This window comes from Kitasatospora sp. NPDC088264 (assembly GCF_040685715.1).
GTDB lineage: Bacteria > Actinomycetota > Actinomycetes > Streptomycetales > Streptomycetaceae > Kitasatospora.
Genome location: NZ_JBFBIR010000039.1, coordinates 1 through 57,671 on the forward strand (window position 1 = coordinate 1; position 57,671 = coordinate 57,671).

Annotated in this window: 41 protein-coding genes and 1 pseudogene (1 of these 42 running past the window's edge); 12 read left to right on the plus strand and 30 right to left on the minus strand. The window is 74.3% G+C overall.

Annotated features, from left to right (window positions below; genetic code table 11):
- Positions 1-111: 111 nt before the first annotated feature.
- Positions 112-471, minus strand: a complete 360-nt coding sequence (locus tag AB0O82_RS25925) for a zinc ribbon domain-containing protein YjdM (protein ID WP_363586351.1) — start codon at positions 469-471, stop codon at positions 112-114.
- 288 nt (positions 472-759) lie between these two features.
- Between AB0O82_RS25925 and AB0O82_RS25930 the strand changes: the two genes are divergently transcribed.
- Positions 760-1,998, plus strand: a complete 1,239-nt coding sequence (locus tag AB0O82_RS25930) for a styrene monooxygenase/indole monooxygenase family protein (RefSeq protein WP_363586352.1) — start codon at positions 760-762, stop codon at positions 1,996-1,998.
- Between the two features lie 75 nt (positions 1,999-2,073).
- On the opposite strand, the gene AB0O82_RS25935 is transcribed toward AB0O82_RS25930, so the two are convergent.
- The 3 genes from AB0O82_RS25935 to fxsT are packed head-to-tail and all read right to left on the minus strand — an operon-like array spanning position 2,074 to position 11,019.
- Positions 2,074-3,102 (minus strand): hypothetical protein, encoded by a 1,029-nt coding sequence (locus AB0O82_RS25935; protein WP_363586353.1) that lies wholly within the window; start codon positions 3,100-3,102, stop codon positions 2,074-2,076.
- Complete coding sequence (locus AB0O82_RS25940; protein WP_363586354.1) at positions 3,099-4,355, minus strand: CHAT domain-containing protein; 1,257 nt, start codon at positions 4,353-4,355, stop codon at positions 3,099-3,101. Before AB0O82_RS25940 ends, AB0O82_RS25935 begins: the two co-directional genes overlap by 4 nt.
- Positions 4,356-4,359: 4 nt before the next feature.
- A complete protein-coding gene (fxsT, locus tag AB0O82_RS25945; RefSeq protein WP_363586355.1) occupies positions 4,360-11,019 on the minus strand; it encodes an FxSxx-COOH system tetratricopeptide repeat protein in 6,660 nt (2,219 codons plus the stop codon).
- Between the two features lie 136 nt (positions 11,020-11,155).
- Here fxsT and AB0O82_RS25950 point away from each other — a divergent pair, with 136 nt between their 5' ends.
- Positions 11,156-11,716, plus strand: a complete 561-nt coding sequence (locus AB0O82_RS25950; RefSeq protein WP_363586356.1) for a putative glycolipid-binding domain-containing protein — start codon at positions 11,156-11,158, stop codon at positions 11,714-11,716.
- A 13-nt stretch (positions 11,717-11,729) separates the two neighbouring features.
- Here AB0O82_RS25950 and AB0O82_RS25955 read toward each other — a convergent pair whose 3' ends face one another.
- Positions 11,730-12,473: an SOS response-associated peptidase gene (locus AB0O82_RS25955; RefSeq protein ID WP_363586357.1), complete on the minus strand. Its 744-nt coding sequence runs from the start codon at positions 12,471-12,473 to the stop codon at positions 11,730-11,732.
- Positions 12,474-12,510: 37 nt separating this feature from the next.
- Positions 12,511-13,254, minus strand: coding sequence for a helix-turn-helix transcriptional regulator (locus AB0O82_RS25960; RefSeq protein WP_363586358.1), 744 nt, complete (start codon positions 13,252-13,254; stop codon positions 12,511-12,513).
- A gap of 54 nt (positions 13,255-13,308) precedes the next feature.
- Here AB0O82_RS25960 and AB0O82_RS25965 point away from each other — a divergent pair, with 54 nt between their 5' ends.
- Positions 13,309-14,616: an MFS transporter gene (locus tag AB0O82_RS25965; protein ID WP_363586359.1), complete on the plus strand. Its 1,308-nt coding sequence runs from the start codon at positions 13,309-13,311 to the stop codon at positions 14,614-14,616.
- Here AB0O82_RS25965 and AB0O82_RS25970 read toward each other — a convergent pair.
- A complete protein-coding gene (locus tag AB0O82_RS25970) occupies positions 14,606-15,451 on the minus strand; it encodes a PaaX family transcriptional regulator C-terminal domain-containing protein (protein ID WP_363586360.1) in 846 nt (281 codons plus the stop codon). The two genes, AB0O82_RS25965 and AB0O82_RS25970, sit on opposite strands and share 11 nt — an antisense overlap.
- Positions 15,452-15,561: 110 nt before the next feature.
- Between AB0O82_RS25970 and AB0O82_RS25975 the strand changes: the two genes are divergently transcribed.
- Both AB0O82_RS25975 and AB0O82_RS25980 read left to right on the plus strand, forming a co-directional pair.
- Positions 15,562-15,813, plus strand: coding sequence for a hypothetical protein (locus AB0O82_RS25975; RefSeq protein ID WP_363586361.1), 252 nt, complete (start codon positions 15,562-15,564; stop codon positions 15,811-15,813).
- A 51-nt stretch (positions 15,814-15,864) separates the two neighbouring features.
- Complete coding sequence (locus tag AB0O82_RS25980; protein ID WP_363586362.1) at positions 15,865-17,049, plus strand: saccharopine dehydrogenase NADP-binding domain-containing protein; 1,185 nt, start codon at positions 15,865-15,867, stop codon at positions 17,047-17,049.
- Between the two features lie 49 nt (positions 17,050-17,098).
- Here the strand turns inward: AB0O82_RS25980 and AB0O82_RS25985 are convergent, their stop codons facing one another.
- The 4 genes from AB0O82_RS25985 to AB0O82_RS26000 form a co-directional block, all read right to left on the minus strand.
- Positions 17,099-19,174 (minus strand): hypothetical protein, encoded by a 2,076-nt coding sequence (locus AB0O82_RS25985; RefSeq protein WP_363586363.1) that lies wholly within the window; start codon positions 19,172-19,174, stop codon positions 17,099-17,101.
- Between the two features lie 103 nt (positions 19,175-19,277).
- Positions 19,278-21,701 (minus strand): RICIN domain-containing protein, encoded by a 2,424-nt coding sequence (locus tag AB0O82_RS25990; protein WP_363586364.1) that lies wholly within the window; start codon positions 21,699-21,701, stop codon positions 19,278-19,280.
- Between the two features lie 259 nt (positions 21,702-21,960).
- Positions 21,961-22,710, minus strand: coding sequence for a sulfite exporter TauE/SafE family protein (locus AB0O82_RS25995; RefSeq protein ID WP_363586365.1), 750 nt, complete (start codon positions 22,708-22,710; stop codon positions 21,961-21,963).
- Entirely contained in the window at positions 22,707-23,117 is a 411-nt protein-coding gene (locus AB0O82_RS26000) for a rhodanese-like domain-containing protein (RefSeq protein WP_363586366.1), read from the minus strand. Before AB0O82_RS26000 ends, AB0O82_RS25995 begins: the two co-directional genes overlap by 4 nt.
- Positions 23,118-23,418: 301 nt before the next feature.
- Between AB0O82_RS26000 and AB0O82_RS26005 the strand changes: the two genes are divergently transcribed.
- Positions 23,419-24,804: a rhodanese-like domain-containing protein gene (locus AB0O82_RS26005; RefSeq protein ID WP_363586367.1), complete on the plus strand. Its 1,386-nt coding sequence runs from the start codon at positions 23,419-23,421 to the stop codon at positions 24,802-24,804.
- Here AB0O82_RS26005 and AB0O82_RS26010 read toward each other — a convergent pair.
- From AB0O82_RS26010 to AB0O82_RS26025, 4 genes are all read right to left on the minus strand, one after another.
- Positions 24,762-25,031 carry a hypothetical protein gene (locus tag AB0O82_RS26010; protein ID WP_363586368.1) on the minus strand — a complete coding sequence of 90 codons (270 nt, stop codon included), beginning with the start codon at positions 25,029-25,031 and terminating at the stop codon, positions 24,762-24,764. The genes AB0O82_RS26005 and AB0O82_RS26010 overlap by 43 nt on opposite strands.
- 215 nt (positions 25,032-25,246) lie before the next feature.
- Complete coding sequence (locus AB0O82_RS26015) at positions 25,247-32,698, minus strand: LamG-like jellyroll fold domain-containing protein (protein WP_363586369.1); 7,452 nt, start codon at positions 32,696-32,698, stop codon at positions 25,247-25,249.
- Between the two features lie 324 nt (positions 32,699-33,022).
- Positions 33,023-33,892: a type II CAAX endopeptidase family protein gene (locus AB0O82_RS26020; protein ID WP_363586370.1), complete on the minus strand. Its 870-nt coding sequence runs from the start codon at positions 33,890-33,892 to the stop codon at positions 33,023-33,025.
- 753 nt (positions 33,893-34,645) lie between these two features.
- Positions 34,646-35,188: a CGNR zinc finger domain-containing protein gene (locus AB0O82_RS26025; protein ID WP_363586371.1), complete on the minus strand. Its 543-nt coding sequence runs from the start codon at positions 35,186-35,188 to the stop codon at positions 34,646-34,648.
- Between the two features lie 76 nt (positions 35,189-35,264).
- Here AB0O82_RS26025 and AB0O82_RS26030 point away from each other — a divergent pair, with 76 nt between their 5' ends.
- Positions 35,265-36,878, plus strand: coding sequence for an FAD-dependent monooxygenase (locus tag AB0O82_RS26030; RefSeq protein ID WP_363586372.1), 1,614 nt, complete (start codon positions 35,265-35,267; stop codon positions 36,876-36,878).
- 138 nt (positions 36,879-37,016) lie between these two features.
- Here AB0O82_RS26030 and AB0O82_RS26035 read toward each other — a convergent pair whose 3' ends face one another.
- From AB0O82_RS26035 to AB0O82_RS26055, 5 genes are all read right to left on the minus strand, one after another.
- Positions 37,017-37,493 (minus strand): SRPBCC family protein, encoded by a 477-nt coding sequence (locus tag AB0O82_RS26035; protein ID WP_363586373.1) that lies wholly within the window; start codon positions 37,491-37,493, stop codon positions 37,017-37,019.
- 271 nt (positions 37,494-37,764) lie between these two features.
- The gene (locus AB0O82_RS26040; protein WP_363586374.1) at positions 37,765-39,099 is read right to left on the minus strand and encodes a hypothetical protein; all 1,335 of its coding nucleotides are present in this window, start codon (positions 39,097-39,099) and stop codon (positions 37,765-37,767) included.
- Between the two features lie 97 nt (positions 39,100-39,196).
- On the minus strand, positions 39,197-41,500 hold the full coding sequence (locus AB0O82_RS26045; protein ID WP_363586375.1) for a condensation domain-containing protein: 2,304 nt from the start codon (positions 41,498-41,500) through the stop codon (positions 39,197-39,199).
- A gap of 62 nt (positions 41,501-41,562) precedes the next feature.
- Complete coding sequence (locus tag AB0O82_RS26050; protein WP_363586376.1) at positions 41,563-42,351, minus strand: SDR family NAD(P)-dependent oxidoreductase; 789 nt, start codon at positions 42,349-42,351, stop codon at positions 41,563-41,565.
- A gap of 91 nt (positions 42,352-42,442) precedes the next feature.
- The gene (locus tag AB0O82_RS26055) at positions 42,443-43,261 is read right to left on the minus strand and encodes an AfsR/SARP family transcriptional regulator (protein ID WP_363586377.1); all 819 of its coding nucleotides are present in this window, start codon (positions 43,259-43,261) and stop codon (positions 42,443-42,445) included.
- 286 nt (positions 43,262-43,547) lie between these two features.
- Between AB0O82_RS26055 and AB0O82_RS26060 the strand changes: the two genes are divergently transcribed.
- Entirely contained in the window at positions 43,548-44,075 is a 528-nt protein-coding gene (locus tag AB0O82_RS26060; RefSeq protein ID WP_350884975.1) for an NUDIX hydrolase family protein, read from the plus strand.
- 66 nt (positions 44,076-44,141) lie between these two features.
- Here the strand turns inward: AB0O82_RS26060 and AB0O82_RS26065 are convergent, their stop codons facing one another.
- The 5 genes from AB0O82_RS26065 to AB0O82_RS26085 form a co-directional block, all read right to left on the minus strand.
- The gene (locus AB0O82_RS26065; RefSeq protein WP_363586400.1) at positions 44,142-45,860 is read right to left on the minus strand and encodes an ABC transporter ATP-binding protein; all 1,719 of its coding nucleotides are present in this window, start codon (positions 45,858-45,860) and stop codon (positions 44,142-44,144) included.
- An 11-nt stretch (positions 45,861-45,871) separates the two neighbouring features.
- Entirely contained in the window at positions 45,872-46,861 is a 990-nt protein-coding gene (locus AB0O82_RS26070; protein ID WP_363586378.1) for an ABC transporter permease, read from the minus strand.
- Positions 46,858-47,931 carry an ABC transporter permease gene (locus AB0O82_RS26075; RefSeq protein WP_363586379.1) on the minus strand — a complete coding sequence of 358 codons (1,074 nt, stop codon included), beginning with the start codon at positions 47,929-47,931 and terminating at the stop codon, positions 46,858-46,860. Before AB0O82_RS26075 ends, AB0O82_RS26070 begins: the two co-directional genes overlap by 4 nt.
- Before the next feature lie 32 nt (positions 47,932-47,963).
- Complete coding sequence (locus AB0O82_RS26080; protein WP_363586380.1) at positions 47,964-49,682, minus strand: ABC transporter substrate-binding protein; 1,719 nt, start codon at positions 49,680-49,682, stop codon at positions 47,964-47,966.
- Between the two features lie 144 nt (positions 49,683-49,826).
- Positions 49,827-49,919, minus strand: a complete 93-nt coding sequence (locus AB0O82_RS26085) for an Ms4533A family Cys-rich leader peptide (protein WP_317620150.1) — start codon at positions 49,917-49,919, stop codon at positions 49,827-49,829.
- A 350-nt stretch (positions 49,920-50,269) separates the two neighbouring features.
- Between AB0O82_RS26085 and AB0O82_RS26090 the strand changes: the two genes are divergently transcribed.
- On the plus strand, positions 50,270-51,307 hold the full coding sequence (locus AB0O82_RS26090) for a dihydroxyacetone kinase subunit DhaK (RefSeq protein WP_363586381.1): 1,038 nt from the start codon (positions 50,270-50,272) through the stop codon (positions 51,305-51,307).
- Positions 51,304-51,927: pseudogene (dhaL, locus tag AB0O82_RS26095) on the plus strand (dihydroxyacetone kinase subunit DhaL); the annotation flags it as partial. The gene AB0O82_RS26090 and the pseudogene dhaL, both read left to right, overlap by 4 nt.
- A 250-nt stretch (positions 51,928-52,177) precedes the next feature.
- Here dhaL and AB0O82_RS26100 read toward each other — a convergent pair.
- Positions 52,178-52,870 carry an HAD family phosphatase gene (locus AB0O82_RS26100; RefSeq protein ID WP_363586382.1) on the minus strand — a complete coding sequence of 231 codons (693 nt, stop codon included), beginning with the start codon at positions 52,868-52,870 and terminating at the stop codon, positions 52,178-52,180.
- Between the two features lie 250 nt (positions 52,871-53,120).
- Positions 53,121-54,062: a ScbA/BarX family gamma-butyrolactone biosynthesis protein gene (locus tag AB0O82_RS26105; RefSeq protein WP_363586383.1), complete on the minus strand. Its 942-nt coding sequence runs from the start codon at positions 54,060-54,062 to the stop codon at positions 53,121-53,123.
- Positions 54,063-54,176: 114 nt separating this feature from the next.
- On the opposite strand from AB0O82_RS26105, the gene AB0O82_RS26110 reads away from it, so the two are divergent.
- A complete protein-coding gene (locus AB0O82_RS26110; RefSeq protein WP_363586384.1) occupies positions 54,177-54,836 on the plus strand; it encodes a ScbR family autoregulator-binding transcription factor in 660 nt (219 codons plus the stop codon).
- 113 nt (positions 54,837-54,949) lie between these two features.
- Positions 54,950-55,687, plus strand: coding sequence for an MgtC/SapB family protein (locus AB0O82_RS26115; RefSeq protein WP_363586385.1), 738 nt, complete (start codon positions 54,950-54,952; stop codon positions 55,685-55,687).
- A gap of 25 nt (positions 55,688-55,712) precedes the next feature.
- Here the strand turns inward: AB0O82_RS26115 and AB0O82_RS26120 are convergent, their stop codons facing one another.
- The 3 genes from AB0O82_RS26120 to AB0O82_RS26130 form a co-directional block, all read right to left on the minus strand.
- Positions 55,713-56,366 carry a GntR family transcriptional regulator gene (locus tag AB0O82_RS26120; RefSeq protein WP_363586386.1) on the minus strand — a complete coding sequence of 218 codons (654 nt, stop codon included), beginning with the start codon at positions 56,364-56,366 and terminating at the stop codon, positions 55,713-55,715.
- Between the two features lie 49 nt (positions 56,367-56,415).
- On the minus strand, positions 56,416-57,162 hold the full coding sequence (locus AB0O82_RS26125; protein ID WP_363586387.1) for a glucose 1-dehydrogenase: 747 nt from the start codon (positions 57,160-57,162) through the stop codon (positions 56,416-56,418).
- 91 nt (positions 57,163-57,253) lie between these two features.
- Positions 57,254-57,671, minus strand: partial view of an NAD(+)/NADH kinase gene (locus AB0O82_RS26130; protein ID WP_363586388.1) — the 3' end only. 722 nt of this gene lie beyond the right edge of the window; only the last 418 of its 1,140 coding nucleotides appear in the window; its start codon lies off the right edge, out of view; the stop codon is at positions 57,254-57,256.

A 57,671-nucleotide genomic window follows, 5' to 3' on the forward strand; every position in this document is an offset into this window, starting at 1 on the left:
GGCGGGGGGGGCCGCGGGGGGGGCGCGGCGGGGTTCCCGGAGCGGGGCGCCCCGCTCACGGCCCCGCGCCCCCCCGGGCCCGCCGCCGTTTCGCGCCGGGCGCGGGCCCGGTCAGGCCTTCTTGACCACGCTCGACTTGAGCTGCATCGCGCCGAACCCCTCGATCCGGCAGTCGATGTCGTGGCCGTCGACGCCGCCGACCAGACGGATGTTGCGGACCTTGGTGCCCGCCTTGATGCCGGAGACGCTGCCCTTGACCTTGAGCGCCTTGACGACGGTCACGGTGTCGCCGTCGCTGAGCACGTTGCCGACCGCGTCCCGGATCACCCGCTCGCCCGGGCCGGCCGGTTCGGCGGCGCCGCCTGCCGCGGGCATCCACTCGTGGCCGCACTCCGGGCAGACCATGAGGGCGTTCATCTCATAGGTGTACTCGCTGGAGCACGACGGGCACGGGGGGAGGTGGTCGCTCATGCGCGCGGGCTGTCCTCTCGGGTCGGGCCGGGGGTCGGCGGCTCGCCAGCATGTATGAAGTTGAAGAATTTTTCAAATCGCTTGTTCGACCGCGTCCGACCGCGGACGGTGACGTTCCCGGCCGGGCGCGCGCGGGCCGTGGACGCGGGTGCCCGATGACTGGTATCCAGGCCACTGGCAGCGCGACTGGCGGCCGACCGGTGCCCACCTCCCCCCGCGGGCTCACCAGCCCACGGACGGACGGGTGTTGAGGCCGGGCCAGGACGTACAACCAGGAAAGCGGAGACGATGCGCAGAGTTCTGATCGTCGGCGCGGGGCAGGCCGGCCTCCAACTGGCCCTGGGGCTCCAGGCCCACGGCTACGACGTGACGGTGATGACCGACCGCGACGCGGACGCGGTCCGGAGCGGCCGGGTGCTGTCCACCCAGTGCATGTTCGACGCCGCGCTGCGGACCGAACGCGACCTCGGCCTGGACCTCTGGGCGGACACCGCACCCCGGATCGAGGGCGTCGGAGTCTCCGTCGCCGGGCCGGAGTCCGCGCGGGTGATCGACTGGGTCGGGCGCCTGGACGCGCCCGCGCAGTCCGTCGACCAGCGGCTGAAGATGCCCGCCTGGCTGGAGACCTTCGCCGGGCGCGGCGGCCGGGTCGTGGTCCGCCCGGTGACCGTCGGCGACCTCGAACACCTCTCCGGCTCCTACGACCTGGTCCTGGTCGCGGCCGGAAAGGGCGACCTGGCCGCGATGTTCGAGCGCGACCACGAGCGCTCCCGCTACGACCGGCCGCAGCGCGCGCTGGCCGCCAGCTACGTGTACGGGCTCGGCCCGCGCCCCGAGCACGACTTCCCCGCCGTCCGCTGCAACGTGGTGCCCGGCGTCGGCGAACTGTTCGTCATGCCGGCGCTGACCGCGGCCGGCCCGTGCGACATCCTGCTCTGGGAGGCCGCCCCGGGCGGCCCGGCGGACGCCTTCGACGGGGTCCGCGACCCGGCCGAACACCTGCGGGTGACGCTCGACCTGATGAAGGCCTTCACTCCTTGGGAGTATGACCGCGCCCGGGCCGGAATCGAACTCACCGACGCCGGCGCCACCCTCGCCGGGCGCTTCACCCCCGTCGTCCGCCACCCGGTCGGCGAACTGCCCGGCGGCGGAGCGGCGCTGGGCGTCGCGGACGTCGTCGTCCTCAACGACCCGATCACCGGCCAGGGCTCCAACAACGCCGCCCGGTGCGCGGCCGGCTACCTCGACGCGATCCTCGCGCACGGCGACAAGCCGTTCGACCGCGACTTCATGCGGGCCGCCTTCGACCGCTTCTGGCAGACCGTGCGCCCCAGCACCGTCTGGAGCAACGCGATGCTCGCGCCGCCGCCCGAGCACGTCCTGCACCTGCTCGGCGCCGCCGGTCAACTCCCGCCCGTCGCCGACCGGTTCGCCAACGCCTTCAACGACCCGGCCGACCTGGAGCAGTGGTTCCTCGACCCCGCGAAGGCGGCCGCCTACCTGGAGTCGTTCACCCCGCAGGACTGACCGGCGCGGACTGACCCGCGCGGCGGCTGGCGTGGATCGGTCGGGGCACCCGAGCGGGACGACGGGCCCGTCCGGTCAGCGTGAGTGGGCGGCGAGGCTGAGCAGCAGGTGGGCGGATTCGGGGTGGTGGAAGTCGGAGTGGGCGCCCGCCGGGTTGAGGCGGGTGGCCAGGCCGCCGCGGTAGACCCGGGCGGCGTCGATGTTGACGATCGGGTGGTCCAACTCGGCGTGCGGGTACGGGGAGGCGGTCGGGCGCAGCCGGGTGCTGAACTGGGGGACGGGGGCGACGCCGGTGCCGGAGTGGCCGATGCCCGGGCGGCCCTCGGCGCGCAGGTGCCAGAAGCCGGTGGCGCGGTCCCAGCGGGAGTGGGTGAGCACCAGCGGGCCGCGCAGCGGGGCGCCGGGCCGGCCGGGGCCGAGGAACAGCCGGGGGAAGAGGTGGGTGAAGGCGTCGCGGGGCGCGGCCATCTGGAAGATCAGCGCGCTGTCGACGGTGAACGGCCGGGTGGGGTCGCCCGGCCGGCTCCAGCCCAGCACCGGTGGCCCGGCGGGCCGGTCGGCCGCGTACTGGACGGCCTCGCAGAGGAAACGGCCGCCGAAGGAGTGGCCGACCAGGTGCAGGTACTGGCCGTTGCGGTTGGCCAGGACGCGGGGCGCGGCCGGGTCGCCGCGGTCGGCGTCCAGGTAGCCGAGCAGGTGGCCCAGGACGCGCCCGGCCTGCCCCTGGGCGCTCATGGCGTGCGCCCGGGCCCGGATCCGGCGGTAGCCGGCCGGCGACGGCAAGCTGGAGGACGGCCAGCGCACCACCACGCACCACGGGCGGAACCCCCTGGTCAGCCCGGGGTAGGCGGTCGGCGCGGACCGGTGCAGGGCGGCGGCCTCGGTGAGCAGGGCGGCGGCCGAGCGGTCGGCGGCGGCGGGGCTGGTCTGCCAACCGTGGACGTAGACGTAGACGTCGGTCGCCCGCGGGGGGATGCGCAGGTGCCGGGCGAGGTGTTGGGCGATCCGGGCCTCGGGCACCGGCGTGCGGGTGCCGGGGACGAGCAGCCGGCCCTCCTCGTCCAGGTCGACGGTGGCGGTGGCGATGGGCGTGGGCGCCGTCACGGGGTCAGCTCCAGGATGCTGTCGAGGCCGCAGTGCAGGGAGTAGGTGAGCGCCAGCGGGTTGCGGTACTCGCGGGCGAACCACCGGACCAACTGCTGGGTGATCTCGCCCGCCGTGGACTCCCCGGTCAGGTAGAGGTCGAGGAAGGCGAAGGCGTACTCGGCGGCGAAGACCTGCGGGATCTCGATCTGCGGGCCGAGCACGCCGTTGGCGCCGAGGTCGACCAGCGCCCGGCCGAGGTGCTCCAGTTCGGCGGCCGTGGACTGCCCGGTGTGGCAGGCGTTCAGCAGCACGAACGGCCGGAACATGGCGTCCGGCGCCTCGGCGTGCCGGCGGCGGTGGCGGCGCACCAGGTCGGCGTCGATCTGGCGGTCGTCGGAGAGCCGGACGGCGAGCTGCTCGTACGGGGAGTCGCCGGCGACGAACTGGCCGTGGCACCAGAAGTACATGACGTCCTCGTCCAGCACGGCGGAGGACAGCGCCTTGAGTAGCGGTTCGGACTCGGTGCGCACGGTCAGCTGGGAGCGGTCCTCCAGCAGTTTGCGGACCTCGGGGGCCCGGCCGACGTCGGTGAGCTGGTCGTCGGTGTTGAGGCTGGTGACGGGCCTGGCGCGGGCCGGGTACGGCGGCTGGATCGGCGGGTAGCCGGCGCCGGTCTGCTCGACCTGGTGGCGGTGGCCGAGGAAGTCCGCCCACGGGTCGGCGTGGCCGCCGTCGACGGCGAGCATCGGCCAGGGCAGGTGGAGGTCGGAGTCGAAGCTGATCCGCAGCGAGCCGCTCTCGGTGAGCGTCCGGGTGAGGTAGTCGCGGAAGACGGTGAGTTCGCGGTCCGGCCCGTCGAGCATCACCTCCAGGAAGTACCGTCCCTCCTCGGCCAGTTCGGCGACCTGCCGCTCGGCGACGCCGGCCAGCCGGTTGAAGTCGACGGCCTGGGCGAAGGGGTAGCCGCCGATCGGCTCCGGGTCGTACTGGACCAGGCGGTCGCGCCAGATGGTCCGCAGCCGGGAGGCCCGGGCGAGCAGGGCGGGGGCGGACACCTTCAGCTCCGCGCGGTGGGGGCGGGACCAGGGCGTGCGCTCGCCGGGCCGGAAGGCGGAGACGAGCAGGTCGTCGCGGTGGCGGCGCAGCGAGACCACGAGGTCCAGCGGGGCCGGCTCCTTGGCCTGCGGGGCGTCCGGAGCCTGTTGCCGGGGGAGCCGGGTGAAGTCGGCGGAGGGGTTCTGGCGGATCTCGACGAGGAGGTCCCGGGCCACGCGATTACTCCTCGTCCTGGGCGATGTGGGTGACGGTGGGGACTTGGCCGACTTGGGGGACGCGCGTGACGTGCGGGACGTCGACGACGGTGGACAGGTCCTGGAGCACGGAGCCGTGCCCCCGGTCGTAGACGGTGATCCGGACGGTGTGCGGCCCCGGCACGGACGGGGTCAGCGCGAAGCGGGCGGGCTCCCCGGCCGGGCTGTAGTCGGCGACGGGTGGATCGAGCACGGCGTCCGAGGCGGCGACGGCCACCAGGCGCAGGCCCGGCAGCTCGCCGGGGTCGGCCTGCGGCACCTCGGGTTCCAACCGCAGCTCCAGCCGCACGGTGGCCCCCACCGCCGGCTCGTCGAGCAGGGTGAGCCGGGGCCGCCAGGCCGTCCTCGGTACCGCGGGCGCCGGGGAGCGGCGCCGCTCCCCGCGCGAGCACCGGATCAGTGCGGCTGGCTCGGACGGTTCCGGCCCGAGCTCCGCGCGGACGGGTGCGGCCGGCAGCGACTCCGGCCCGCCGTCGTCAAGTGGGGCCGGCGACTCCGCTGCGCCGCCGTCGAGTCGGGCCAGGGCCGTCCGGCTCTCCACCGCCAGCGGATGGCCGGGGCCCATCAGGGTCCGGCGCGCGGTGTGGACGGCCACCAGCAGGTCCCGGGCGGCGTCCCGGCGCCCGCTCGCGGCGAGCGCGGCGGCCAGGCCGACGGCCAGGGTGGGGAACACCGGGAGCAGCCCGGGGCGCAGGGTACCGAGGCTGACGGCGACGTCGTCGGCGTGCCGGTGTCCGGTCAGCAGTGTCCCGGCCGGGAGCCGGTCGGCGACGATGCCCTCGTACACCCGCACCGCCCCGACGGCGTCGCCGGCCCGCAGCCGCGCGTGGGCGAGGCTCTGGCGGATGCTCAGGGTGAGGGAGTTGCGCGGGCCGTGGCTCGCGGCGCACTCCTCGGCGAGTTCCTCCAGCCGGACGACGGCGCGCAGCGGCCGCGGGCCGCAGGCCAGCAGCAGCGCGTGGGTCTCGCGGGCGGCGAGGGTGGCGTCGTCGGTGCTGCCGAGGGCGTCGTCCGCACAGGCGGCGAGGGTGGCGGCCAGGCGCACCGCCGCCTCGTGCTCCCCGTTGAGGTGGCGGGCGACGGCGAGGACGCACCCGGACCGGACGAGGCCGGGCAGGGCGGGGCCGGCGGGTCTGGTCCAGTCCGCCGTCAGGGGCGACAGTTCGGCGATCGCGCCGGCGTGGTCCCCGGCGAGCAGCAGCGCCTGGGCGAGGCCGTACCGTACGGCGTGGGCGAGCAGGTGCTCCGGGCCGAGGGCCGATTCGGCGGCGGCCAGCGCCTCCCGGTAGCAGTCGGCGCCCTCCGCGTACCGGCCGGCCTCGACGAGGTTGAGCGCGATGCTGTCCCGGTCGTCGAGGGAGTCGAGGGCATCGATGGTGTCCGGGGCGCCGGGGTGTTCGGCACCGAGGATCCGGGTGCGGTCGGCCAGCAGGGCGCGGGCGCGGTAGAGCGCGTCGGCGCGGTCGTGCTCCCAGCGGCGGCGGTGGGCGTGGGCGAGGTCGGTGCACGCGGTGAGGGTGTCGGGGTGGTCCTGGCCGTGTACGCGCTCGTGGTCGGCGAGCAGCATCAGCCGTTCGACGATCTCCTGCCGCTGCCGGCCGGCGCAGGCGTGGACGGAGGCGAGGCCGGAGCGCTCGCCGAGGGTGTCCGGGTGGTCCGCGCCCTGGACCCGGGTCCGGTGGGCGATCAGCTCGGTGAACAGGGCTGTGGCGCGGTCGAGTTCGCCGGTGGCGAGGACGGCCTCGGCGAGTTGGGAGAGCTGGAGGAGGGTGTCCGGGTGGTCGGGGCCGTGGATGCGCGCACGGTCGGCGGCCAGCGCCTCCCGTTCGGCCTCGGCCTGGTGCAGGAGGCCCGCGAGCCGGCGGTCCTGGGCGAGGCTGCCGCGACAGGCGAGGGTGTCGGGGTGGTCCGGGCCCTGGAGCCGGATCCGGTCCCGCAGCAGCGCCTCGTCGAGTTCCGTCGCGGGGCGGTGGTCGCCGCCCGACCGGTACGTCCAGGCCAGCAGGAACCGGGCGCCGAGGGCGTCGGGGTGGTCGGGCCCGAGCACCCGCTCGGTGTCGGCGACCAGGGGCACGGCCAGGTCGAGCGCGCGTTGGAGGTCGTAGCCCGCGCGGTACGAGGAGGCCTGCCACCAGCGGGTGTTGAGGGTGTCGGGGTGGTCCGGGCCGAGCACCCGGGCCCGGTCGGCGGCGACGGCGCCGAAGGCCTCGGCCGCGCGGCGCTGGTCGTCCGCGTCGCGGTGGGCGGCGGCCTGCCACCACCGGGTGGTGAGCGTGTCCGGGTGGTCCGGGCCCTGCGCCCGCTCCTGGTCGGCCAGCAGCGCCGTGTACAGCTCGGCGGCGGCGGGGTGGTCGCCCGCCGCCACCACCGACCGCGCGAGGCCGAGCCGCGCGTCGAGGGTGTCGGGGTGGTCCGGTCCGAGCGCCCGCTCGTAGTCGGCGACCAGGGCCCGGAACAGGTCCACCGAGCGGTCGTGCTCGGCCGCCTCGCGGCAGGCCTGGGCCAGGCCGAGCCGGGTGTCCAGGGTGGTGGGGTGGTCGGCGCCCAGGACCCGGGCCAGGTCTGCGACCAGTGCCTCGTACAGCTCCAGGGCGCGTTCGAGTTCGCCGACCTCGTGGTGGCCCGCCGCCTGCGAGCGCCGGGTGCCGAGGGTGTCGGGGTGGTCGGGGCCCTGGAGCCGGGTGCGGTCGGCCACCAGCGCGGAGTGCAGCTCTGCGGCGCGGCGGTGGTCGCCCGCCTCGGCGTGCGCCCAGGCCAGGGAGCCGCGGGCGTCCAGGGCCAGCGGGTGGTCGGCGCCGTGGATCCGGGTGCGGTCGGCGGCCAGGGCCTCGTAGCGGGCGATGGCGTGGCGGTGGTCGTTCGCGGAGGAGGTGGCCCAGGCCAGTCCGGCGCGCGTGGCCAGCGTCTCGGGGTGGTCGGCACCGCGGATCCGGGTGTCGTCGGCCACCAGCGCGTCGAACAGCTCCACCGCACGGTGGTGGTGGCCGGCCCGCTGGTGACCGTTCGCCTGCCACCAGCGGGCGGTGAGGGTCTGGGGGTGGTCGGCGCCCAGGATCCGGCCGCGATCGGCCGCCAGTGCGTCGTACAGCTCCACCGCGCGGCGGTGCTCGCCGGCCCGCTGGCAGTCGTGTGCCAGCCACCAGCGGGCATTGAGGGTGTCCGGGTGGTCGGGACCCTGGATCCGGGCCCGGTCCGCGACGAGCTCCTGGTGGAGCTCCAGCGCCCGGCGGTGCCGGCCGGCGGCGGTGAGCGCCTGCGCCAGCACCAGACGGGCGCCCAGGGTGTCGGGGTGTTCCGGTCCGTGGACGCGGGCTTGGTCGGCCACCAGGGTTTCGGACAGCGTGACGGCCCGCCGGTGGTCGCCCGCCTCCCGGCAGCTGTCGGCGTGCCACCGGCGGGTGTTGAGCGTCTCCGGGTGGTCGGGGCCCTGGAGCCGGGCGCGGTCGGCTGCCAGTGCTTCGTACAGTTCCGCCGCGTGCCGGTGCTCCCCGGCGTCCCCGTGCGCGGAGGCGAGCCACCACCGGGTGCTGAGGGTGCGGGGGTGCTCCTCGCCGTACAGCCGGACGCAGTCGGCGACCAGTTCCGCGTACAGCTCCACGGCGCGCGGGTGGTCGCCGCTCTCGTCGTGGGTCCGTGCCAGCTGGAGGCGGGCGCTGAGGGTGGTGGGATGTCCGGCGCCGAGCACCAGGGTCAGGTCGGCCAGCACCCGTTCGCGCTCGACGAGCGCCTCCCGGATCCGTCCCGCGCTCTGGAGGGCGTAGGCCAGGCCGGTGCGGGCGTTGAGGGTCTGCGGGTGGTCGGGGCCGTGGACCCGGTCGTAGTCGGCCACCAGCCGTTCGCGCAGTTCCACGGCCCGCCGGTGGTGCTCCGCCGCGCCGTGCAGCCAGGCCTGCCAGCCGCGGGTGTGGAGGACGGCGGGGTGGTCGGCGCCGAGCACCCGCAGCCGGTCGGCGACGAGTCGGTCGCACAGCTCCGCCGCGTGTCGGTGGTCGCCGGCGTCGCCGAAGGCCCGGGCCAGGCTCAGTCGAGCCTCGAAGGTCTCGTAGTGGTCGGGGCCGTGGACCCGCTCGCGGTCGGCGAGGAGCCGCTGGCATTCGGCGAGCGCCGCGCGGGGGCGCCCGGCCAACAGCAGGGTGCGGGTGAGGTTGGACCGTTCGTCCAGGGTGTCCGGGTGGTCCGGGCCCTGGACGCGGGCGCGGTGGGCCACCAGGTCCTCGAACTCGGCCAGTTCACGGCCGGTCCGGCCCGCGACGCGCAGCGCGTAGGCGAGGTCGCTGCGCTCCTCCAGCGTGCCGGGGTGGTCCGGCCCCTGGGCGCGGGCGCGGTCGCGGACCAGCGCCCGGTGTTCGTCCACCGCCGTCCGGAGCTGGCCCGCCTCGCGGTGGGCGTGGGCGAGACCGCTGCGCGCGTCCAGCGTGTGGGGGTGGTCGGGCCCGAGGACGCGGGTGTAGTCGCCGACCAGATCGGTGAACCGGGTGACCGCCGAGGCCGGGTGCCCGGCCTCGCAGTGGGCCGTCGCCAGCCGGCCGCGCGCGAAGAGGGTCTGCGGGTGGTCCGGCCCCTGGACCCGGACGTGGTCGGCGACCAGCGCCTCGTACCCGGCGACCGCGGCCCGGTGGTCTCCCGCGACGACGTGGGCGGCCGCGAGCCAGTCGCGGCTGGTGAGGGTGTCGGGGTGGTCGGCGCCGAGCACCCGGGCCCGGTCGGCCACCGCCTGCTCGTACAGGGTGATGGCCAACCGGTGCTGACCGGCGGTGAGTTGGGCGTACGCGAGCCCGTTGCGGTGGGCCAGGATGTCCGGGTGGTCGGGGTCGTCCAGGACCCGGCCGGCGTCGGCCAGCAGCCGCTCGAACTCCGCCACCGCCGCCTGGTGCTGACCGGCCACCTGGAGGGCGTAGGCCAGGCCCGCGCGGCTGGTGAGGGTCTCCCGGCTGTCGGCGCCGAGCACCCGGGTCCGGTCGGCCACCACCGCGCGGAACTCCTCGACGGCGCACCGGTGTTCACCCGCCTTGCGGTAGGCGTGGGCGAGGGTGCTGCGGTCGGCGAGGGTGGCCGGGTGGTCGTGGCCCTGGCGGCGGGTGCGGTCGGCCACCACCGCCCGGCAGAGCGCGACGGCGCGGGCCGGGTCGCCGGCCCGGGTGTGGAGTTCGGCGAGCCGGCCCCGGGTGGCCAGGGTGTCGGGGTGGTCGGAGCCCAGCAGGCGGGTCTGGCCGTCGGCCATCGCGGTGACCAGCGGGATGGCGAACACCTGCTGGGCCCGGTCGGTCAGCTCGCCGGCGGCCAGCCGGTACAGCGCGACGGTCTGCGGGGTGGGGTGATCGGACGGGCCGCCGGCGGCCAGCTCGCGGATGTGCGGCAGCAGCGCCCGGCGCAGCCGGGGCCCGGCGGTCGGCCAGAGCCGGGCGGCGGCCTCGGCGAGCTGCTGTTCGGCGCGCCGGCGCAGCAGGCGGGCTCCGTCGGAACGGCGCAGCACGCCCTGGAGCAGGCGGTGCACGGTGACGGTCTCGCCGAGGGTGATCAGGTTGTAGTCGGCGAGCAGCCGCAGCGCGGAGTCGACCTCGGCCGGGCGGCGCGCGCCGAAGGGCGTCAGGGCTTCGCGCGGCAGTGCCTCGGGGGCGTACCAGGCGAGCGTGCGCAGCAGCTCGACGGCGAACGGGGCGGTGGCCTGGACGGCGCGCAGGGTGGTGTGCCAGAGCCGGGAGACGGTGGCCACCGCGCCGGAGCCAGTACCGGAGTCGGAGCCGGAGCCGGCGTCAGGGCGGGCCGGGCTGCTGGTGCGCAGCAGCTCGCGGTAGGCGGCGAAGGTCGTGCCGGTCTGCTGCACGTAGGCGCCGGCCTGGGCGAGGGCGAGCGGCAGGTGGCCGAGTTCGTCGGCGAGGGCGAGCACCTCGGCCTGGTCGGCCCGCGCTCCGAGGTGGGCGGCGCCGCAGAGCAGCCGGGTGGCCTCGGGGGCGTCGAGGACGTCGATCCGCACCGGGCGGATGCCGGGGTGCCAGCCGCCGGCGCGGCGGCTGGTGACCAACTGGTGGCCGCAGCCGAGCAGCCGGCCGAGATAGGGGGTGAGGTGGACCGGGTCCTCGGCGTTGTCGTAGACGAGCAGCCAGCGGTCGTGGGCGCGCAGCCAGGCGAGCGCCCACTCGACCTGCTGGCCGGGCGGGGCGGTGAGGGCCCAGGTGGGGTGGAGGTGGACGGCGAGGTCGGCGAAGGCCTCGGCGAGCTGCTCCTCGGACTCGGCGGTGATCCACCAGATCAGCCGGTAGTGCGCGGCCTCGGCGTAGGCGTAGTGCAGCGCGACGGTGGTCTTGCCGACCCCGCCGAGGCCGTGCAGCGTGGTGGCCTGGGTGACCAGCCCGCTGCCGTCGCCGTCCGACAGCGCCTCGGCGATCGCCCGCAACGCGCCGTCGCGGCCCACGAGTCGGTCCGCGGCGCGGGGCGGCAGGTTGGGAGCGGGGGCGCTCGCCTCGACGGTCAGCGCGGCCCGCGCCGCCTCGGGCGGCAGTACGGCCGCCCGCTGCTCGGCGTGCGGGTTCCCGGCGGTGGCGGGCGAGACCGGGCGGCGCCGCTGGTCGAAGGCCTCGTGGTCGGGCAGGCCGCCCTCGGGCCGGACATACGTCGTCCTGGACATCAACACTTCGGCGCCCTCACCCCCACGTACGGTTCCGCCCGCCCACCGTAGTCGCGGGCGGGCGCCGTGTCACCGGATCCCGCCGGTCGCCCGGAGGGGGCGCGCGCCTGTCGGTACCGGACGGTAGCGTGCCCGGATGATCACGCACACCGTTCCCACCTGGCAGGTCGCCGAGACGGGCGGCCTGGAGACGTCCTGGATCGAGCTCGGCGCCGCCGCCCTGCACGCCCGCGGCCGGGTCGCCGCCGCGCGGCCCGCGCCGTACTGGCTGACGTACGAACTGGAGACCGGCGAGGGCTTCGTCACCCGGTGGATGCGGGTCCGGGCCGAGACCGCCGACGGCGTCCGCGAGCTGGAACTGCGTCAGGACGGCGGCCGCTGGAGCGTCGACGGCGTGGAACGGCCCGACCTGGCCGGCGCGCTGGACTGCGACCTCGGGCTCTCCCCGGTGACCAACACCCCGCCGGTGCTGCGCCACGGCCTCCACCGGGGCCCGGGCGAGCGGCACTTCCTGATGGCGTGGATCCGGGTGCCCGACCTGACGGTGCACCCCTCCCGTCAGACCTACACCCACCTCGGCCTGGACGGCGGGCGGGCCACCGTCCGCTACGCCTCCGGGGACTTCCGCAGCGACCTCGTGCTGGACCGGGACGGCCTGGTCCTCGACTACCCCGGGCTGGCCGGCCGGATCGCCTGACGGCCGGGCGGCGTCAGTCCGCCAGTCCCAGCGGGTCCGGGGTGGGGTCGAGCAGTTCCGGCCCGTTGGCGCGGACGCTGTTGACGGCGGGGGAGACGGCCCGCACCCGCAGGGCGCCGTCGGCGGGGCGGCGCAGCAGGTGGTGGAGTTCGTCGGAGTCCGTGAGATCGGGGGCGAGCCAGGCGGACAGGTCGGCGGGGGCGATGGTGAGCGGCATCCGGTCGTGGACGCGCCCGGCGCTGTCGGTGGCGTCGGTGGTGATGACGGTGGCGGTGGCGAGCCAGGCCACCGGGTCGTCCTCGGGCCGGGTCTGGTCGCGCCAGAACTCGTACAGGCCGGCCATCAGCATGACCGAGCCGGTGCTGAGGAAGTACGGCTGCTTGTACTTCTTCCGGCCGGCGGCGGCGGGCACCTCGCGCCACTCGAAGTAGCCGTCGGCGGGGATGACGCAGCGCCGGGTGGTGAAGGCCTTGCGGAAGGCGGGCTTGAGGTGGACGGTCTCCGAGCGGGCGTTGATCATGCGGGCGCCGCCGGAGGGATCCTTGGACCAGGACGGCACCAGGCCCCAGCGCAGCGGGCGCAGCTGCCGCAGCAGCTCGCCGCTCTCCCGGTCGACGCGTTCCAGGACGGCGGGCACCGGGTCGGTGGGCGCCACGTTCCAGCTCGGCGCGAACGACTCGGCCGGATCCCAGCGCAGTTCGCCGAGCAGGGCGACGAGGTCCTGGGGCGTGGTGGTGGAGACGAAACGACCGCACATGCTCCCCACCCTGCCACCAGCGGCGGACGATTCGGGGTCAGTACGCGGGGTGGCGGCCCGGGGTGTGGCCGAAGGCGCGGCGGAAGACGTCGATGAAGGCGCTCGCGGAGGACCAGCCGCAGCGGTGCGCGACCGTGGTGACGGGCAGGCCCTCGGCGAGCAGCACCAGTGCGTGGTGCAGCCGCAGCTGGGTGCGCCACTGCGGGAAGGTCATGCCGAGGTCGGCCCGGAAGAGCCGGGAGAGCGTGCGGTCGCTGGCGCCGGCCGCCCGGCCCAGTTCGGTGAGGGTGCGCTGGTCGGCCGGATCGGCGCGGAGCCGGTCGCAGACCGCGCGCAGCAGCGGTGTGGCGGGGGCGGGCAGGTGCAGCGGCTGCTGCGGGGAGGCGCGCAGCTGGTCGAGCAGGACGGCGCGCAGCCGGGTCCGTTCGGGGCTGTCGTCCTCGGGGGTGCGGGTGTAGGCGACGATCAGCTCGCGCAGCAGCGGCCCGACGGCGAGCACGGTCGGCCGGTCCAGGCCGAGCGGGTTCTCGGTGGCGGGCAGCCCGACCAGGTGGAGGTCCAGTTCGCCGTGGGCCTGGTGGGCGTGCACGGTGCCGGCCGGGACCCAGATGGCGCGGGTGCCGGGGGCGACCCAGGAGCCGGCGTCGGTGGTGATGGCGAGCACGCCGCTGGCCGCGTAGGCGATCTGGTGGTCGTCGTGGCGGTGGGCGTCGATCCCGGCGCCGGACGCCAGCCGCTGAACGCGGGTCGGGGCGACGGGGTCGTGGCGGATGTTCGGCATCACCTGGCAGATTATCGGAAGCCCGACAGGTACCGCTGCGCCGAGCATGTCGGCATGCCGAAGACAACGCCGGACAACCCGCCGATCACTACGCCCAGTGCGTCCAACACCTCCAGTACACCGAGTACACCGAGTACGCCGAGTACGCCTGACCATCCGAAGAGCACACCCGGCAAGCGGGACTCCTCGATCACCCTGCTGTCCCTCGGACACGCCTGCGTGGACGTCTACCAGGGCGCGGTGGCCGCCCTGGTCCCGTTCTTCGTGGCCGAGCGCGGCTACGGCTACGCCGCCGTCTCGGGCGTGGTGCTCGCCGCCTCCCTGCTCTCCTCGGTGGCGCAGCCGCTGTTCGGCGCGATCACCGACCGCCGCCCGCTGCCCTGGCTGCTGCCGGTCAGCACGCTGGTGGGCGGCGTGGGCATCGCGCTCAGCGGGGTGAGCGGCTCGTACCCGCTGACCCTGGCCTTCGTGGCGCTGTCCGGGGTCGGGGTGGCCGCGTACCACCCGGAGTCCGCCCGGGTCGCCCGGCTGGCCGCGCGGGACGGCCACCGAGGGATGGCCTGGTTCTCGCTGGGCGGCAACCTGGGCTTCGCGGCGGCCCCGCTGCTGGTGTCCGTGGTGGTCTCGGGCGGCGGCCTGCGGCTGACTCCGCTGCTGGTGCTGCCGGCGCTCGCGGGCGCCGTCCTGTGCCTGCCGGTGCTGCGCGAACTGGAGCGCCGGCGGGCCGCCGGGACGGCTCCGGCGCCGGTGGCCGGGGCCGACGACCGGGTTTCGTTCGTGCGGCTGTCGCTGGCCGTGGTGTGCCGCTCGATCGCTTTCACCGGCCTGAGCACCTTCCTCGCGCTGTTCGCCACCCAGCGGGTCGGCGGCGGTACGGCGGCGGGCACCGCGGCGCTGGTGGTGCTGTACGCGGGCGGCGCGGTGGGTTCGGTGCTGGGCGGCGCGCTGGCGGACCGCTGGGGCCGGGTCGCGGTGGCGCGCTGGTCGTACCTGGTGGCGGCGGTGGCCGTGGCGGGCGTGGTGCTGGTGCCGGGCCCGGCGCTGTACGTCTTCGTGGCGCTGACCTCGGCGGGCCTGTACGTGCCGTTCTCGTTGCAGGTCACGCTGGGGCAGGACTACCTGCCTTCGCGGATCGGCACCGCCAGCGGGATCACGCTGGGCCTGACCGTCAGCATCGGCGGCCTGGCGAGCCCGGTGATCGGCGGCCTCGCCGACGCGACCTCGCTGCGCACTGCCCTGCTGCCGTTGGTGCTGATGCCGGTGCTGAGCTGGCTGCTGTTCCGCACCCTGCCGGAGCCGGTCGCGCCCGCAGCCCCGGCCGCGACGGAGGCGACCGAGCCGGGTCCGGCGGCTACGCGGTGACGGCCGCGACGACCTCGGCGTAGGCGTCGAACAGCCGGGGTGCGCCCGGCCCGGGGTCGGCGAGCAGCAGCGCCCAGCAGCGGGCGACGAGTTCGCGGGCCGCGGTGCCGGGCCAGGGCTGTGGCAGGAGTTCCGGCGGCAGCAGCGGGTCTGGCTCCATGGCCTCGGTGAAGGCGGCGGCCAACTCCAGGGCGACGGTGAGCAGTTCGGAGCCGGTGAGGCCCTTCTCCAGCCGGTCGAGGCGGTCGGCCGCGACCTCGGCGAGCCGCTGGTGGCCCTCGGCGACCTGGTCCAGCGGCCACCAGCGCCGGGCGAGCGCGCGGGGGTCGTCGGTCTCGCCGGCGCGCAGGTCGCGGCTGGTGAGGAGAGTGAGGTGGCCGCGCACGTCCAGGGCGGCGGCCTCGGCCAGGACGTCCTCCTCCCAGGGGTGCGGCGAGACGTAGAGGCCGTTCTGCACCGGGGCGCCGCCGAGCCGGAGGATCGCCTCGCGCAGCGCGTCCCGGGCGGGCCGGGCGTGCTCGGGGACGGCGAATCCCGCGAGGTGCCAGACGCCGTCCCAGGGGGCCCGGCCGCGGTCCTGGGCGTACATCAACGCCACGTACTCGACGTCGGGGTCGATCGAGCGCCGGGTCTCGGCGGTGGCCCGCAGCAGGGCCCGGCGGCCGCGCCCCTCCTGGACGAACCGCCCGTCGCCGGTGAGGCGCTTGACGGTCAGCCGGACCTGCTGGTCGGTCATCCCGAGCAGGTCGGCCACGGTGTACAGGTCGCCGCAGTCGACCGTGCCGTCCGTGCGGACCATCGCCTCGACCAGCACCCGGGTCGGAATCTCCACCATGGCGACCATCCTAATGCGTTCAGATCTGATACGTTCGTTTTGAGAACGATAGATTAGCGGAACGAAGATGCGCGGGCGATGGCTGCTCTGGGGATCACTGCTGTCCGTGGGTGGTGCTCCTGCTCGGCGCGGGCGGCTGGGTGGTGTACCGGAACGAGTACGACCTCAAGGGGGAACGCGTCACCATCACCGGCGGCAGACAGCCGCTGCACGGCGTCCTCGCCCGCCCGACCGGCGGCCGTACCCCCGCCGGCCTGGTCGTCCTCGTCCACGGGGACGGCCCCACCGCACCCCGCTCGCTGTTCAGCCCCGGCTACCTCGACGAGCACCGCAGCTTACTGACCTCGCTCGGGCAGCGCTGACGGCCCAGCCGCACAGCCGGTGAACACCGACCGGCGAAAGGAGAAACGACGATGAGAGTGCTCGCCCTCGGCGGAGCGGGAGCGATGGGCCGCGTCGCCGCCCGGGTCGCCGCCCGACTGCCCGGCGTCCACGAACTCGTGATCGCCGACCGCGACCCGGACGCCGCCCGCCGCACCGCCGCCGCCCTCGCCGGCGGCCCGGTACCGGTCCGGGCCCGCCAGGTCGACGTCACCGACGGGGTGCAACTGCACGCCGCCCTCGCGAAGGCCGACGCCGTCCTCAACACCGTCGGCCCGTACTACCGCTTCGGCCTCGGCGTGCTGCGCGCGGCGATCCGCACCGGCACCCACTACCTGGACATCTGCGACGACTGGGAACCCACCGTCGCCATGCTGGAACTCGACGACGAGGCCCGCGCCGCCGGCGTCCGCGCCGTGATCGGCATGGGCGCCAGCCCCGGCGTCAGCAACCTGCTCGCCGTCCGGGCCGCCGCCCGCCTCGACACCCTGGCCGACCTCTACACCGCCTGGCCCGTCGACGCGGGCGCCGAACCCGACGACACCTCCCTGCTCGGACCGGACGGTGCCCCGCTGGCGGCCGCCGTGCACTGGATGCAGCAGATCAGCGGCACGGTCGCGGTGGTCGACGGCGGCCGGATCGTCCAGCGGCCCCCGCTGCGGCCGGTCGCCCTCGACCTGCCCGGCGGCCACCGTGGCACCGCGTACACCGTCGGCCACCCCGAACCGGTCACCCTGCACCGCAGCCTGCGGCCCGGCGGCGCGGCCGCCAACCTCATGGTCGTCACCGCCAGGACGGCCGCCTACCTGGACGTCCTGCGGGACGACCTCGACGCCGGGCGCCTCGGCAACGAGACCGCCGCCGTCGACCTCGACCGCCCCACGCTGCGCCGCACCCTGCGGGCCGCCGCCCGCGCGGCCCGCTTCCCCGGCCCCGGCAGCCTCCCCGGCTTCTTCGCCGCCGCCACCGGCAGCCGCGACGGCCGGCCGGTCACCGTCCTCGCCCGGCTCACCGGCGCCGAGGCCCTGCTCGGCGACATGGCCGAGAGCACCGGCGTGCCGGCGGCCCTCGGCCTCGCCCAGCTCCTGGACGGCGGCGTCCGCGCCCCGGGCGTCCACCCGCCCGAGGCGGCGATCGACGCCGGGCGCTTCTTCGCCGACCTGGCGCGCCACTGGCCGGGCGTCGGCGTCGTGGTGGAGGAGCGCCCGGGAGCGTGATCAGGAGGCGTGATCAGGGGACGTGGTCAGGGCGCGGGCGCCGGTGAGGTCAGGACACGACGCTCCAGCCCTGTCCGGGGGCGGCGCCGTCGGCCGCGTCCGTGGTCACGGTCGAACCCGCCGTGCCGGTGCGGGCGTTGAGGACCAGGCCGGTGGCGACGTTGGTGACGGTGAGCGTGCCGGTGGCGCCGTCCTGGGTGACCCGCCACTCCTGCCAGCGGTTGCCGGGCGAGTAGTCGAGCAGGTAGGCGCTGTTGCCGGGGTCGGTGCCGGCGGCGAGCACGGTGTGCGCGTGGGTGGCGGTGGCGCAGTTGTCGGCGATCCGCACGGTGCCGTCCGGGTTGCTGGTGAAGGTCCACTGCTCGGAGGTGTGCGTGGGCCACCAGGTGTTGACGTCGGCGACGGCGCCGAGCGGCGAGCTACAGGTCCCCGCCACTTCGAGGACCAGCCCGCCGCTGCCGCCGGCGCCGATCGCGTGGTAGCGACCGTCGTCGACCACCGCGGCCGGCCCGGTGGCCGGCCGGGCGCTGAGCCGGTACAGCGCCACGCCGTGCGGGGCCACCGAGGCGCCGAGCGTGCCGGTGACGGTCGAACTCGCGCCCGTCCACAGCTCCTTGGCGGTGTAGCCGGGCCCGGTGAGGCCGAGTTCGCTCAGGCTGGTGCTCACCGTGCGGCTCGCGGCCGGGTCCTGGTTGACGAGCAGCACGGCGGTGTCGCCGTTCGCCAGCCGCCGCTGGAGGACGACCGGCGCGGTGGCGTTCGCGGGTTTGGCGCCGACCAGGGTGGCGGGCTTGGCCAGGGCGTCCTGGTCGATGGCTATGACGTCGCGGTTCTTCAGGATCGCCAGGCTCGCGGCGTCGATCCCGGTGGACCAGGTGTGGCCGTCCGCGCTGTGCTGGGACTGCGCGGCGGTGCGCAGGTCGGCGCCGGAGACCAGCGGGGCTGCGAGCATCGCGAGGACGGAGGTCTCGGTGCGGGACTCGTCGTCGGTGAACGGCTTGTGGCAGGTGCAGGTGTCGGTGGTGCCCCAGGCGCCGTAGACGTCCTGCCAGCCGGTGAACATCATGTCGAGGTCGTTCCAGCTGCCCGGGCGCACGTTGCCGGGGTACTGCAGCGCGGTCTGCAACTGCCCGTTCCAGAGCACCCCGTCGAGCTCGCTGTCGCGGTCGCCGCCGATCCGGCAGAGGTTGGCGACCTGGCCGCACCAGACGCCGGTCGGCGCGTAGCCGGGCGCCTGGAACGGCGCGGTGCCGGCGGCCTGCACCACCGGGTCGGTGCGCGCCGGGTCGTCGGCCGCGAGCAGGTACGGGACGCCGGTGTGGGCGGGCTGGGCGGAGACGCTGAGGGTGACCTTGGGCCGGCCCTGCGCGGCGGAGGCGGCGTCGAGGGCGTGCTGGAAGGTCTGGACGCGGGCGTAGACCGAGCGGGTGAGTTCCTTTCCCTCGCCCTGGGTGTAGTAGTTGTGGCCGTCCGGGCCGGTGATCTGTGGGCCGTAGGGGCAGTCGTCGTACTTGACGTAGTCGACGCCCCAGGAGACGAAGTCGCCCGCGTCGGTGCTCTCGTGGCCGAGGCTGCCGGGGTGCATCTGGCAGGTGAGGTAGGTGTCGGTGGCGTAGAGGCCGAACTTCACGCCCTTGCTGTGCGCGTACTGGGCGAGGTACTCGATGCCGTTGACGGTCCGCCCGTTGACGGTCTGTGACGGGAAGTGGTCCGGGCGGGGGATGAGGTGGCCGGAGGTGGGGTCGGTGCCGGTGCCGTCGGTGCCGGCGACGGGGTTTCCGGCGGTGTCGTAGAGCTGCATGGCGCCGTCGGCGTTGCGGACGAGGTCGGTGGTCTGGCCGTCGCGGTGCCAGAGCGACCAGCCGTCGTCGATGGTGACGGTGTCGTAGCCGGCCGCGACCAGGCCGTTGGCGGCCATGAAGTCGATGGTCTGGACGACCTGGTCCTCGGTGACCTCGGTGCCGAGGGAGTTCCAGGAGTTCCACCCCATGGGCGGGGTGAGGGCGTTGCCGTTGCCCAGGGCGGCGGCGGGGGCGGCCGTGCCGAGGGTGAGGGCGCCGAGGCCGGTGGCGGTGAGGGCCAGCGCGAGCACGGGTGCCGCGAGGCGGTGGGGGATGTGGCGCATGCGCACTCCTGCGGGTGTGGGGGAGGTGATGGTGCGTCGGGTGGTTCGGGGTGCGCGGCCGGCCGGTTGGGGGCCGGCCGGCCGCGGTACTGCGGTGTGGGGGTCAGTCGGTGACGGCGGCGCTCGCGGTGTGCCCGGGGGCGAGGGTGACGGTGGCGTAGGTGTAGGTCACGCCGTCGACGGTCCTGGTCCGGGTGGGCCGGGCCTTGCCGTCGACGGTGATCCCGCCGTGCGGGCCGGTGAAGCGGGCCTCCCAGGTGAGCGGCGCGCCGCCGGTGTTGGTGACGGTGCTGCTGCGGTGGCCGTCGTGCCGGACGGTGACCGAGCCGGCGCCGACCGGGATGTCGGCGACCTCCAGCCAGCCCATCGAGGCGGGCAGCCGGGAGGCGGTCACGAGGGTGTGCGCGGCGGCGTCGGGCTCGACGCCGAGCAGGCCCTGCACGGTCTGGCCCAGCAGGGTGAACGGGACCTCGGGGTAGTCGCCGTTGAGCATCCGGCCGCTCGCGTGGAGCTGGTCGACGCCCTGGTAGATCTGCCGCATCCACTTCCAGGCGGTGTCGCCGTCGTGGTTGGCGAAGAAGGCGTCCGGCAGGTAGGTGTAGGCCTCCAGGTTGGTCGAGCGCTGCGGGCCGGAGTCGGCGGCGTCGATGGCGGCGAGGAGGGCGTCCCGGCGCGGGCCGGGGTCGAGCAACTGCTTGACCGGCATCAGCACGCTGGACTCGTAGCCCCAGCCGGTCACCGGCTTGCCGGTGGTGTCGTAGCCGTGCACGACCTCGCCGGGCTGCTGCCGGTCCACGCTCCAGGTGGTGTTGACGTAGTCGCGCAGCGCGGTGGCGGCCTGCCGGTAGCCGGTGGCGGCGGCGGTGTCGCCCTTGGCGGTGGCCAGGGTCTCGGCGGCGAGGTACGCCTGGTACTGGGCGCCGATCGCGTCGCCGGCCTCGGCGTAGGTGCTGGTGGCGTTCTCGGCGTAGCTCGCGGTGCCGGCGAAGATGCTGCGGCTGGTGGCCTGCGGGATGGGGAGGCCGCCGTTGTCGACCGGGCCGGGGTGCTGGGCGATGAAGGGGCCGAGGGTGTTGCGGACGTAGCCGCTCAGCGCGGGGTCGTCGGCGTAGTCGCGGTCCCCCGTCCACCGGTAGGCCTCGCCGGCCTTCTCGACCAGCTCGAACGGCGCGGGCAGCTCGCGCACGAAGCGGTCGGGGCTCCGGTAGTCGATGCTGCCGTACGTCCTGGCGTCGAAGTTGAGCGCCCAGACCGGGTAGAGCTTGTTGGTCTCGGTGGCGGAGCCGGCAAAGCCGCGCAGCATGGTCTTGTTCTCGGCGTCCAGGCCGAGCAGGTGGGCGCCGACCAGTTGGTGGGCGAAGTCGCGGCTGTAGAAGTCGGAGCGGAACGGGTAGCCGGCCCAGTAGGTGGTGTCGTAGGTGGTGGTGCCGGTGCCGCCGGGGTTGTTCTCGTCCTGGTTGAGCACGCCGGTGGTGCCGGCCTGCTGCACCCAGCTGTTGGCCTTGGTCTTGGCCCAGTCGAACAGGGCGACGACCTCCGGGTCCGAGGAGCTGATCCTCGGGTCGCCGGGGGCGGACGGGGCGACGGAGGCGTCGTCCGCGTTGACCCAGCCGGTGGGGGAGGAGCCGATGCCGAGGGTGAGCCGGTCGCCGGCCGCGACGTGCACCCGGGGCAGGGTGTACTTCGCGTAGACGGGCTGCTCGGGCAGGGTCAGCGAGCGGACCACGGTGCCGTTGACGCTGACGGAGAAGGTGCCGCCGGCGCCGCCGGTGGCGATCCAGGCGGACAGGTCGTAGCTGCCAGCGGTGACGGCGGTGACCTGCTGGGCGATCCGGTGGCCGGAGCCGGCGTCCAGGTAGGCGAGGCGGGTGCCGCCGTGCGGGTTGTTGGTGGCGACGCCGGTGTGCTCGGTGAACGTCCAGCCGTCCGTGCCCTGTTCGAAGCCGGGGTCGGTGAGGGTGAGCGGTTCGCTGCGGGTGAGGGTCCAGCGGTGGGCGGGCCGGGCGTCGCAACGGCGGCGGTCGGCGGCGCTGCTCTGCTCGTGGTCGGCGGCGCCGTCCTGCTCGCGGTCGGCCGCCGTGGTGAGGCAGGCGCCGTGTGCGGTCAGGGTGTGACTCCCGCCCGGTGCCGGGGAGATGGCGAAGGTCTCGGCGGCGGGGTCGGTGCCGCAGTCGGCCGTGCCGGGGTGCCGCCCGGTGCCGTCGAGGGTCAGGCAGCGTCCGCTCGCGGCGTTGACCAGCCGGTAGCCGTCGGTGGTGCGGTGCAGTTGCCAGCGCTGGCTGAGCAGTCCCTGGCAGGCCGCGCCGACGACGGGCGTGCCGGCCGCCGACTGCGCGTACTGCGGGCCGAGGCAGCCGCCGTCCAGGACGGAGCCGAGGACGTAGCCGCCGCCGTCGACCAGCGGGGCCGGGCCGTCGGCTCGGGCCGGTCCCGCGCCGACGGCTTGGACGGCGAGGACGGCCAGGACGGCCAAGCCCGAGGGCAGGGCGCGGACCGGTCGGCGGCGCGGGGCGCGGGTGGGGGGCATCGGGGCTCTCCTGTCGGACGGGTGGCGGTGCGTCAGGGGGCGGGCAGCGTGCGCGGGCAGGGGTTTGAACGTTCAAATCCCCGGAGCGGCGCTGGGTGACATGTGCAATGTCACACGCCCATCCGAGTCGCGTCAACGGTCGGCGCACGGTCGGCTGCCGCCCTCCGGACTCGTCCTCCGGTTCGCGCGCCGGGAGCCGGGGCCCGCCCGGCGTCGGTGCGGGGCGGTGGCCGGCATCAGCGCAGCGCGGCGACCGGCGTCAGCGCAGGGCGGTGACCAGCATCAGCGCGGCCACGCCGAGCAGGGCGAACGCGAAGGCCCGCTGGAGGGTGCGCCCGCTGAGCCGGTCGGCGAGCCGCTTTCCGTCCCAGGCGCCGAGGATCGCGGCCCCGGTGAAGGGTGCGGCCACGGCCCAGTCGATGGCGCCGGTCGCGCCGAGGCGGGGCAGCAGCGCGGCCAGCGCGTTGGCGGTGATCACCAGCAGGCTGGTGCCCACCGCCTCGGCCATGGTGAAGGCGAGCACCGAGACCAGCGCGGGGACGGCGAGGAACCCGCCCCCGACACCCAGCAGCCCGGTGACCGCGCCGAGCCCGGCGCCGGTCGCCGTCGAGCGGCCCCACCCGGCGGCGGAATGTTCCTGCGGGGCGGCCTTCGGCGGCACCAGCATCCGCCAGGCGGCCAGCCCGGCCAGCACCGCGAACGCGCCGGTCAGCAGCGCCCCGGGCAGGTGCGCCGAGAGCGCCCCGGCGGCCGTGGCGGCGGGCAGCCCGGCGGCGGCGAACAGCGCGCCGGTGCGCCAGCGGACCCGGCCCGCCCGGGCGTGCGCGAGCAGGCCGGTCAGCGAGGTCGCGGCGACGATCACCAGGGCGGCCGTGGTGGCCAGCGCCGGGCTGAATCCGAGCAGGTAGACCAGCGCGGGGACGGCGAGCATGCTGCCGCCTCCGCCGAGGCCGCCGAGGGCGAGGCCGACCACGGCCCCGGCGGCCAGCGCCAGGAGCAGCGCGGTCATATCGCGTCCCCGGCGTCCCTGGAGCTCCCGTCGCCGGCGCTGCCGCCGCTGCCGCCGCTGCCGGTGCCGCCGCCCGGCGTGGTGACCGGCAGTCCGGCCCGCTCCCAGGCGGTCATGCCGCCGACGACGTTCAGCACCTCGACGCCGCGTTCGGCGAGCAGCTGCGCCGCCCGCGCGGAACGGTTGCCCGAGTGGCAGATCGCCAGGACGAGCCGTCCGCCCGCCTCGGGCGGCAGCGGTTCGCGGGCGGCCAGGGCGATCAGCGGCAGGTGGAGGGCGCCGGGGGCGTGGCCGGCCGCGAACTCGCCGCGCTCCCGGACGTCGAGCAGGACGGCTGTGCCGGCGCGGGCGAGCTGGTGGGCCTGGGCGGGGGTGGTCTGCCCGGGGTCGGGCGGCAGCGGGGGCATGCGGTGCTCCGGTGGTCTGGTCTGGTGCGGGCCGGACGGCGCCGGACGGGCCGCCGCGGGGCGGGGCGGGGCGGCGCGCCGGGCGGGCGCCCCAGGGGCGTGGGCGCCTCCTCGGTTCCGCCCGTCTCCGACGGCGGCGGCCGGTCCCGCGCAATGTCCACCATAGTACCCCGGGGGGTATTATCGACCTCGTTCGGCGATACCCTGCCCCGTATCGACCGTGGGGCCGTATGCTGGCACATATACCAGTGGGGGTATTGAGATCGCGCCGAGGCGCCCGACGCCGCCCAGGAGGTTCCCCGTGTACTTCGCTCAGTTCTACCTCGACTGCCTCTCCCAGGCCTCGTACCTGATCGCCGACGAGACCACCGGCCAGGCCGTGATCGTCGACCCTCGCCGGGACGTCGACGAATACCTCGCCGACGCCACGGCACGAGGCCTGACCGTCGTCGGCGTCATCAACACCCACTTCCACGCCGACTTCCTGGCCGGCCACCTCGAACTGGCCGCCCGCACCGGCGCCTGGATCGGCTACGGACACCGCGCCGAGACCGAGTACCCGATCCGCAAGCTCAGCGACGGCGAACGGATCGAACTCGGCGACGTCGCCCTCCAGATCATGGAGACCCCCGGCCACACCCCCGAGTCGATCAGCGTCCTGGTCCTCGAACAGCCCGACGACGCCGTCCCGTACGGCGTGCTCACCGGCGACGCCCTGTTCATCGGCGACGTCGGCCGCCCCGACCTGCTCGCCTCCACCGGCGTCACCGCCGTCGAACTCGGCGCCATGCTCTACGACAGCGTTCACCGCAAGCTGATGGCCCTGCCCGACGAGACCCTGGTCTTCCCCGCCCACGGCGCCGGCTCGGCCTGCGGCAAGAACCTCTCCACCGACCGCCGGTCCACCATCGGCACCCAGCGCCTGACCAACTACGCCTGCCAGCCCATGGACCAGGACACCTTCGTCCGTATCGTCACCGCCGGCCAGTCCACCGCCCCCGCCTACTTCGGCCACGACGCCACCCTCAACCGCCAGGACCACCCGCTGCTCGACCCCACGACCGCAGCCCGTCCCCTGTGCCCCGAAGGCTTCAAGGAGGTCCGCGGCGCAGGTGCCGTCGTCCTCGACGCCCGTAGCCCCCAGGAGTTCGGCGCGGGACACGTCCGCGGCGCCGTCAACGTCCCCGTCGACGGCCGCTTCGCCGAACAGGCCGGCACCGTCCTCACCCCCGACAGCAACATCGCGATCATCGCCCCGCAGGACCGCGAGGGAGAGGTCATCACCCGCCTCGCCCGCATCGGCTTCGACCGCATCGCCGGCTACCTGCGCAACCCCGGCAACGCCCTGCCCGCCCTCGCCGACGACCTCACCCCCGCCAGCCGCCTCACCGCCGACCAGCTCCGCACCGCACTCGCCAGCGAACAGCCCCCCACCGTCCTGGACGTCCGAACCTGTGGCGAACGCGAAACCGGATCCATCGAAGGCTCCCTGCACATCACCCTGACCGAACTCCCCAACCGCCTGGACGAGATCCCCACCGACCACCCCCTCGTCGTCCACTGCGCCAGCGGCCACCGCTCCTCCATCGCCGCCAGTCTGCTGCGCCACCACGGCCACCCCGACGTCTCCGACCTTCTCGGTGGCTACAACGCCTGGCACACCCTCACCCACCCCGCCGGGGCCTGAACCCAGCCGGCCCGGGCCGCGGGCGCTGCCTCGGGCCAGGCAGCCCGGTAGTCCCAGTTCTGCCCGCCGGTCTCCTCGGGCAATGAGATGGTGGGCGCGGCGATGACGTCGCCGGCGGTGACGACGGCGCACCTGGCGTGGAGGGCGAGGGCGCTGCCGGTCCACAGTTCGGCGTCGTCGGGGTGCGCGAGGGCGGCCAGGACCGAGCCCGGCACGGCACCGCTCACCACAGCCCCAGCTTCTCGATGACGTCGGCGGGCTTCGGCAGCTGGGGGGCGCCAGGCCGCGGAGGGCGACGGCCACGTCCACGTCGCGGCGCCACATCGCACCGTCGCGGCCCGCTCTTGCCGCCCGGCAGGGTGGGCAGACACGAGAGCGGGTCGGTTCGAGCCGGTGCGTTGCGGAGTGTGCGGGGCGGTGGGGTCTCCGCCGTGAGCGGGGGTTACTCGGTGACGCCGTAGTAGTCGGTGAGGAACCGGGTGATGGCCTCCTCGTGGGCGAGGAGGTGCGGCAGGTGGGTGGTGAGGGCCGTACGGGTGGCTGCGGCGAGGGCGGTCCTGGTCGCGGTGGCCTGGCGTACGTACGGGTCCAGGCGGCGGACGAGTTCGTAGTTGGACGCGATGTCGGCGCGGACCAGGTCCTGCTCCAGCGGCGGCGTGTCGGCGGCGGGGACCGGCGGCAGGATGCGGGAGACGAAGGTGACCCGGTGCAGGACGCGCCAGCAGGGCGGCTTGCGGTCGGACTGCTGGGTCTGGCGCAGTGCCGCGGCGCTGGGTGCGGAGGAGCCGGCGAGCCAGAGCGGGTCGACGACCTTGTGGAAGAAGTCGTCGAAGTTGTCCCCGGACTCGTGGAGGTAGAAGCTCATGAACCGGTAGGCGTCGACCTTCCCCGGCACCCGGCGGGGGCTGCCGTCGGGGTCGAAACGGGTCTGTCCGTCGGCGCTGTAGGCCTGGAGGTCGCCGGAGGGGCGGCAGTCCACGTCGAGGGAGTAGGAGCGGGAGGCGTCGCGGGCGCGGGTGCGGGTGACGCTGTGGCTGCCGCCGAGGCTCGCGTCGAGCTGGGCGCCGATGCCGACGCCGAACACGGTGAAGCCGAACTCGGCGCCCGCGGTGGCCATGTCCTTGACGGTGTAGGAACCGGCGGTGGTCTCGGTGACGGAGTCCGTGGTGGTGGTCGTCTCGGCGAAGAATCCTCCGTCGGCGGTCCACACGTACGTGTTGGCCAGGTCGCGCACGACGGCCCCGTCGGCAGCGGTCTGCCCGGTGCTCTCGCCCCGGTTGTCGTCGATCGGCCCGACGAAGGTCTCGGCGATCCTGGCGGCCCGCTGCTGCGTGGGATCGGGCGTGCCGGTGGCGGTGGAGACGCTCTCGTAGTAGCTGCGCAGCTGCTGCCGGCGGCGCTGGATGGCGCGTTTGAGGGCGTAGGCCTCGCGCGGCTTGTAGTAGCTGTACTCGCCGTACCGCTGGGCGTTGGGGTAGGCGGGGTCGAGGACCTTGCCGTGTTCGTCGAAGCCGACACCGCCGTCGAGGGTGCCCTGCTTGGTGTACTGGGGGTTGATGGGGAAGGTGAGGATGTTCCAGTCCCTGGGGATGTCGGGGTTGGGCAGCATCCGGTAGGCGACGAGCGTGCCGGTGTGGGCGAGGCGCAGCGCGAACACGTCGGCGGTCTGCGACTGCACCAGAGCGAAGCCGGTGTTGGCGGGCTGGTAGCGGCGGCCGAGCGCGGGGTTGAGCAGGTGGGCGGGGTCCTCCCAGTGGCCGGTGAGGGCGACGGTGGTGGCCCGCGCGGTGTCGGTGGCCTGGGTGAGGGTGGTCGCGTCGGTCCAGGTGTTGGTGAATTCGAGGGTGTTGTCCAGGCTGAGGACGGCGCCGCCCTTGACCGCCGGTTTGGCGGTGCCGATGCCCAGCGGGGCCATGATGAGCAGGGTGTCCGCGTCGTAGGTGTTCTTGAACGCGAAGTGGAAGGCGGCGTCCGCGCTGCGGTCGCGGGAGGAGGACAGCGACTCGGTGACGGAGTCGGCGGTGGTGAATCCGACGCTGGAGGCGCCCCGGTAGTCGTTGCCCTGGCCGGTGAGGTTCTCGGAGGGGACCGGCGGGGCGCCTTCGATGTAGCCGATGAGCTGGGGGTCGTACTGGACCTGGCTGACCCACTCGCTGACCAGGTCACCCACCTTGTAGCCGGTGACCAGGCGCCAGCGGCCCTCCTCGGTGAGGTAGGAGTAGGCGCGTTTCATCACACCGGTGGCAGTGCCGTCGGCCGCGTACTGCATGTCGGCGTACTCGCCGACGGCCGGTGCGGTGGCGACGGTCTCGTGGAAGGGGGTGCGCACGCCGGAGACGGCGGAGCGCACGGCCGCGGTGTCGGTGGAGACCGGAGCGGTGGACAGGACCACGGTCGGCGCGGCGCCGGGGCCGGGCCGCAGGTGGTTGCCGCGCAGGCCCATGTCGCGGACCACGTCGGTGCCGCCGGAGGTGGAGTCCCGGTCGAAGGGCCAGTAGCCGATCAGGTCTTCCTTGTCGCCCTTGAGGCGGGTGAAGAGGTTGTCGCTGATCTGTTCCGCGGTGCGGGCGGTGCGCCAGACCCGGACCTCTTCGAGGGTCCCGTCGAGGGCGTCGGTGACGGTGGTGCCGGCCAGGCGGGCGCCGAGGGTGAACTGCCGTTCCCCGTAGTGCGTCGGGCTGTCGGGGGCCGCCGCGTCGACCGGATCGGTGGCCAGCGCGATGCCGTTGCGGTAGAGGCGGAAGACGCTGGCCCGGGGGTCGGGGTCGCGCGTCCAGGTGGCGCCGCGCAGCCGGGCGGTGTGGGCGCCGGTGGTGTCGGTCGTGGTGCTGCCGGTGTTCTCCTCGAAGGTGAACCGGGCCACCAGACCGGTGTCGCGCGGGGAGACCGGGGTGCCGATGACGGCGGCGTCGCGGGCCTTGTTCCAGATCCGGACCTCGCCGAGGACGCCGCGCGTCCCGTACGTCCGCATGCCCTCCCGGACCCGCCCGATCTCCAGGGTGCCGGTGCCGCTCTCGGGGCCGGGGCCGGTGTAGCGGGAGGTTCCGGTGGGGGTGCCGTCGATGTAGAAGGTGATGTCGTCCCAGGCGTGGACGTCGACGCCCTGGACGACGTCGACGGTCTGGGTGGTGCCGGCTCCGTCCGGGCCGGTGAGGGCGATCTGCCGGGTGCCCCGCTGTTCGGTGGTCTCGCGGCCGGCCCGCTTGACGACGGCGATCCGGGTGAAGCGGCCGGAGGGGACGGTGGCCGTCGACACGAAGCGCCGGACGACCGGACCGGCCTCCTCGAAGGCGAACTCCAGCCTGCCGTCCGGGCGTACGGACAGCTGGTAGGGCACGTGCTCCTCGCCGCCGAGCCGGCCACGGGTGATCAGGCCCTGGGTGGTGCCGAGGCGTTCCAGCGTGCCGAAGACCTCCAGGGTGAGGTCGCCGGTGAGGCCGAGGGAGTCGTCCCCGTCGCTGTCCAGCCAGGACGAGCCGTCGAGCCGGACGGCCCAGGACTGTTCGAAAGCGGAGGCCACGTGGGCCCACTCGCCGGCCGGGAAGACGTCCCGGCTGCGGACGGCGCGCTCACCGACGCCGGCGACGACCCGGTAGCCCTTGGAGTGGGACTCGCCCGCCTGCGGGGTTCCGCCGAGGACGCCGTGGCGGCCGTGACCGGAGGTGTCCAGGAACTGCTGGTCGCCGCAGGTCCACGAGCCGAGCAGGCCGGGCAGTCCGCTGGCGACGTTCTGCCGCATCAGGTCACGGATCTCGTCGGCCGTCCGAGCGCGGTTCCACACCCGCAGGCTGTCGATGCCGCCCCGGAAGGACGCGGCGGCGCCGAGACCGCCGAGCACGAGCCGTCCGTCGCGGGTGACGGTTCGGGCCGTGGAACGGCGGGCGGCCTCGACGCCGTCGCGGTAGAGGACCTGGGTGCGGGTGGCGGGGTCGAGGACGGCGGCCCAGTGGTGCCAGTCGGTGTCGGTGTACGACGCGGCGGTGGTGAGGACCTCGCTCCCGAGGGCGAAGGAGACCGTCCCGGCCTGGTCGTAGGACAGGGACAGCGCGCCGGCGCCGTAGGACAGGATCGTCTCGCTCGCGGTGTGGGCGGCGACGGCCCGCCTGGCCCACAGCTCGATGGTCAGGGCGGTTCCGGACAGGGCGAGGCCGTCGACGGACACCTGGTCGTCGGCGCCGTCGAAGACCACCGCCGTACGGGCGGTGGCATCGGCGAGCAGCAGGCTGTAAGGGGCGTCGGCGTCGTTCGCGGCGTGCACCAGACACGCGGTGCGGGTGGCCCGGTAGGGGTTGACCCACGCCTCGACCGTGACGTTCGAGGCGGTCGTGGTGGTGGGGAGGGCCGCGGCGGGCAGGGCCAGGTACTGGTCGGTGCCGTTGAAGGCGAAGGCGCGGCCGGGGGACGAGCCGCGCCAGCGGCAGGGCTGTCCGACGACGGCGTCGTCGGCGGTGCCGTCCTGCACCCGGGCGTCGGGGGAGGCCGCCGCGACGGTGACGAGGCGGGAACCGCGGGAGAGGTCCGCGCCGGGCCGCTCGGCGCGTGCCAGGGCGGGGTCGTACGGGACGAGGCGCACGGGCGAGCCGGGCGCGGGGCGGCAGGGCCGGTCGACGCGCAGTGCGGTGGCCCCGGCCGGGGCCGACTCGGTGAGCAGCCGGACGCCGTCGTCGGTGGCGATGTAGGCGGGGGCGGCGAGCGGCCGGCCGAGTGGGGCCGCCAGGCCGAGCGTGGCTTCGGCGGCGGAGGGGTCCGAGGCGTCTGAGGGGTCCGGTCCGTCGGTCCGGACGGGCTCGGCGGCGGTGCCGAGCGTCTGCGGGACGTGCGTGGCGCCCGAGAGCACGTCGACGAGCGTGCCGGTGTCGCGGGGCAGGGCGCGCCAGACCTCGCGGTCGCCGGGCAGGTCGATGGTGAGGTCGCACAACCCCGGCTGCCCCTGGACCGCGGTGACGCTCACGCTCACCCCGGTCAGGTCCACTCCGGCGTCCCTGGCGGTGAACAGCAGCGCGGCGTCCCCGATGCCGAGGGTCTTGGTGCCGCGCACCACCTGGGTGTCGTAGTAGGCGGCGAAGAACTGGTCGTTGAGGCCGCGGAAGTACAGCGCGACGTGGCCGGTGGCACTGTCCATCAGGAAGGGCCGTGAGGAGGTGCGGGCGAAGGACAGCAGTCCGCCGGTGGAGCCGAGCCCGGTGGCGTCGGTGCCCAGGTGCGCGGCGGCGACCGTCACGTCGTCGGTGCCGGACAGGCCGTCGGTGAACCGGCCGAGTTCGTCCTGTGCGGAAGTCAGGGCCGCTTCGCGGACGGCGAGTTGGAGGGTGACGTCGTTGAGCTGCTCCTGGGCGGCCAGCAGCGCCTGGAGCTGTTCCTGGGCGGCGTCGTGGGCGTTGCGCGCGGCGGTGAAGGCGGTGTCCGCACCGGACCAGGAGATCCGGTCGATCCGGCACCGGCCCTCGCCGCCGGCCATGACGGTGGAGCTGGTGTACTGGGCCAGGTAGTTGCCGCCGGCGGCGCGGATCGCGAGCGTCTTGCCGCTGTGGTAGGCGACGATCTGGTAGGTGCCCTCGGACTGGGGGATCACGGCGAACAGTTCGTTGGCGGTGTTGGCGTTGCTGCTGTTGTACAGCTGGACGTAGCTGCCCTCGGCGCTGGTGCCGCCGTAGACGTTCATCTGGTAGCCGCCGTTGACGAGGCGGATGAAGTAGAGCTTGCGGCCGACGCCGTCCCGCCAGCCGGAGTAGACGAACCGCCAGCTGCTGATGCCGGGCACGGTGTCCCAACCGTTCAGGGGGTTCTTGTGGTGGAGGGTGTTGCCCTGCGGGCCGACCCAGTAGCTGTGGCCGTCGGGCCTGGTGAAGCGCAGCTGGGCGTTGTCCCAGTCCGCGGGGTTGTCGCGCTGGAGTTCCCACTGCGCCTCGGCCGCGGTCAGTGCGTGCCGCGTGGCGTCCTCCGCGGCCTGGCGGGCCGGGATGTCCGCGCAGGTGGCGGTGAGGGTGACCGACTGGGCCCGCAGGTCCGCGATCTCGGTCCGGAGGCCCTTGATCCGCTGTTCCAGCGCGCTCTGGTGGTCCAGGTCCTCGTGCTCCCGGGTGGTGAGGTCCGGCAGGGTCAGGACGTCGGCGACCTGCGCGAGCCGGCCGTCGGCGCCGACGGCGAGATCGAGGACGGCGAGGCGGGGTTCGGCGTCCGGCGCGGCCGCGTCGCCCGTGGCGCACGACAGCAGCACCCGGGTCTGGTGCTTGGCGGGCTTGGGCACGTCGTGGTACCCGGCAGCCTGGGCCTCCTGCTGGTGGTAGAGGATCGCCGACGGGGCGGAGAGGACGGTGCGGGCGGCGAAGGAGAAGCTGTCCCGGCGGATGCCCGCGTGCTCGCCCACCGGCGCCGTCGAGGTCACCCACGACACGGCCCCGGACAGGGCGGCATGCCGCGCACGGTCCGTCTGGTCGTGCGCCACGGAACCTGACGCCTCGTCGAAGCGGTAGTACGCGACCAGTCCGGGTTCGTCCCCGACCAGCCGGTGGCCGCGATCCTGCCGCAGCTCGTCCTGCGCCCGGGCCCGGTCCCAGATCCGCAGCTCGTCGGCGTCGAACGCCACGTTCCGCCCGGCGCCGCCGAGCACCGCGGTGCCGGTGCCGGGCGGCGGGGTGAACGGACCGGTCCCGCAGGGCAGTCCGTCCACGTGCAGCGTGGCCGTACCGTCCCGGCAGACCACGGCGAGGTGGGCGTACTCGCCGGCCGCCAGGGCCCGGGTCCCGGTGACGGTGCCCGACCCGCTGAGCAGGGGCACGCCGCCCTCGGCCAGCTCCAGCACGAAGCCGTCGGTGTACACGGTCGTGGCCGCCGCCCGCTCGGGCCGCAGCCACACCTCGACGGTGAACTCCGGCCCGTCCCGCACGCCGGCGACCGCCGCCGCCGCGTCGGGCCCGGCCAGCCGCAGCGCGGTCTCCCCGGAGCCGGAGCGGGACGCCACCGGCACCAGCGGCGCCCCCGTGAAGGGGCAGGTGCCGGGCTCCCGCTCGTACACGGCGCCCTGGTAGGCGGGGTCGGGGCTGGTCCAGGCCCGGCTTCCCCGGGTGTCGAACAGCCCGTCCGTGCTCTGCTCCACGCTCAGGGCGTCGATCCGGGAGGTGGCCGTGTTGTGGCTGAAGAACTGCCAGCGGCCGGTGCCCGCGACGCTGGTGGGTACGAGCAGCGCCGTGAACCGCCCCTCGCTCAGGTTCCTTACGAAGCCGAGTACCTGCGTCGGCTCGCGGAACGGACGGCCCTCCATGTCGGTGCCGCCCAGGCTGTCCTTCGCCGAATCCGGCCGGTCCTTGCTGCGGCTGCGCCGGTAGCGGATCTCCCGTACGGGCTTGAGGACACCGTCCACCAGCAGGAAGCGGTCGCACAGCAGCGCCGAGTCGACCAGCGCTGCCCCCGTCGCGCCCCCCGACGCCCGGCCGGACCCCGCCTCGCGCACGGCGTCCGGGTGTCCGGCGGCCACCGACTGGCGCAGCACCACCACGTACGTGCCGTCCGACAGCACCTGGAACGGGACGGCGGCGGTGAGCCGGGCCGTGCTGGACAGGAACGGGTCGCTCTCCTGCGGGGCGAGCACCTGCGTGTGCTCCGCCTCGACCCGCCCGCCCTTCTTGACGTGAGGCATCGTCACGGTACCGAGCGCGGCGTACCCGACGCGGACGAGCTCCTCGGGAAAGGACAGCTCCAGCGGATCCTCGGTCCAGTAGGCGGCGTCCGCCTCCCCCCGGGCGGGATCGTAGGCACCGAGCGCCAGGACCGAGTACACGATGCGCCGCTGGTCGTCCATCGCGAACGCCACGGTCGTTCCTTGATGGCGGACCACCGTGGTGGAGCTGTAGGTGCGGTCACTGTAGACCTTCACCACGCCGTCACTGACACTCATGAAGCCCGCTCCCTCGGCCGTGCACGTGGACATGACGCACAACCGGGACCCTACGGAAAGTACATCCTCGTAACCAGGGAGTGATTTCGGCCATGCCTGAACTGGCTGTTCCTGGGGTCCGGCTCGGGTTTTGCGGGAGGCGGGGCCCGGATCGGCGTCTTCGCGTCGTAGCGCCGGACTGCGGAGTCTGACGCCCGATTGACATCCGCTGTCTCACCCGCCGGGCAAGGGCGTGTCCCCCTTCGCCGTTCACACCCGCGGCCGAGTGCCGGCCGATTCACCCGTGCGGGTGCTCCACGCCGTACGGGAGCGGCGACGGGATCATCACGCCAGCGGTCCCTGGTCGACTGCCACGGAGGGTTCGATTCGCTTGCGCCGGACGATGAGTACGACGATCAGCGCGATCTGCAGCGCGATGAGCAGGACCATGCCGACCGAAACACCTGGTTCGGGGCCGACCAGGTTCGAGATCAGGCTGGTGTCCCACAGGCCGTGGACCAGCATCGGGAGCAGGATGACCCCGCCGACGCGCAGACACAGGTAGAAGAAGTAACCGGAGGTCGCCACGATCACCGCCTGCCCGATCGCCTGCGGGCCGGTGCTGATGGCATTGCTGACGTGGACCAGTCCGAAGACGACCGAGGAGAACAACGCGGTCCGGCCCTCGCTGAGGCCGGCCCGCCGGAAGACCTGGACACCGACGCCGCGGAACATCAACTCCTCACCGACCCCGACGAACACCCCGAGCACCAGCAGGCACACCACCAGCGACGCCTGCTGCTGGGCGAGATGCCCGTAGTTGAGCCCCGCGACCGCAGCGACGATCATCGAGATCGGCACCAGGTGCACCCACCGCCGCACAGGTGCGCGGTAGCGGAAGACAGCGGGCCACCACCTGAGCCAGGTGATCACCGCGCTCACGAACACGATGGAGGCGCCGATCGGGATCAGCGCGTTGTGGACGATCGCCTCGGTCGTCGGGAACTGGCTCCGGGAGTTCCCGTTGTCCACGTGAATGGCCGCGCCGAGCCCTTGGATGATGCCCAGGTAGACGATGACGATCAGGGCGTAGCCGAGCCAGGTCAGCCGTCGGCCGTGGTCGGCCGCGGCCGGCGGGTCCGGAGCGGAGGAGTCGTTCGTGCCCGGTACCGCCACGGGCACTTCGTGCCCGTCGTCATTGCTCGTCACGCTCATGCCGCCGCTTCTCCTGTCCGAGCCCACACACTCTGAGCCCCCGGCGTCAGCCGGATGCCGTTACAGGGGGAGTACTGTATAAGGTATACAAGCACCTTAATGGGATATTCCGCTATGCCTGCTTGAACAGGAAAGGTCCCGCTGTCACCAGTGGGGCCTTCCTTGGCGCGGGGCAGGGCGCTTCCTGCGGTTGTGCGGTGCTCGCTGACCGATGCCGGCTGCTGACGCGGGCCCTTCGACGCCGTGAAGGTGTGCCGGGTTGCAGGCGCCGGATCGGGAGCCGGGTCGGGAGCCGGACCGTGGTCGGACCACAGAGCCCAGGCGGCTCCTGGCGGGGAAACAGTCGCCTGCCGCGCAGTGCACGGAGCCTGCCCCAGGGCGCACGGGCCGGGATGTCGCGGGTTGCCTGCCACGGGCGACGCCTACGCTCATGAACGTTCACTCCCCGCGAGGTGCCGGGTCGTCTGGACGCGGCCTTCGTCAGAAGCAGGGTGGCCCACGGTACTTTGCGTGACGTGGACTGTGCCGCCGCCCGTGCGGTGACCGGTGTGCTGGGGGGCCTGGCCTGCCACAGACCTGTCGGAGTTGCCCACGGTGCCGTACGCGGTGCTGGCCGGACTGTCCAACGAGGAGTCGGTGGCCGGTCGGGACGGCCGTAGCCGGGTTCGAGCCATCGCCCGGACATCGTCGCCATCCGCAGCTGCCGCGACGTCACCCGGCTGAAGGGTGGGGGAGGGGCGCGCCGGCGGGCCGTCAGTCGGTGGCGCGCTGGGCCCGGTGGGCGGCGACCCGCACCCGGGTGGCGCAGCGCGGGGTGCAGAAGCGCTGCGGGGTGCGGCGGCCGGTGTCGATGAAGAAGCGGTTGCAGTCGGGGGCGGCGCACTCGCCCCAGGCGCAGGTGCCGCGCTCGCTGAGCCACAGGCCGAGGGCTAGGGCGGAGGTGGAGAGCAGCCAGTGGGTGAGGCCGGCGGCCGGGGGCGCCTGGGTGTGCATCGACCAGGGGCGGCCGGGGAGGCGGACGAGGCGGGGGCGGGCCGGGTAGTGGTCGAGCAGGGTGTTGATCGCTTCGGCCGCCTCGTCCTCGTCGTGGAGGGCGAGGATGCCGATCAGCGGGGCGGCGGCTTCGCGCAGCTCCCGGGCGTCGGCGTCGGTGAGGCGGAAGGGCGGGCCTCCGTGGCGTTCCAGGAGGGCTTGCAGATCGGCGGCGCCCGCCTCGGGGTCGGCGCGGACGGTGTTCGCGAGCTCGGTGACGAAGTGGAGGCCGCGGGGGTTGCCGCCGTCGTGGTCCTGGGTCATGGGTACGCCCCTTCCGATCGTTTGCGCACCCCATGGTAACGTCGAAATCAAAGATTAGGCGTTACGAAGGAGTGGCATGCGATTCCCGGCAACGACGTCCGTCCTGATCGTCGGCGCAGGCCCGGTCGGCCTGACCATGTCGCTCCTGCTCTCCGGGCACGGCGTGCCGCACCTGCTCGTCGAGGCGCACCAGGGCACCTCCCGCCACCCCAAGGCCCGTGGCGTGTCCGCGCGTTCGATGGAGATCTTCCGCAGGCTCGGACTGGAAGCCGACATCCGGCAGGCCGGGCTCCCGGCCTCGCACGTCTTCTTCTACCGCGGCCGCGACCTCGTCGACCCGGACTTCGTACGCACCGGCGTGGCCGGCGCCCCGGACGGCGGCGCCGAGCGCACCCCGTCGCCGGGGCTCATCTGCTCGCAGGACGCCCTGGAGGCCGTGCTGCTGCGCCAGGCCCGTGAACTCGCGCCGGACGGCGTACGGTTCGCCACCCGGCTGCTCTCCTTCACCGAGTTCACCGAGTTCACCGAGTTCACCGAGTTCACCGAGCCCGCCACCGTCGGCGCATCCGCAGGCGGCGGCGAGGGCGTGCACGCGGTGCTGGAGGACCGGGCCACCGGCGACCGGCACACCGTGCGCGCCGACTGGCTGATCGGCTGCGACGGCGCAGCGAGCACCGTCCGCACCGGCGCCGGGATCGCCATGGCAGGGCCGACCGGCCTCGGCCACTTCCTCAGCATCCGCTTCGAGGCGCCGCTCGGCGAGGTCGTCGCCGACCGGGCCAGCGCGTCCTACTTCCTCACCGAGCCCGGCCGCGGCGGCTTCCTGGCCGTGGACAACGACCGGCACTGGATCTACCAGCACCCCTACGACCCCGGGCGCGCCGACCTCGCCGACCTCCTCGGCGACCACCGGCAGCTGGCCCGGCTGGTGCGCGACGCCGCCGGACTGCCCGACCTCGACGTCACCGTCCGGGACACCCAGACCTGGCGGCTGGACGCCCAACTCGCCGACACCTACCGCCGGTCACGGGTCCTGATCGCGGGCGACGCGGCCCATGTGACGCCCCCCACCGGTGGACACGGCATGAACACCGGCATCGGCGACGCCGACAACCTGGCCTGGAAGCTCGCCGCGGTCGTGGCCGGGTCGGCCGGCGAAGCGCTGCTGGACACCTACCAGGCCGAGCGCCGCCCCGTCGCCCGCCAGGTCATCGACCTGTCCCTCGCCAACTCCCGCGCCCGCACCGGCTACCGGATCGACGACGAACTGCTGCTCACGGCGGCCTACCGCTCCACCGCCGTCCACGCCGACCCCGACGCACCCGCCCGCCCGCCGCTGGACCCGGACGGCGAGCACCCCGACGGCGGGCCCGGTGGCCGCCTCCCGCACCTGTGCCTGGCCGGACTCCCCGGGGCGGCGTCGACGCTCGACCTCATCGGCCCCGGCTTCACCCTGCTCACACCCACCGGCGACCCCGCCTGGCAACGCCAGGCCGACACCGCCGCAGCGGCAGGCCTGCCCGTCGTGCTGCGGCCACTGCCCGCAGCCGACTGGCCCGGCCTCTCCGGCCTCCCCGCCACCGGCGCGCTCCTCACCCGCCCCGACGGCCACATCGCCTGGCAGGCGCCCCACCCGCCCGCCGGCGACGCCGAGTTGCGGGAAGTCCTGCGGCGGATCCTGTCGGCGTAGGCGGCCGACCCGAGGCCACCGGCCGACCCGACGCCACTGGCCGGGACCGTCACCGAATGCCGGCGGAGTACGACCGCGTCACGGTCGACGACGACCCGCGCGGGTACGTCCGCCGGCAGTACCGGCTCTGGCGCGACGTCAGGCCGTACGGGGTCCCGCCTCCAGCAGCTGGTCCAGCACCCGGCCGAAGACCAGGCGTCCGGCGCGGGCCACGAGCGGGTCGAGTGCCGCGGGCAGGCGCGCGACCCGGAGTTCCTCCGTCCAGGTCACCTCGGATCCGCCGGTCTCCCCGGTCTGCCCGGTGTCCTGGCCGGGGGCCCGTACGCGCAGTTCGGCCCAGCCGAGCACCAGCCGGCCCCGCTTCTCCAGCCGGCACAGCCCGTCGCGCCCAGGTGCGGGGGCGGCCAGGCCGACGATCTCCATCGGGTCGTCGAACCGGAACGGCCCGATGACCGTCCGGGCCAGGATGGCGTCCCCCGCCTGCCCGCCACCGCCCCGCACCACGGTGACCCGGGTGAACGGCACCCGGTCACCGTGCCGGGGCCAGGCGGTCAGCCGCTCCCAGCAGACGGCCGGGGGCAGCGGCGAACGGCGGGTCAGGACGAAGCAGGCCATGCCTCACCTTAGGGTCCGCCGCACCGCAGGTGCTGAAGACGGAGCCTGGCGCCCTTCGCCAGCAGGTCGCGGCCGATCAGGGAGATCGCGGCCAGGCCTTTGCGAACCGGCGCACCAGTGCACCAGTGCACCGGTCCGGGCACTCCGGGAGCTGACCCGCCCGCCACGTTCACGTCCCCGCCGGAGCGTGGCCGAACCCCCCTCACCCGTCTGGGAGGGCCTGGCAGGCCCGATGGCGGAGTGAGAGGGGTCCGCGGATTTCCTCGTGCCGTCAGCAGCGTCGGCGTCGCGGCCTCGGCCTGCCGAACCAGGCGGCACCCGCCCCCGTGGCGATGAGGGCGGCGGCAATCCACGCTGCCGGGCCGACGTGTGCTCCGGTCTCGGGCAGTTCAGGCCCGGTCGCGGTCGCGGTCGCGGTCGCGGTCGCGGTCGCGGGCGTGGTGGTCGTGGTCGTGGAGGGCGACGGCGGCGCGGTGGTCGTGGAGGGCGAGGGGGAGGCCGACGGCGACGGTGAGGAGGAGGGGGACGGTGAGGCCGACGGCGACGGTGAGGAGGAGGGGGACGGTGAGGCCGACGGCGACGGTGAGGAGGAGGGGGACGGCGAGGAGGAGGGGGACGCCGACGGTGAGGGGGACGGGGACGGGCTGGCGGTGGTGATGTTCAGTCGGGCGGTGGCGGGGCCCGAGGTGACCGTGGCTCCCGTGGCGAACGGCCTGGTCCCGTCGACGCCGGAGGCCGTGGCGGTGTTGGTGACCGATCCGGCGCTTCCGTCCGCCGCGGAGGGGGTGTAGGTGGCCTGGCAGGTCTGACTCTGCCCGGCTGCGAGGGGTGTGCCGGGGCAGCTGATCGACGACAGCCCCGGGAGCGGATCGTCGACCGCGACCGCCGTCCACGGCACGGGGCCGGTGTTGGTGACGGTGTACTGGTAGGTGACGGTCTGGCCGACCTGCGCCGTGGTGATCGGGGCTCCGCCGGCGGTCGCCGACTTGGCCAGCGACAGGCCGAACGGGTCGGGGATGGCGACCTGCACCGTGGTGCCGGTCACCGTTCCCGAGGGGTTGGTGCCGACCGCCCCGACCTGGTTGGTGCAGGCGCCGCCGCTGTCGCTGGAGACGATGTTCCACCCGGTGGCGTACTGCGGCACCACCGCGCCGGCCACGGTGCGCTGTTGCAGCGCCTTGGAACACCCGCCACTGCTCGCCTCGCCCGCCGGGAGCGCGGGCAGCGCCGGGCTGCCCGTCACCGTCGGGTTGGAGAACCCGGCCGTCGAGCCCTGGGTGACGTCCGTGAGCAGTTCGCTGTACGTGCCTGCGGCGCCGACGTACACGACTGCCGGGTCACCGGTCACGGTGACGTCCGCGACTTGGGTGCCCTGCGGGCCGGTGAGCTGAAACTGGCAGGGATCGCCCGAGGTCCCGATCGGCTCGACGATGAAGTAGGCGACTCCGGAAGCGTCGGTGTCGGAGAAGGACAGCGAGCAGTTGCCGGCGATATCCAGCTGGGTCAACGTCGGTGCCGCGGACGCCGTCGTGGGGACGGCCAACCACAGACTTGCGATGAGCAGGCCGAGGCAGGCAAGGGCGGTTCTACGGGCGAGCCAGATCATGCTGGTGACGCTAAGTGACCCAATTCGGCCGTGGGGGCGAGCCACGCGCCCTGGTCACTCGTCCGGCTGATGGGAACGATCGGGCGTCGGGCGCGGATCACGGCGGGGGCGTGCCGCCGAGGAGGGGGGCCAGGGCGAACAGGTCGGACGGGGCGGCGTCGTCGGGGAGCAGGACGACCAGCGGGGGGCGGGCCGGCGGGCCGAGCCGGGCGACCTCGTAGGCGGTGACGCCGCTGCCGGGCGCGGCGACCAGGGCGACCGGGGCCGGGGACTCCAGCAGCGGGGCGAGGACCGGGCGGTAGGCGGCCGGTGAGGGCGGGCCGGCGGCCGGGCGGAGCACGCCGAGCGCCTGCGGCCCCGGCCAGCCGCGCGCGGTGCCGGGGTAGCGGGTGTGCGGGGCGTCGGGCGGGGGCAGCAGCAGCACCCAGCCCGCGCCCGGGCGGGCGGCCCGGCGCAGCACCTCCAGCCGGACGGCCGGGCCGTCCGTCGGCGCGTCCGAGGCCGGCGGGTGGTCGGCGGGCCCGCCGGGTCGGGGAGCGGGGTGTCCGGCGAGGGTGGAGCGCAGCACCTCCGTGGTGCTGAGGCCGCTCGGCAGGTCGGGGAAGGTGCGCAGCAGGTGGGCGCTCTGGCTGAGGAGTTCGACGGCGTCCCGGTCGGCCAGCAGGGCGCGGTCGTGGGTGGTGGTGAGGACGAGTCCGCCGGTGGCGTCGTAGTGGGCGGCGAGGGTGATCGGGTACGAGGTGAAGGTGCCGGCCGGTACGGGGTTCTCCACGTGGATGCCGTGCGCGGCCAGGTCGGTCTCCAGCCGCAGGTGGTGCGGGGCGGTCGGCTGGTGTTCCAGGACGACCAGGCTGTGCGGCCGCTGCCCGCGCGGGGTGGCGCTCCAGCGGTGGGCCTGTCCGGGCGAGACCCACTCGTAGGCGGCGAGGTCGAGCACGCCGTCGCGCAGGGCCGCGAGCAGTTGCGGCACCGTCGTGCCCGGGTGCACCCGGACGGAGATCGGCAGCGGGTTGCGCAGCGCGCCGGGCAGCCGGTCGATGCCGTCCAGCGGGATGCCCCGTCCGGAGACCGTCACCGCGAAGCCGACCCGCACCGCCCGGGCCGGTCGGTGCTCGCGGGACTGCGCCGCGCGGTAGAGCAGCAGTGCCCAGGCGGCCTGGAGGGCGCTGCTCTCGCCCGCCCCCCAGGCGGCCGCCCAGCCGCGCAGCCGGACCGCCTCGTACGGGGTGAGCCGGCGCCGGGCGCGTCCGCTGCCGCGCCGGGTCGGGTCGGGGGCGAGCGGGAGGACGGCGCCGGCGGCGGTCCGGGTGGCCCAGAACTGCCGGGCGGCGTCGCTTCCCTGGGCGTCGAGCCAGCGGGCGTGGTCGCGGACGTCGGGGCGGCGCTCGCCGCCGGGCAGGACGCCGCCGGTCAGGTAGGCGCGGTAGAAGGCCTGGAGGAGCAGCCGCACGCTCCAGCCGTCGAGCATCGCGTGGTGGTAGGTGAGCAGGACCCGGGTGGCCGGCCCCTCGTCCTGGTCCTGCGGGCCGGAGTCGAGCAGGGTGGCGCGCAGCAGGGCGGGTCGGCGCAGGTCGAAGCCGCGGTGCCGGTCGGCTTCCAGCAGGTCGTCCCAGCCGACCGCGCCGTGCGGGTGCCGGGTGACTTCGGGGACGGCCCGTTCGTGCAGCACCATCCAGGGGTCGCCGGCGGTGTCGTCCCAGTCGAAGGCGGCGCGCAGCACCGTCTCGTGGTCGAACACGGACTGCCAGGCGGCGGTGAACCGGTCGGTGTCCAGCGGCCCGTGCCAGTTCCAGGACAGCTGTTCGACGTGCCGCCCGCCGTGGTCGGCGCGCCCGATGACCTGGCGCAGCATCTCCCGTTGCAGCGCGCTGGTCGGCACCGTGACGGGCTCCGGCGGGTGCGCCAGCGCCTCCCGCAGCCGCTCCACGAGTTCGGCGGCGCGCGCGGACGGTCCGGCGGCGATGCCGACGAACAGGCGCCGGAGGCCGTCCCGGCGGTCCTCGACCAGGACGGCGCGCAGCCGCGCTCCGGCGGCGAGGGCGCGTCCGAGGTCGGCCAGGACCCGGTCGAGCCCGTCGGGGCCGTCCACCGTGCGCTCCCAGAGCGCGTCCGCCCGGTCCTGGGGCGTGGGACTGGCCCCGTCGACGGCGCGCAGGGCGGCGCGCAGCACGTCGGCCTCGTAGGCCTGTTGCAGCTCGACCAGCAGGAACTCCGGGGGCCGGCCGGCCCCGCGTGGCTGCGGCGGACGCCACCGGCGGGTGGCGGTGCGGGCCAGCGCGGCGTTGACCGCCCCGGTGTCGAGCCGTCTTGGCGGACGGGCGGCGGGCAGGCAGGGCTCGGGCGACGGGGCGCCGGCCACCAGCAGGGTGACGGGTGCGCTGGAGAAGTGACGGTTCGTCATCGCTGATCAGCGGGCACCGGAGCCCGGTTCCTTCCCGTGGGCCGGCCAGGGTTGCGCCGGGGTTACTGGGTGGCGAGGCCGCCGCAGACGTTCAGCGCCTGGGCGGTGATGCTGGCGGCGGTCGGGGAGGTGAGGTAGCCGGCCAGCGAGGCGACCTCCTCCGGGGTGGTGTAGCGGCCGAGCGGGATGTGCGTCTGGAAGTGCTGGTGGATGGTCTCGGGGGTGGTGTTGTAGGCGGTGGCGTACTCGTGGTGGATCCGGGTGGTGTGCGGGGTGTGCACGTAGCCCGGGCAGATGGCGTTGACGGTGGTGCCGGTCGGGGCCAGTTCCTTGGCGAGTGCCCGGGTGAAGCCGATCACGGCGTGCTTGCTCGCGGTGTACGGGGCGCCGAGGGTGACGGCCTGCTTCCCGGCGGTGGAGGCGATGTTGATGATCCGCGGGTGCGCGGTGCCGGTGAGGTGGCCGTGCTTGAGGGTCTCCCGGGTGACCAGGAAGACGGCGTTCAGGTTGGTGTCGATGACGTCGTACCAGAGGTCGTCCGTGGTGGTGGCGATCGGCCCGCCGCCGGTGCGGCCGGCGTTGTTGACCAGCACGGTGATCGGGCCGTGCTCGGCCACCACGTGCCGGATCAGCGCGCTGACCTGGGTGGGGTCGCGCACGTCGCAGGTGGTGCCGTCGGCCTGGTGGCCCTCGCCGCGCAGGGTGGCCAGCGCGTCGGTGATGTGCGGGCCGGTGCGGGCGCAGATGAAGAGGCGGTGGCCGCGGCTGCCGAGCTCGCGGGCGATGGCGAGGCCGATCCCGCGGGTGCCGCCGGTGATCAGGGCGAGGGGTTGCTCGGGTGCGGTGGTCATGGCGGGTCCTGGGGGTGAGGGCGGGCTGGGAGCTCGGGCCGGTGGTGGGTGGTCGGTGGTCGGGGGTCGGTGGGGTGGTCGGGGCGGGAGCTCAGGCCGGGTAGAGGTTGTAGGTGGTCGGGTGGGCCGTGGTCGGGGTGTTGAGGGTGGGGTCGAGGGTGAGGATCGCGTGGTGCAGGTGTTGCAGGTGCGGGGAGGGCTGGATGCCGAGCTCGGTGGTGAGGCGGTGCCGCAGGTGGTGGTAGGTGGCGAGGGCGGTGGTCTGCCGGCCGGCCCGGTAGAGCGCGACCATGGCCTGGGCGTGCAGGCCCTCGTGGTGCGGGTGCTGGTGGGTGAGGTGGGTGAGTTCGGGGATGAGCTCGTTGTGCCGGCCGAGCCGCAGGTCGGTGTCGATGCGGCGTTCCAGGGTGATCAGGCGGCTCTCCTCCAGGCGCATGATCTCGATGGCGAGGATCGGCCCGGGCCGCACGTCGACCAGGGCCGGGCCGTGCCAGAGCGCGAGGGCCTGCCGGAAGTGGGTGGCGGCCTGGTGGTCGTGGCCGTGGTTGAAGGCGTGCTGCCCCTGGGTGGTGAGCAGGCTGTAGGTGTGGACGTCGAGGTTGTCCGGGTGGGTGGTGAGCTGGTAGCCGCCGTGCCGGGTGGTCAGGATGTCCTTGGCGGTGATGTGCGGGGTCGGCCCGAGGCCGTGGGTGATCCGGCGGCGCAGTTGCAGGATGTACGTCTGCATGGTGGTGAGCGCCTGTCTGGGCGGGTCGTCGCCCCAGATCTCCTCGATCAGGGTGGCGGTGGGCAGGATGCGGTTCGGGTAGAGCGCGAGGAGGGCCAGGATCTGGCGCTGCTTGGCGGCGGTGGGGACGACGGAGATGCCGTTGAGGTCGGCGGTGAGGGGGCCGAGGACCTTGAGGTGCATGGCGGTTCTCCTCTCGGGCGCGGGGCGTCCGCTCGGGTGGGCGTCATTCGGCTGCTTGTTCGGGTCGACGGAATGGTGGGGCGGACGCGTCGCACCCTAGTTGGGCCGAGGGGTGGGGGCCGGATTCCTCAAGTGCCCGTCGAGCGCGGTTCCGGGCGCTCTGGTGGGGCGCCTCCGGGCGGAGCGGTGCGGCGGGCCGGTGCGGCGGGCCGGCGCTCGACGGTGTGACGGGCGGGGCGCCCGGCGCGGACGGGGCCCGGGAACGTACGATCGGCGAATGGCTGACATGACGGAAACCACGCCAGGCTGGCTCGCCCCCGAGGAACTAGAGACCACCCGCGCCAAGATGCCGATCCTGTACGTCGAGGCCGTGCCGGTCCGCGTCGACGACGCCGGCGAGGTCACCCAGATCGGCCTCCTGCTGCGGATCGGACCGGACGGGACGGTCAGCCGCACGCTGGTCTCCGGCCGGGTGCTGCACCACGAGCGGATCCGCGACGCCCTGCTGCGCCATCTGGAGAAGGACCTCGGCCCGGTGGCGCTGCCCCGGATCCCGGCCTCGCTGCAACCGTTCACGGTCGCCGAGTACTTCCCGACCCTGGGGATCACCGAGTTCCACGACCCGCGTCAGCACGCGGTGTCGCTGGCGTACGTCGTGCCGGTGGCCGGCGACTGCCGGCCGCGCCAGGACGCGCTCGACCTGGTCTGGTTCAGCCCGCAGGAGGCCGCCTCCCCGCTGGTGCAGCAGGACATGCCCGGCGGTCAGGGGGCGCTGCTCAAACGGGCCCTGGCGCACGTCGGCTGCCTGAGCTGAGCACTCCGGCCGGGGCCCGCACCTCACCGGATGCGGGCCCCGGCCGGGAGCCGGTCAGGGAGCCGGTCAGGCTCCGGCGGATGCCAGGCGCGCGTTGCGCCGGGCGGTCGCCTCGACCGGGTCCAGCACCGGCACGGCCGCCAGCAGGCCCTTGGTGTACGCGTGCTGGGGGGAGTCGTACACGGCGTCGGCGTCGCCCTGCTCCACGATCCGCCCGGCCTGCATCACCGCGACCCGGTCGCTCACCTGCCGGACCACGGCGAGGTCGTGGGCGATGAAGACCAGCGCGAGGCCGAGGTCGCGCTGCAACTCGCCGAGCAACGCGACCACCTGGGCCTGGGTGGTGACGTCCAGTGCGGAGACCGGCTCGTCGCAGACGATCAGTCGCGGCTGCGGGGCGAGCGCCCGCGCGATGCCGACCCGCTGGCGCTGTCCGCCGGAGAACTCGTGCGGATAGCGGTGGTACCAGTCGGCGTCGAGGCCCACCCGTTCGAGGAGCTCGCCGACCCGGGCGCGGATGCGGCGCTCGTCGCTCCCACCGGCGATGCGCAGCGGGTCGGCGATGGACTCCCCGATGCTGCGGCGCGGGTTGAGCGAGGACACCGGGTCCTGGAAGACCATCTGCAACTCCCTCCGGAGTGGGCGCAGTTCGTTCTCCCCGAGCGCTCCGATGTCCCGGCCGCGGTAGTGGAGCCGGCCGCCGGTCGGCTCCAGCAGCCGGACCAGCATCCGCCCGAGTGTGGTCTTGCCGGAGCCGGACTCGCCGACGATGCCCAGCGTCTCGCCCGCGTGCACGGTGAGCGAGACGCCGTCCACGGCGGCCACGGGGGCCGCGCGCCGGGTGAGGCCGCCGCGGGTGGCGAACTCACGGCGCAGGTCGGTGGCTTCGAGCAGGACGTCGCCGTCGGTGCGCCCGGCGGCTCCGTCGGCGGCGGTGCCCGCGGCAGGCCCGGCAGAACCGGCAGGCCCGGCGGGCCCGGTCGGTGCGCCCGGAGCGTCGACCCGGGGCACCGCCGACAGCAGCGCGCGGGTGTACGGCTCGCGCGGCGCGCCCAGCACCTCGGTGACCGGGCCGTGTTCCACCGCCCGGCCGTCCTTCATCACCAGCACCCGGTCGACGCTCCCGGCGACCACCCCCAGATCGTGGGTGACCAGGACCAGCCCGGCCCCGGTCTCGGCCCGCAACTCGTGCAGCAGGTCGAGGATCTGGGCCTGGACGGTGACGTCCAGCGCGGTCGTGGGCTCGTCGGCGACCAGCAGCCGCGGCTCGCAGGCCAGGGCCATCGCGATCAGCACCCGCTGGCGCATGCCGCCGCTGAACTCGTGCGGGCGCGACCGCGAGCGCCGTCCCGGGTCGGGGATGCCGACGCGGCCGAGCACCTCGACGGCGCGGGCCCTGGCGGCCCGGCGGGAGACGGCCCGGTGGACCCGTACGACCTCGGCGATCTGGTCGCCCACGGCGTAGTACGGGTCGAGGGCGGAGAGCGGGTCCTGGAACACCATGGCCGCCAACCCGCCGCGCAGCCGCCGCAGTTCGTCGCCCTCGGCGGTGACGGCGTCGATGCCGGCGACCCGGACGGAGCCGCCGACCCGGGCGCCGGTGCCGCGGTGCAGGCCGAGCAGTCCGTAGGCGACGGTGCTCTTGCCCGACCCGGACTCGCCGACGATGCCGAGCGCCTGCCCGGCCTCCAGGGTGAAGCCCACGCCGTCGACGGCGCGTACGTGCCCGTCGCCGACCGGGAAGTCGACGACGAGATCCCGGACGTCGACCAGGGGAGGAGCCAGGGGTTCGGCGCTCACGTCAGGACCACCCTTCGATCGGTCACCGCGTAGAGCACGTCCGCGACGACGTTGGCGAGGACCACGGCGAACCCGGTGACGAGGGTGAGGCCGACGACGGTCGGCAGGTCGATCAGGCTGACCGAGCTGACCAGCAGCTTGCCGAGCCCCGGGAGCCCGAACAGCGACTCCGTCAGCACGGCGGAGCCGAACATCGTCCCGAGGTCCATGGCGGTGAGCGCGATCACCGGGGTGAGCGCGCCGCGCAGCGCGTGCCTAGTCACCAGGCGCCGCTCGCTGACGCCGTACGCCCGGAAGGTCCGGATGTGGTCGTCGGCGAGGGTCTCCAGCATGGACGAGCGGGTCAGCCGGGCGTACTTGGCGGACTCGATGAGCGCGAGCGAGACCCAGGGCAGCAGCAGGCCCCAGAACCACTGCTGCGGGTCCTCGGTGAGCGGTACGTAGCTCGGGAACGGCAGCCACTGGAGCTGGGCGCACAGGACGATGAGCAGCACCAGGCCGATGACGAAGACCGGGATGGAGTTGCCGGCCAGCGTCAGCGCGGTCAGCAGCCGCTCGCTGAGCCGGCCCCGGCGCAGCGCGGAGAGCAGCCCGGTGCCGACCCCGAGGGCCAGCCAGAGCACCATCGCGCCGAGTGCCAGCGAGGCCGTCACCGGGAGCCGGGCGGCGATCATGTCGGTGACCTGCTCGCCGCTGCGGTAGGAGACGCCCAGGCACGGCGCCGGGCAGTGCAGCAGGCCCGTCCCGGCGCTGAAGTCGCGGCCGACGACGACGCCCTGGAGGAAGTGGGCGTACTGGAGGTAGACCGGTGCGTCGAGGCCGAGGCGTTCGCGTACCTGGAGGACCTGGGCGGGGCTGCACTTCTCGCCGCAGGCCAGCTGGGCGGGGTCGCCGGGGGCGATGTAGAAGACCGCGTAGACGATCAGCGAGATGGCGAGCAGGACGCCGACCATGCCGATGGCCCTGCGGAGCAGGAAGCGGGTCATGCGGTGGCCTCCTCGGTGGCGGCCGACGGGCCGGGGCGGGCGGGGTCCGGCGTGCCGCTGCCCGGCGATGCGGTGCCCGACGGTCCGCTGCCCGACGAGCCGGCGCCGCGCGCCGTTCCGACCCGCAGCCGGGAGGCCGCGCGGGGGTCGAGCTCGGTGCGGACGGCGTCGCCGAGCACGGTGAAGGCGAGCACCGTGGCGAACAGCAACGCGGACGGGAGCAGCACGTACATCGGGTCGGCGCGGAACCAGGTGGTCGCGCCGGAGAGCATCTGGCCCCACGACGAGGTCGGCGGCTTGACGCCCACGCCGAGGAAGGACAGCCCGGCCTCGGCGATCACGTTGGACGGCAGCAGCACCGCGGCGTAGGTGATGACCGGCGCGGCCAGGGACGGCAGCAGCTCCCGGCGGGCGATCCGCCAGCGGGTGGCGCCGGCGAGCCGGGCCGCGGCCACGTAGTCGAGCTGGCGGAGGCTGAGCGTCTGCGCCCGGACCAGCCGGGCGGTGCCGGCCCAGCCGAGCAGCCCGATGACCAGGGTCAGCAGGAGCGGGCGGGGGAAGTCGGAGGGCACGACCGCCATCAGCGAGATGGCGAAGACCAGCGAGGGCAGCGCGAGCATCACCTCGGTGGTGTTGCCGATCAGCTGGTCGAGCAGCCGGCTGCCGAGGCCCGCGGCGAGGCCGAGCAGGACGCCGATGGCGACCTGGACGAGGGTGGCGCCGACGGCGACGAGCAGCGAGATCCGGGCGCCGTGGACCAGTCGGGCGAACACGTCGCGCCCGGTGCCGGGTTCGACGCCGAGCCAGTGCTCGGCGCTGACGCCGCCGAAGGAGCCGGTGGGCACCCCGCCGGCCGCCGAGTCGAGCAGGTCGTTGTGGTAGCTGGTGGGGTCCTGGCCCTCGATCGCGCTGAGCAGCGGTGCCGCTGCCGCGATCAGGGCGAGCAGGGCGATGACGAGGCCGGCGGCGAGGACGGCGCGCCGCGCGAGCAGCCGCCGCCACACCGTCCGGCCCCCGGCGGCCGGGGAGGCCGCGAGGGCCTTCCCGGCCTGGGGTTCCTGTGGAGCCATGGTTGTTCGACCGATCCGTCCGATCCCGTCCGCTACTTGACCGCGACCTGGGAGATGTCGAGCACGCCGGTCCAGTCGCTGATGACGATGTTGCGGACGTCCTTGCCCGACAGCCGCTTGTAGACGGGGTGGAACAGCGGGACGGTCAGGGCCTGGTCGCCGATCCGCTTGTCCAGGGCGCCCCAGCGCTTGGCCGCCTCGGCGTGGTCGGTGATCTTGTTGATCTGGTCGATCTCGTCGTTCACCGACGGGTCGTCCAGCTGCGCGGAGTTGAAGTTGTAGCCGTCGGTGACGATCTGCCGGCCGTCGAAGATCGGCGCGAGGAACGGGCCGCCGGAGGGCCAGTCGGCGCCCCAGCCGGAGAGGAAGAGGCCGGGTTCGGTGCTGACGGTGTGGATCGTCTTGGAGTACCTGGTGGAGTCCAGGGCGTCGAGCTGGACGGTGATCCCGGCCGCCTTCAGGCCGTCCTGGACGGCGGTGGCCAGGTTCGGGCCGTAGCCCTTGCCCGATTCGGTGGAGTGGGTGAGCGTGATGGTCAGGCCGTCCGGGTAGCCGGCCTCCTTCAGCAGCTCCCTGGCCTTCTCCGGGTTGCCGGTGGCGCCGGCCGGGAACGGGTCGTAGGGCGTGTACCCGAAGGTCTCCTGGGCGGGCAGGTAGGTGGTGGCGGCCTCGGCGAGCGAGGAGCCGCCGGCGGCGTTGACGACCGAGGTGCGGTTGAGCGCGTAGGCGACGGCCTGCCGGACCTTGGGGTTGTCGAAGGGCTTGACCTTGGGGTTGAACGCCAGGTAGTTGACGTAGCCGAAGTGGCCGGTGCCGACGCGGGCGGCGAGCGCCTTGTCGTCCTTCACCTGGGCGAGCTCGGAGGGGCCGAGGTTGGTGTCGGTGGTGACGGCGGCCGCGTCGGCGCCGGTGCCGGCGGAGAGCCGCTGGTTGATCACCGCCGGGTCGAGCCCGGACTGCACGTCGACGGTGTCCGGGTACGCCTTGCGCTGGTCGTCGTTGGCCGCGGACCAGTTGGGGTTGCGCTTGAGGACGAGGTGTGCGCCGTCGTTCTCGTTCTTGACGACCTGGTAGGGGCCGGAGGAGACGGGGTGCTCCTGGTACTTCGTCCCGGTGTCCTTGGCCTTCGGGACGGGGGCGAACTGCGTCTGGGTGGCCAGGTAGGGGAAGTCGCCCTCGGGCTTGTTGAGGCGGAAGGTGATGGTCTTCTCGTCCGGCGTCTCGATCGCGTCCAGACCGCGGCCGTCCTTGTACGGGCCCTGGTAGTCGGCGGCGCCGACCAGCCAGTCCCTCAGGAATGGCGCCCCGCCGGAGAGTTCGGGGGCGAATGACCTTTCGATGCCGTACTTGATATCGGCGGTGGTGATCGCCGAGCCGTCCTCGTACTTCAGGCCGTCCTTGAGGTGGTACGTCCACACCGTCGCGCCCTCCGAGGGGGTGCCGGTGTCGGTGGCGAGGTCGGGGACGACCTTGGTGCCGGCCGCGCCGTCGGCCCGGTTGCGGGTGGTGAGGGTGCGGAAGACCAGGGAGGGCACGTTGCCGCCGCCGGAGGTGTAGAGCCGTGCGGGGTCGAACTGGTCCTGCGGGTTCTGGTTGAGGACGGTGAGGGTGCCGCCCTGCTGCGGCGCGGCGTCCTTGCCGGTGCTTCCACCGCCGTCGCCCTTCGGTCCGCACGCCGCCACTCCGACGGCCAGGGCGACGGTGACGGTCGCCGCGGCGAGGCGGCGGGGGGTGAAGGTGGTTCGAGACATCGGAAAGGGGGCCTTTCGCTACCGATGGTGTACGGAGGAAGGCGGGCGACAGTGAGGCCGTGAGGAGAGTGAGCGGCACCGCGCCCGCAGGAAGGGGCGACGTCCCGGGGCGGCGATCACCGCTACGCGTCGGGACAGGCGGATTCAGCGACAGAGATTGTCGGAAACGCAGTGCGCGGCCACGCCGATCAGCGCCAGCTCAATGGCGGCGCACTCGATCGGGTGACGGTCAGACATGCCGAGAAGACTGTATGACTTTAAGCGGAATGTCAAAACTCCGGATAGCATCCGGCCGCCACGGGAACGCCGGGAACGGATTACGGCCCGGGCGCCGGGAGATCGTGCGGAAGCGGGGGGAAACCGGGGCCCGTGCCCGCCGGACCGGCGGGCGCGACATCACCCGAGTGGGTGCCGCGACCCTTCGGGGCGCCGGCGCCCCGAAGGCCCGGAACCGCCCGCCGGGCGGCCGTTCCGGGCCCTCGCGCACTTCCGTCTGCGGGTTGCCGCGCGCGGGCGCCTGCCCAAGCATGGGTGAACGTGATCGGCGATCGCGCGCAGCGCGGCCGCCCTACCGAGCGGAGCCGGACGTGGCCCCTTACCTCGAAACCGATCAGGACGCCCTGGTGGCGAGCGCACTCGCCGGATTCGCCCGGGCCCACCCATCGCTCGTCGTCCACGACCCCGACCTCGGATTCGTCCGCACCCGTGACCGGGCCCCCGGGCGCCGGGTCGGACTGCTCTCCGGTGGCGGCTCCGGGCACGAGCCCCTGCACGTCGGATTCGTCGGCCGGGGCATGCTCGACGCCGCCTGCCCGGGCCGGATCTTCGCCTCACCGCACAACCGGCAGATCTTCGAGGCCTCGCGCGCGGTCGCCGGCGAGGACGGCGTCCTGCACATCGTGAAGAACTACACCGGCGACCGGATCAACTTCGGCATCGCGGCCGAACGGCTGCACCGCCAGGGCATACCGTGCGCCAGGGTCCTGGTGGACGACGACCTCGCCTCCGAGTCCGAGTCCGTCGCCGCCGGCCGGCGCGGGACGGCGGCCACCGTCCTGGTGCAGAAGATCCTCGGAGCGGCCGCCGACCTCGGGCTCGGACTGGCGGAACTCTCCCTGCTGGGAGCCGAGTTGGCCGGGCGCTGCCGCAGCATCGCGGTGGCCGGCGCCGCACACACCTCCCCGGCCACCGGCCGGCCGGCCTTCGAGGTGTCGGACCGGACGGTCGAGTTCGGCGTCGGCATCCACGGCGAACGGGCCGAACTCTCCCTGGAGTGCGAACCGCTGGCCGTCCTGGTGGGCCGGATGGCGCTGCGCCTGCTGGAGGCGCTGCGCCCGGCCCGCGCCCCCCTGGTCGCGCTGGTCAACGGGCTGGGCGCGACCACCGGCCTGGAGCTGTACGCGGTCCTGTACGAACTGGCCGCCGTCCTGGACGCCGGCGGGCGCCGCCTGGCGCGCAGCCTGGTCGGCGACTACGTCACCGCCCTCGACATGCGGGGGTTCTCGATCACCCTGCTCGCCGCCGACGAACAGACGCTCGCGCTGCTCGACGCCCCCGCGTACACGGCGGCCTGGCCGGTCGCGCAATCGGCGCCGGCCCCCGGTCACCAGGAGGTCAGGAGATGACGGGCACGAAGGCCTTCGACGGCCTCTTCACGGCGGGCTGGATGCGGCGGTTCGCCGAGACCGTCGCGGTCACCGAGGAGGAGCTCACCCGGCTCGACCAGGCCGCCGGGGACGGCGACTTCGGCGTCAACCTGCTCACCGGCGTGCGGTGCGCCCTGGCCGCGCTGGACCGGCTGCCACCGGGGCGCCAGGCCGCGGCGGTACCGCTGGGCGCGGCGGCGGGCGCGTTCCTGGACGAGGTCGGCGGGACGAGCGGGCCGCTGTTCGGCCTGGTGCTCCAGGAGCTGGCGGCGGCCGTCGGCACCGGCCCGCTGACCGGCCCGGCCCTGGCCCGGGGAGCGACGGCGGCGCTGGAGGCCGTCCAGCGGGTGGGGGAGGCGCGGCCGGGTGACAAGACGCTCGTCGACGCCCTGCACCCGGCCGCACTGGCCCTGCGCGGCTGCACTCCCGATGCCCGCCCGGACGACTGCCTCGCGGCGGCCGCCGCCGCCGCGGCGGCGGGCGTCCGCCGGACCAGGGCCCTGCGGGCCCGCCGCGGTCGGGCCAGCTATCTCGGCGAACGGGCCTCGGGAGTGCCCGACCCGGGCGCCGTGGGCATCGCGCTGCTGTTCGCCTCGGCGCACGCGGTGCCGCGGACGCTGGGCGGAGTGCTGCGCGATGACAGCGCTGCTGACCGCGCGTCCACCGGCAGCGCGTCCACCGACACCGCGCCGACCGACACCGCGTCCACCGACACCGCGTTCGGCGGGCCCGATCCGCTGTGCGGCCCCGAGCCGGCCCCCGCCGGACCGTGAGCGCCTGGCCGGTTCCCCGGCCGGCTTGCGCTCCGCCGGGCGCTGCTCGGCCAGGGGCTGCTCGGCCGGGGGCCGCTCAGCTGGTGAGGGCGAGAGCGCTCCGGCGCCGGACCCAGTCGAGCAGTCCCGGCTCGCCCAGGGTGGCGACCCACAGGTCGACCGCGTCCCGCGCCTCGGCCGACGGGTGCGGTCCGACACCGATCACCCGCAGCCCCGCCAGGACGGCCGAGCGGATGCCGCAGAAGGTGTCCTCCACGGCGAGGCAGTCGGTGGGCTCGGCGCCGCAGAGCCGGGCGGCGGTCAGGTAGACGTCCGGCGCCGGCTTGGGCCCGATCCCCTCGGCCGGGACCACGATGTGCTCGAAGTGTTCGAGCAGTCCGGCGCCGCCGAGTCCGGCCTCGATCACGTCGCGCGGGCAGTTGCTGGCGACCGCCAGCGGGACGAACCCGCTGAGCCGGCCGACCAGTTCGGCCGCGCCCGGCATCGGGACCGGGTCGGCGTCGACGAGCGCCCGGAAGCTCGCCAGCAGCCGGTCGGTCAGCTCCGGCGCCAGCGAGGGGTCGCCGGCGGTCTCGGCCATCAGCCGCCCGCAGTCCGAGTAGTGCAGCCCGGCCGCGCGCGCCGTGAACTCCGGTCCGGCCGTGAGTCCGTAGCCCCGCAGCACCTCCGCACGGGCCTCGTGCCAGTGCGACTCGGTGTCCATCAGCGTGCCGTCGCAGTCGAAGACGACGGCTGCAGGGGTCCAGTCGTTGATTCTCTCCACGGTCATGCCTACGCCCTTCAGGTGGGATTGGCTCTGTGGGATTCGCCGGGGTGCGCGTCGGGACGAGGGGGGGCGGCCACGGCCTGGGGCCGTCGCCGCTTGCCGACCTGTCCGGGGCCGGAATCTGGAGCGCGGCAAAACGACGCGCATCGGCGTCCGGGCCGGAGAAAACGACCCGGAACATAACGATCGCAACGTTACGATCGATATGTTTCGCGGTCAAACTTGGCGGCCCTAGATTTGCCGGGTCTTTACTTCAATAGCCCAACGACCCCACGGCGGTGATATGACCGTTCTGACGAATATGAAAAACACACAAATGCTCGTACTCGGTGATGCCGACTTCCGGGAGGGGGGCGAACTCGGTGAACCGCACGGCCTTCATCCGGTAGTCGACGGGGTGCGACAGCCGCCCCGCGCTCCGCAGTGCCGCGGCCTGCCGGGCCGCCTCCAGCAGCACCATGCCGGGCATGTGGTCGGACGGGTGGTCGAAGAAGAACGGGTGCGCCGGATCGGCCGGGCAGATCAGGAGGGGGCCATCCGCCCACGAACGGCCGGCCGCGCGCGTCACCAGCACGTCAGAGGGCAGGGCGACGCCGACCTCCGCCGGTGACGGGGGGTCGGGGGGCGGGCCGGAGTCCGCGGGATCCCCGGCCAGCGCGGTGCCGCGCAGGGCCGGGTAGACGGGCCGTTCGACGAAGCGCGTGCCGCCCTCGATCCGGGCGAACACCACTCCCCGCGCGGAGCAGTCGACCCGCAGCCGCATGCCGGTGGGCCGGTGGTTTTCGGCCGAGGTCCGCAGGTCGTGCACCAGGGCCCGGCAGAGGACCGCCGCCGGGCCGTCGCCGCGCGGCTCGGCCGCCGGGTCGACCCGGCAGGACACGTCGGTGATCAGCAGGTGCGTGTCGGCCGGTACGCCGTAGTGGCGCAGCGGCAGGTAGATGCCCAGCTGGCGGGCGGTCTCCACGGCGATCAGCGGGTCGTGCCGCTCCCCGCGTCCGCGCGGGAAGGTGGGGTGGGAACGGGGCCACTGGGCCGCCGCCTCGAAGCGGTCGCCGCCTCGGGCCCGGACGTCGGTCAGCAGCACCTCCGCCACGGCGGCGCGGTGGACCAGTTCACGGGGGACCGTGCGGGACCAGCTGAGCGGTCGGGCAGGATGCCGGGCCGCCGAGGAGGGGAGGAAATCCAGCATCTTCATATTTACAGAAAATATCAATCCCCTTGGTTTCGCATGTCGTCAGTTGGCGATCCGGCCCGCGGATCACTACAGTGCGTGCGAAAAGCCGAGGTGATCTTGAAAAGGCAGAGGCGCGTGCAGAATCGGGCGGAGACGACACGGAGGTCAGTCCTCGAATCAGCTGCGCGATTGTTCGACGAACGCGGGTACGCGGGCACCAGCATCAGCGACATCAGCGCGGCCTCCGGCAGGACGAGCGGGGCCATCTACTTCCACTACACCAGCAAGGAGAACCTGGCCCGCGCCGTGATCGAAGCGCACTTCGCCACCTGGCCGGAGCTCGTCGCGCGCCACACCCGCACGCCGGTGCCGGCGCTGGAGCAACTCGTCCGGCTGAGCTTCGCGGTGGCGCGGGCCTTCCGCGACGACGTCGTGGTCAGGGCCGGCGCCCGGCTCTGGTCCGAGCGCGCGGCCATCGACGCCGACCTCCCGGTGCCGTTCGTGGGGTGGATCGACACCGTCCGCGTCCTGCTCGAACGGGCGGGCAGCGAGGGCGAGCTCGCCGCCCGGGTCGACCCGTCGACCGCGGCCCACGGCGTGATCTGCGCGTTCTTCGGGCTGCACACCGTCTCCGACGCGATCGACGGACGGCGCACCATCGAGGAGCGCCTGTGCGACCTGTGGGAACTGCTGCTGCCGGGCCTCCAGAAGAATCCCGACCCGGCCGCCCTGCTCGCCTCGGTCCGGCCCAGGCCGTCCGTGCGCGCCGACGGGTGGGGACTCGCCGGGAATTGACGCGGAATCGACCCCCGGCCTGCCGGGAGGAGGCCACGCCGCCGGGCACCGGGCCCTAGCATGAATCACCACGTCCGGGGCCGGCGGTGCGGCGGAGAAGAGGCGTCAGGGCTATGGCAGCGGTTCAATGGGCGGCCGGGCCGTCCGGTCAGGGGTCGGTCCAGGTACTGGAGTTCCTGTTCGCCTTCCTGCTCTCCGGCCTGATCGGGGTCGAGCGGCAGATCCGCCAGAAGTCCGCGGGCCTGCGGACGTACACGACGGTGGGCAGCGGCGCGGCGCTGTTCACCCTGGTGAGCAAGTACGGTTTCGCCGACGTGGTGCGCGCGGGCACCGTCGAGCTGGACCCGTCCCGGATGGCCGCGCAGATCGTGTCGGGGCTGGGCTTCATCGGCGCCGGGGTGATCTTCGTGCACCGGGGCTGGGTGCAGGGCCTGACGACGGCGGCCACGATCTGGCTCACCGCGGCGGTGGGCTCCGCCGCGGCCGCGGGTCTGCCGCTGCTCGCGGCGCTGACCGTCGCGGCGTACTTCCTCGCGTCCTACGCGATCAGGCCGTTGCTCAACCGCCTGCCCGCGCTGCACCGGCCGCCGGTCTCGTACCGCATCGTCTACCGTCCGGGCAGGGGGGTGCTGCGGGACGTGCTGGACCAGTGCACCCGGGCCGGCTTCGCCGTCTTCGAGCTGCGCACGCTGTCCGGCACGGACGGGGAGCTCCCCGGCGAGGTCTCCGAGAAGCCCGTCGAGGTCGCCCTGTCGGTGCAGGGGCAGGGCGACGCAGGCGGGCTCACCGCGCAGATCGCGGCCGTGGCCGGAGTGCTGACCTGCGTCCGCGGCCGGTCCGACGAGGAGTGACGTCCCGGCCGCGGGGGAGGGCGCGTCAGCGGGCGCCGAGGGCCGGCAGGCGCTCCATGATCCGTTCCATGCCGCTGGTCCAGTTCGCCTCCAGGGCGGCGACGGCCTGCTCCACGTCGTCGTCGAGGAGGCACTGGGCGATCCGCTCGTGCTCCTCGGCGGCGCGTTCGAGGATCTCGTGGTCGCCGACGACCACCCGCTCGTAGCGGTGGAGGGTGAGTTTGAGCGAGTCGATCAGCTCGCGCAGCCGGGTGTTGGAGCAGCCGGAGAGCAACAGCGCGTGCCAGGCGTCGTCGTAGCGCTCTATGGTGCCGTGCGGGGCCTGGGGCGCGGAGAAGGCGCGGGCCTCCGCCAGCAGCCGGGGCGCGATGGCCGAGAGGTACGCGCGGTCGGAGGTCCGCAGCGCCAGCGACTCCAGGGCGATCAGGATGGCCGTGAGGTCGAGGAACTCCTGCCGGCCGGTGGGTGCGAAGCGAAAGCCCTTGCCGCGCTCGCTGGTGATGATGCCTTCGCGCTCCAGACTGATCAGCGCCTCGCGCAACGGGGTGCGGCTGACGCCCAGTTCCTCCGCGAGGTGGACCTCGTTGATCGACTCGCCGGGGGTGAACCGGCCGTGGCCCAGCCGCTCCAGGAGTTCGTCCTTCACCTGTTCGCGCAGCGGACGCCGCTCGATCGCCATCGGGCTTTCCCTTCTTCCTCGGTCCGTAGCGTACCGGCCGGGCGACTGGTCAGGCGGTCCCGGCGCCGTCCACGGCGATGATCGCGCCGCTGACGAACGTGGAGGCGTCACTGGCGAGGAAGGCGACCGTCTGGGCGATGTCCCGAGGCTGGCCGATGCGGCCGAGCGGTCGGTCGGCGGCGTCGGCGTAGAAGGCGTCCGGGCTCTCGCCGAGCTGGCGGGCCTCCTCGGCGAGCATACCGGTGTTGGTGTCGCCGGGGCACACGCAGTTGACGCGGATGTTGTCGGGGCCGTGGTCGATGGCCATGGCCCGGGTCATGTTGACGACGGCGCCCTTGGAGGCGCAGTAGGAGACGGCCCGGCCGCCGCCCCGGATGCCCCAGCCGGAGCCGGTGTTGATGATGCTGCCGCCACCGTTCGCGGCCATCAGCGGCACGACCAGCCCGCTGAGCAGCATGACGGAGCGGACGTTGACGGCCATCACCAGGTCCCAGTCGTCGTCGGCGATGTCGCAGACGGTGGACCGGCGGATGATCCCGGCGTTGTTGAACAGCACGTCGACGCCGCCGTGCAGGTCGACGGCGGTGCGTACGGCCCGTTCGCAGTCGGCGCGTTGGGAGACGTCGCAGCGGACGAAGGTGCCGCCGGTCTCCTTGGCGGCCCGTTCGCCGCGGTCGGCGTCGAGGTCGGCGAGGACGACGGCCGCGCCGAGTTCGGCCAGCAGCGCGGCGGTGGCCCGGCCGATGCCGGAGGCGGCGCCGGTGACGATGGCGCGCTTGCCGTGGAGGTCGATCACTGGGGGCTCCTCTTCAGGGGGTCTCAGGAGGTCTCAGGGGGGCGGGTCTCAGGAGGTCCGGCCGGCCCGGCTGGTCAGATGGTCGGGCCGGTCAGGCGGTCAGGCGGTAGACGGCGCTGGCGTGGCGGCCGGTGATCACCCGGACGTGCCCGGACAGGGCATCGTCCAGCTCCGGGTCACCGGTGTCCAGCAGCAGCGGGCGGCCCGCGAGGGCGGCGAGCTTCGCCTCGGTGGCGAGGACGAGCAGCCGCTCGCGGCCGGTGGCGCGCAGCAGTTCGGGGGTGAACTGCTGGTTGCCGCGGCCGAGCAGGAAGCCCTGGCCGCCGATCGGCGAGAGCGCGATCCACGGGGTGGCGGGCAGGGCCAGCAGCTGGTCGGCCCGGGCATCGCGGATCACGACCCGGGCGCCGCCGCCCGGTTGGAGGCGGAGCACGTCCACGCCGGTCAGACAGGCGTCCGCCGCGCCGAGCGCGGTGGCGACGGCGTGCGTCGTGCCGCCCGGGCCGAGG

Excerpts from the sequence above, each read along its gene's own strand:
- AB0O82_RS25925 (WP_363586351.1), bottom strand. The coding sequence starts at position 471 with ATGAGCGACCACCTCCCCCCGTGCCCGTCGTGCTCCAGCGAGTACACC.
- AB0O82_RS25930 (WP_363586352.1), top strand. The coding sequence starts at position 760 with ATGCGCAGAGTTCTGATCGTCGGCGCGGGGCAGGCCGGCCTCCAACTG.
- fxsT (WP_363586355.1), bottom strand. The coding sequence starts at position 11,019 with ATGTCCAGGACGACGTATGTCCGGCCCGAGGGCGGCCTGCCCGACCAC.
- AB0O82_RS25950 (WP_363586356.1), top strand. The coding sequence starts at position 11,156 with ATGATCACGCACACCGTTCCCACCTGGCAGGTCGCCGAGACGGGCGGC.
- AB0O82_RS25955 (WP_363586357.1), bottom strand. The coding sequence starts at position 12,473 with ATGTGCGGTCGTTTCGTCTCCACCACCACGCCCCAGGACCTCGTCGCC.
- AB0O82_RS25960 (WP_363586358.1), bottom strand. The coding sequence starts at position 13,254 with ATGCCGAACATCCGCCACGACCCCGTCGCCCCGACCCGCGTTCAGCGG.
- AB0O82_RS25965 (WP_363586359.1), top strand. The coding sequence starts at position 13,309 with ATGCCGAAGACAACGCCGGACAACCCGCCGATCACTACGCCCAGTGCG.
- AB0O82_RS25970 (WP_363586360.1), bottom strand. The coding sequence starts at position 15,451 with ATGGTGGAGATTCCGACCCGGGTGCTGGTCGAGGCGATGGTCCGCACG.
- AB0O82_RS25980 (WP_363586362.1), top strand. The coding sequence starts at position 15,865 with ATGAGAGTGCTCGCCCTCGGCGGAGCGGGAGCGATGGGCCGCGTCGCC.
- AB0O82_RS25985 (WP_363586363.1), bottom strand. The coding sequence starts at position 19,174 with ATGCGCCACATCCCCCACCGCCTCGCGGCACCCGTGCTCGCGCTGGCC.
- AB0O82_RS25990 (WP_363586364.1), bottom strand. The coding sequence starts at position 21,701 with ATGCCCCCCACCCGCGCCCCGCGCCGCCGACCGGTCCGCGCCCTGCCC.
- AB0O82_RS25995 (WP_363586365.1), bottom strand. The coding sequence starts at position 22,710 with ATGACCGCGCTGCTCCTGGCGCTGGCCGCCGGGGCCGTGGTCGGCCTC.
- AB0O82_RS26000 (WP_363586366.1), bottom strand. The coding sequence starts at position 23,117 with ATGCCCCCGCTGCCGCCCGACCCCGGGCAGACCACCCCCGCCCAGGCC.
- AB0O82_RS26015 (WP_363586369.1), bottom strand. The coding sequence starts at position 32,698 with ATGAGTGTCAGTGACGGCGTGGTGAAGGTCTACAGTGACCGCACCTAC.
- AB0O82_RS26020 (WP_363586370.1), bottom strand. The coding sequence starts at position 33,892 with ATGAGCGTGACGAGCAATGACGACGGGCACGAAGTGCCCGTGGCGGTA.
- AB0O82_RS26025 (WP_363586371.1), bottom strand. The coding sequence starts at position 35,188 with ATGACCCAGGACCACGACGGCGGCAACCCCCGCGGCCTCCACTTCGTC.
- AB0O82_RS26030 (WP_363586372.1), top strand. The coding sequence starts at position 35,265 with ATGCGATTCCCGGCAACGACGTCCGTCCTGATCGTCGGCGCAGGCCCG.
- AB0O82_RS26035 (WP_363586373.1), bottom strand. The coding sequence starts at position 37,493 with ATGGCCTGCTTCGTCCTGACCCGCCGTTCGCCGCTGCCCCCGGCCGTC.
- AB0O82_RS26040 (WP_363586374.1), bottom strand. The coding sequence starts at position 39,099 with ATGATCTGGCTCGCCCGTAGAACCGCCCTTGCCTGCCTCGGCCTGCTC.
- AB0O82_RS26045 (WP_363586375.1), bottom strand. The coding sequence starts at position 41,500 with ATGACGAACCGTCACTTCTCCAGCGCACCCGTCACCCTGCTGGTGGCC.
- AB0O82_RS26050 (WP_363586376.1), bottom strand. The coding sequence starts at position 42,351 with ATGACCACCGCACCCGAGCAACCCCTCGCCCTGATCACCGGCGGCACC.
- AB0O82_RS26055 (WP_363586377.1), bottom strand. The coding sequence starts at position 43,261 with ATGCACCTCAAGGTCCTCGGCCCCCTCACCGCCGACCTCAACGGCATC.
- AB0O82_RS26060 (WP_350884975.1), top strand. The coding sequence starts at position 43,548 with ATGACGGAAACCACGCCAGGCTGGCTCGCCCCCGAGGAACTAGAGACC.
- AB0O82_RS26070 (WP_363586378.1), bottom strand. The coding sequence starts at position 46,861 with ATGACCCGCTTCCTGCTCCGCAGGGCCATCGGCATGGTCGGCGTCCTG.
- AB0O82_RS26075 (WP_363586379.1), bottom strand. The coding sequence starts at position 47,931 with ATGGCTCCACAGGAACCCCAGGCCGGGAAGGCCCTCGCGGCCTCCCCG.
- AB0O82_RS26080 (WP_363586380.1), bottom strand. The coding sequence starts at position 49,682 with ATGTCTCGAACCACCTTCACCCCCCGCCGCCTCGCCGCGGCGACCGTC.
- AB0O82_RS26085 (WP_317620150.1), bottom strand. The coding sequence starts at position 49,919 with ATGTCTGACCGTCACCCGATCGAGTGCGCCGCCATTGAGCTGGCGCTG.
- AB0O82_RS26100 (WP_363586382.1), bottom strand. The coding sequence starts at position 52,870 with ATGACCGTGGAGAGAATCAACGACTGGACCCCTGCAGCCGTCGTCTTC.
- AB0O82_RS26105 (WP_363586383.1), bottom strand. The coding sequence starts at position 54,062 with ATGAAGATGCTGGATTTCCTCCCCTCCTCGGCGGCCCGGCATCCTGCC.
- AB0O82_RS26115 (WP_363586385.1), top strand. The coding sequence starts at position 54,950 with ATGGCAGCGGTTCAATGGGCGGCCGGGCCGTCCGGTCAGGGGTCGGTC.
- AB0O82_RS26120 (WP_363586386.1), bottom strand. The coding sequence starts at position 56,366 with ATGGCGATCGAGCGGCGTCCGCTGCGCGAACAGGTGAAGGACGAACTC.